48 protein-coding genes (1 of these 48 running past the window's edge) are annotated in these 57,164 nt (G+C 74.5%); 15 read left to right on the top strand and 33 right to left on the bottom strand.

Going from position 1 to position 57,164, the window contains the following annotated elements; translation table 11 throughout:
- Positions 1-1,213, bottom strand: the 5' portion of a protein-coding gene (locus Cch01nite_RS14595) for a sugar ABC transporter ATP-binding protein (RefSeq protein ID WP_203756429.1). 383 nt of this gene lie to the left of the window's left edge; only the first 1,213 of its 1,596 coding nucleotides appear in the window; its start codon is at positions 1,211-1,213; the stop codon falls past the left edge of the window.
- Between the two features lie 80 nt (positions 1,214-1,293).
- Entirely contained in the window at positions 1,294-2,304 is a 1,011-nt protein-coding gene (locus Cch01nite_RS14590) for an ABC transporter substrate-binding protein (protein ID WP_203756425.1), read from the bottom strand.
- A gap of 247 nt (positions 2,305-2,551) precedes the next feature.
- On the opposite strand from Cch01nite_RS14590, the gene Cch01nite_RS14585 reads away from it, so the two are divergent.
- Positions 2,552-2,869 carry a hypothetical protein gene (locus Cch01nite_RS14585; RefSeq protein ID WP_203756422.1) on the top strand — a complete coding sequence of 106 codons (318 nt, stop codon included), beginning with the start codon at positions 2,552-2,554 and terminating at the stop codon, positions 2,867-2,869.
- A gap of 37 nt (positions 2,870-2,906) precedes the next feature.
- Here the strand turns inward: Cch01nite_RS14585 and Cch01nite_RS14580 are convergent, their stop codons facing one another.
- From Cch01nite_RS14580 to Cch01nite_RS14530, 11 genes are all read right to left on the bottom strand, one after another.
- On the bottom strand, positions 2,907-3,704 hold the full coding sequence (locus Cch01nite_RS14580; RefSeq protein ID WP_203756419.1) for a putative protein N(5)-glutamine methyltransferase: 798 nt from the start codon (positions 3,702-3,704) through the stop codon (positions 2,907-2,909).
- Positions 3,705-3,802: 98 nt separating this feature from the next.
- Positions 3,803-5,311, bottom strand: coding sequence for an L-arabinose isomerase (araA, locus tag Cch01nite_RS14575; protein ID WP_203756417.1), 1,509 nt, complete (start codon positions 5,309-5,311; stop codon positions 3,803-3,805).
- Positions 5,308-6,039 carry an L-ribulose-5-phosphate 4-epimerase gene (locus Cch01nite_RS14570; protein WP_203756415.1) on the bottom strand — a complete coding sequence of 244 codons (732 nt, stop codon included), beginning with the start codon at positions 6,037-6,039 and terminating at the stop codon, positions 5,308-5,310. The genes araA and Cch01nite_RS14570 overlap by 4 nt, the downstream gene beginning before the upstream one ends.
- Positions 6,040-6,067: 28 nt before the next feature.
- The gene (locus Cch01nite_RS14565) at positions 6,068-7,663 is read right to left on the bottom strand and encodes a xylulokinase (protein ID WP_203756413.1); all 1,596 of its coding nucleotides are present in this window, start codon (positions 7,661-7,663) and stop codon (positions 6,068-6,070) included.
- A gap of 162 nt (positions 7,664-7,825) precedes the next feature.
- Positions 7,826-8,836 carry a LacI family DNA-binding transcriptional regulator gene (locus Cch01nite_RS14560; RefSeq protein ID WP_239070605.1) on the bottom strand — a complete coding sequence of 337 codons (1,011 nt, stop codon included), beginning with the start codon at positions 8,834-8,836 and terminating at the stop codon, positions 7,826-7,828.
- Positions 8,837-8,852: 16 nt separating this feature from the next.
- On the bottom strand, positions 8,853-9,686 hold the full coding sequence (gene proC / locus Cch01nite_RS14555; protein ID WP_203756402.1) for a pyrroline-5-carboxylate reductase: 834 nt from the start codon (positions 9,684-9,686) through the stop codon (positions 8,853-8,855).
- A 45-nt stretch (positions 9,687-9,731) separates the two neighbouring features.
- Complete coding sequence (locus tag Cch01nite_RS14550; RefSeq protein WP_203756400.1) at positions 9,732-11,699, bottom strand: efflux RND transporter periplasmic adaptor subunit; 1,968 nt, start codon at positions 11,697-11,699, stop codon at positions 9,732-9,734.
- A complete protein-coding gene (locus tag Cch01nite_RS14545; protein WP_203756397.1) occupies positions 11,692-12,654 on the bottom strand; it encodes a DUF5666 domain-containing protein in 963 nt (320 codons plus the stop codon). Before Cch01nite_RS14545 ends, Cch01nite_RS14550 begins: the two co-directional genes overlap by 8 nt.
- A gap of 35 nt (positions 12,655-12,689) precedes the next feature.
- Complete coding sequence (locus Cch01nite_RS14540) at positions 12,690-13,922, bottom strand: ABC transporter permease (protein ID WP_203756394.1); 1,233 nt, start codon at positions 13,920-13,922, stop codon at positions 12,690-12,692.
- Positions 13,919-14,641, bottom strand: a complete 723-nt coding sequence (locus Cch01nite_RS14535; RefSeq protein WP_203756376.1) for an ABC transporter ATP-binding protein — start codon at positions 14,639-14,641, stop codon at positions 13,919-13,921. The genes Cch01nite_RS14540 and Cch01nite_RS14535 overlap by 4 nt, the downstream gene beginning before the upstream one ends.
- On the bottom strand, positions 14,634-15,866 hold the full coding sequence (locus Cch01nite_RS14530) for an efflux RND transporter periplasmic adaptor subunit (RefSeq protein ID WP_239070600.1): 1,233 nt from the start codon (positions 15,864-15,866) through the stop codon (positions 14,634-14,636). The genes Cch01nite_RS14535 and Cch01nite_RS14530 overlap by 8 nt, the downstream gene beginning before the upstream one ends.
- Before the next feature lie 214 nt (positions 15,867-16,080).
- On the opposite strand from Cch01nite_RS14530, the gene Cch01nite_RS14525 reads away from it, so the two are divergent.
- A complete protein-coding gene (locus tag Cch01nite_RS14525) occupies positions 16,081-19,119 on the top strand; it encodes a glycosyl hydrolase (RefSeq protein ID WP_203756374.1) in 3,039 nt (1,012 codons plus the stop codon).
- A gap of 141 nt (positions 19,120-19,260) precedes the next feature.
- Entirely contained in the window at positions 19,261-20,364 is a 1,104-nt protein-coding gene (locus Cch01nite_RS14520; RefSeq protein WP_203756357.1) for a DUF4190 domain-containing protein, read from the top strand.
- 12 nt (positions 20,365-20,376) lie between these two features.
- Here the strand turns inward: Cch01nite_RS14520 and Cch01nite_RS14515 are convergent, their stop codons facing one another.
- The 4 genes from Cch01nite_RS14515 to Cch01nite_RS14500 form a co-directional block, all read right to left on the bottom strand.
- Positions 20,377-21,927 carry a DUF7059 domain-containing protein gene (locus tag Cch01nite_RS14515; protein ID WP_203756354.1) on the bottom strand — a complete coding sequence of 517 codons (1,551 nt, stop codon included), beginning with the start codon at positions 21,925-21,927 and terminating at the stop codon, positions 20,377-20,379.
- Between the two features lie 99 nt (positions 21,928-22,026).
- On the bottom strand, positions 22,027-22,821 hold the full coding sequence (locus Cch01nite_RS14510) for an endonuclease/exonuclease/phosphatase family protein (RefSeq protein ID WP_203756351.1): 795 nt from the start codon (positions 22,819-22,821) through the stop codon (positions 22,027-22,029).
- Between the two features lie 40 nt (positions 22,822-22,861).
- The gene (locus Cch01nite_RS14505; protein ID WP_203756342.1) at positions 22,862-23,524 is read right to left on the bottom strand and encodes a ThuA domain-containing protein; all 663 of its coding nucleotides are present in this window, start codon (positions 23,522-23,524) and stop codon (positions 22,862-22,864) included.
- A 202-nt stretch (positions 23,525-23,726) separates the two neighbouring features.
- A complete protein-coding gene (locus Cch01nite_RS14500; RefSeq protein ID WP_203756341.1) occupies positions 23,727-26,096 on the bottom strand; it encodes a sodium-translocating pyrophosphatase in 2,370 nt (789 codons plus the stop codon).
- A gap of 196 nt (positions 26,097-26,292) precedes the next feature.
- Between Cch01nite_RS14500 and Cch01nite_RS14495 the strand changes: the two genes are divergently transcribed.
- From Cch01nite_RS14495 to Cch01nite_RS14480, 4 genes are all read left to right on the top strand, one after another.
- The gene (locus Cch01nite_RS14495; protein WP_203756340.1) at positions 26,293-26,826 is read left to right on the top strand and encodes a SigE family RNA polymerase sigma factor; all 534 of its coding nucleotides are present in this window, start codon (positions 26,293-26,295) and stop codon (positions 26,824-26,826) included.
- Complete coding sequence (locus Cch01nite_RS14490; protein ID WP_203756338.1) at positions 26,823-28,199, top strand: hypothetical protein; 1,377 nt, start codon at positions 26,823-26,825, stop codon at positions 28,197-28,199. Before Cch01nite_RS14495 ends, Cch01nite_RS14490 begins: the two co-directional genes overlap by 4 nt.
- Before the next feature lie 73 nt (positions 28,200-28,272).
- Positions 28,273-28,815 carry a sigma-70 family RNA polymerase sigma factor gene (locus tag Cch01nite_RS14485; RefSeq protein WP_203756336.1) on the top strand — a complete coding sequence of 181 codons (543 nt, stop codon included), beginning with the start codon at positions 28,273-28,275 and terminating at the stop codon, positions 28,813-28,815.
- Entirely contained in the window at positions 28,812-29,948 is a 1,137-nt protein-coding gene (locus Cch01nite_RS14480; RefSeq protein ID WP_203756334.1) for a hypothetical protein, read from the top strand. The genes Cch01nite_RS14485 and Cch01nite_RS14480 overlap by 4 nt, the downstream gene beginning before the upstream one ends.
- Positions 29,949-30,016: 68 nt before the next feature.
- On the opposite strand, the gene Cch01nite_RS14475 is transcribed toward Cch01nite_RS14480, so the two are convergent.
- The 5 genes from Cch01nite_RS14475 to Cch01nite_RS14455 form a co-directional block, all read right to left on the bottom strand.
- The gene (locus Cch01nite_RS14475; RefSeq protein WP_203756332.1) at positions 30,017-30,352 is read right to left on the bottom strand and encodes an anti-sigma factor antagonist; all 336 of its coding nucleotides are present in this window, start codon (positions 30,350-30,352) and stop codon (positions 30,017-30,019) included.
- 81 nt (positions 30,353-30,433) lie between these two features.
- Positions 30,434-31,105 carry an anaerobic ribonucleoside-triphosphate reductase activating protein gene (locus tag Cch01nite_RS14470; RefSeq protein WP_203756324.1) on the bottom strand — a complete coding sequence of 224 codons (672 nt, stop codon included), beginning with the start codon at positions 31,103-31,105 and terminating at the stop codon, positions 30,434-30,436.
- The gene (locus Cch01nite_RS14465; RefSeq protein WP_203756308.1) at positions 31,102-32,895 is read right to left on the bottom strand and encodes a ribonucleoside triphosphate reductase; all 1,794 of its coding nucleotides are present in this window, start codon (positions 32,893-32,895) and stop codon (positions 31,102-31,104) included. The genes Cch01nite_RS14470 and Cch01nite_RS14465 overlap by 4 nt, the downstream gene beginning before the upstream one ends.
- Positions 32,896-33,054: 159 nt before the next feature.
- A complete protein-coding gene (locus tag Cch01nite_RS14460) occupies positions 33,055-33,927 on the bottom strand; it encodes a 5-oxoprolinase subunit C family protein (RefSeq protein ID WP_203756307.1) in 873 nt (290 codons plus the stop codon).
- Complete coding sequence (locus tag Cch01nite_RS14455) at positions 33,924-34,622, bottom strand: 5-oxoprolinase subunit B family protein (protein ID WP_203756306.1); 699 nt, start codon at positions 34,620-34,622, stop codon at positions 33,924-33,926. Before Cch01nite_RS14455 ends, Cch01nite_RS14460 begins: the two co-directional genes overlap by 4 nt.
- A gap of 316 nt (positions 34,623-34,938) precedes the next feature.
- On the opposite strand from Cch01nite_RS14455, the gene Cch01nite_RS14450 reads away from it, so the two are divergent.
- Complete coding sequence (locus tag Cch01nite_RS14450) at positions 34,939-36,369, top strand: pectate lyase family protein (protein WP_203756305.1); 1,431 nt, start codon at positions 34,939-34,941, stop codon at positions 36,367-36,369.
- 120 nt (positions 36,370-36,489) lie between these two features.
- Here Cch01nite_RS14450 and Cch01nite_RS14445 read toward each other — a convergent pair whose 3' ends face one another.
- Positions 36,490-37,008: an AAA family ATPase gene (locus Cch01nite_RS14445; protein ID WP_203756303.1), complete on the bottom strand. Its 519-nt coding sequence runs from the start codon at positions 37,006-37,008 to the stop codon at positions 36,490-36,492.
- Positions 37,009-37,060: 52 nt separating this feature from the next.
- Entirely contained in the window at positions 37,061-37,831 is a 771-nt protein-coding gene (gene pxpA / locus Cch01nite_RS14440) for a 5-oxoprolinase subunit PxpA (protein ID WP_203756300.1), read from the bottom strand.
- Positions 37,832-38,085: 254 nt separating this feature from the next.
- On the opposite strand from pxpA, the gene sftH reads away from it, so the two are divergent.
- The gene (sftH, locus tag Cch01nite_RS14435) at positions 38,086-40,593 is read left to right on the top strand and encodes a DEAD/DEAH box helicase (protein ID WP_203756883.1); all 2,508 of its coding nucleotides are present in this window, start codon (positions 38,086-38,088) and stop codon (positions 40,591-40,593) included.
- A gap of 82 nt (positions 40,594-40,675) precedes the next feature.
- Here the strand turns inward: sftH and Cch01nite_RS14430 are convergent, their stop codons facing one another.
- The 7 genes from Cch01nite_RS14430 to ssd all read right to left on the bottom strand — a co-directional run bounded on the left by Cch01nite_RS14430 (position 40,676) and on the right by ssd (position 45,624).
- Positions 40,676-41,101, bottom strand: a complete 426-nt coding sequence (locus Cch01nite_RS14430) for an Rv3654c family TadE-like protein (RefSeq protein WP_239070599.1) — start codon at positions 41,099-41,101, stop codon at positions 40,676-40,678.
- A complete protein-coding gene (locus tag Cch01nite_RS14425) occupies positions 41,098-41,478 on the bottom strand; it encodes a TadE family type IV pilus minor pilin (protein ID WP_203756297.1) in 381 nt (126 codons plus the stop codon). Before Cch01nite_RS14425 ends, Cch01nite_RS14430 begins: the two co-directional genes overlap by 4 nt.
- Positions 41,475-41,888 carry a DUF4244 domain-containing protein gene (locus Cch01nite_RS14420; RefSeq protein WP_203756295.1) on the bottom strand — a complete coding sequence of 138 codons (414 nt, stop codon included), beginning with the start codon at positions 41,886-41,888 and terminating at the stop codon, positions 41,475-41,477. Before Cch01nite_RS14420 ends, Cch01nite_RS14425 begins: the two co-directional genes overlap by 4 nt.
- Positions 41,889-42,065: 177 nt before the next feature.
- Positions 42,066-42,479 carry a type II secretion system F family protein gene (locus Cch01nite_RS14415; RefSeq protein ID WP_203756292.1) on the bottom strand — a complete coding sequence of 138 codons (414 nt, stop codon included), beginning with the start codon at positions 42,477-42,479 and terminating at the stop codon, positions 42,066-42,068.
- A 246-nt stretch (positions 42,480-42,725) separates the two neighbouring features.
- Positions 42,726-43,484, bottom strand: a complete 759-nt coding sequence (locus tag Cch01nite_RS14410) for a type II secretion protein F (RefSeq protein ID WP_239070598.1) — start codon at positions 43,482-43,484, stop codon at positions 42,726-42,728.
- On the bottom strand, positions 43,481-44,860 hold the full coding sequence (locus tag Cch01nite_RS14405) for a TadA family conjugal transfer-associated ATPase (protein ID WP_239070596.1): 1,380 nt from the start codon (positions 44,858-44,860) through the stop codon (positions 43,481-43,483). Before Cch01nite_RS14405 ends, Cch01nite_RS14410 begins: the two co-directional genes overlap by 4 nt.
- Positions 44,857-45,624, bottom strand: coding sequence for a septum site-determining protein Ssd (gene ssd / locus Cch01nite_RS14400; RefSeq protein WP_239070592.1), 768 nt, complete (start codon positions 45,622-45,624; stop codon positions 44,857-44,859). The genes Cch01nite_RS14405 and ssd overlap by 4 nt, the downstream gene beginning before the upstream one ends.
- A 221-nt stretch (positions 45,625-45,845) precedes the next feature.
- Here ssd and Cch01nite_RS14395 point away from each other — a divergent pair, with 221 nt between their 5' ends.
- On the top strand, positions 45,846-46,697 hold the full coding sequence (locus tag Cch01nite_RS14395) for an HAD family hydrolase (protein ID WP_203756283.1): 852 nt from the start codon (positions 45,846-45,848) through the stop codon (positions 46,695-46,697).
- 339 nt (positions 46,698-47,036) lie between these two features.
- Here Cch01nite_RS14395 and Cch01nite_RS14390 read toward each other — a convergent pair whose 3' ends face one another.
- Positions 47,037-48,029, bottom strand: coding sequence for a Fic family protein (locus tag Cch01nite_RS14390; RefSeq protein ID WP_275407214.1), 993 nt, complete (start codon positions 48,027-48,029; stop codon positions 47,037-47,039).
- Between the two features lie 57 nt (positions 48,030-48,086).
- On the opposite strand from Cch01nite_RS14390, the gene Cch01nite_RS14385 reads away from it, so the two are divergent.
- A complete protein-coding gene (locus Cch01nite_RS14385; protein WP_203756280.1) occupies positions 48,087-49,481 on the top strand; it encodes an NAD-dependent malic enzyme in 1,395 nt (464 codons plus the stop codon).
- Positions 49,482-49,505: 24 nt separating this feature from the next.
- Here Cch01nite_RS14385 and Cch01nite_RS14380 read toward each other — a convergent pair whose 3' ends face one another.
- Positions 49,506-50,627: an NADH:flavin oxidoreductase/NADH oxidase gene (locus Cch01nite_RS14380; protein ID WP_203756277.1), complete on the bottom strand. Its 1,122-nt coding sequence runs from the start codon at positions 50,625-50,627 to the stop codon at positions 49,506-49,508.
- Between the two features lie 91 nt (positions 50,628-50,718).
- Between Cch01nite_RS14380 and Cch01nite_RS14375 the strand changes: the two genes are divergently transcribed.
- The 4 genes from Cch01nite_RS14375 (at position 50,719) to Cch01nite_RS14360 (ending at position 56,804) form a co-directional block, all read left to right on the top strand.
- On the top strand, positions 50,719-51,651 hold the full coding sequence (locus tag Cch01nite_RS14375; protein WP_203756274.1) for a formate/nitrite transporter family protein: 933 nt from the start codon (positions 50,719-50,721) through the stop codon (positions 51,649-51,651).
- Positions 51,652-51,711: 60 nt separating this feature from the next.
- Positions 51,712-52,827: a hypothetical protein gene (locus Cch01nite_RS14370; protein WP_203756271.1), complete on the top strand. Its 1,116-nt coding sequence runs from the start codon at positions 51,712-51,714 to the stop codon at positions 52,825-52,827.
- Between the two features lie 162 nt (positions 52,828-52,989).
- A complete protein-coding gene (gene acs, locus Cch01nite_RS14365) occupies positions 52,990-55,011 on the top strand; it encodes an acetate--CoA ligase (protein WP_239070589.1) in 2,022 nt (673 codons plus the stop codon).
- A gap of 452 nt (positions 55,012-55,463) precedes the next feature.
- On the top strand, positions 55,464-56,804 hold the full coding sequence (locus tag Cch01nite_RS14360) for an HNH endonuclease signature motif containing protein (protein WP_203756268.1): 1,341 nt from the start codon (positions 55,464-55,466) through the stop codon (positions 56,802-56,804).
- The last annotated feature ends 360 nt before the right edge of the window (positions 56,805-57,164 follow it).

Here is a 57,164-nt window from a genome sequence, read left to right as displayed (position 1 = left end):
CGTCGGCCTTGCGCTGCGGGATCCGGCGCAGCCAGCCGCGCTCGGCCTGCAGGCCCAGCACGATGTTCTCGCGCACCGTGAGGTCGCCGATGATGCCCTCGGTCTTGCGGCTCTCCGAGGAGTAGACGATGCGCCGCGCGAGGGCGGCGCGGGGCGTGCGCAGCCTGGTGGGCTGCCCCTCCACCCGCAGCTCGCCGACGTCCGAGCGGTCCGCGCCGTAAAGCAGGCGCGCGAGCTCCGTGCGGCCCGAGCCGAGCAGGCCCGCGAGGCCGACGACCTCGCCCGGGTACACGTCGAGGTCGAACGGCTCGATCGACCCCTTGCGACCCAGCCCGAGGGCCTGCACGTACGGCTGCACCCCGCGCTCGGCGGCGACCCGCTTCGGGGCCTCCTCGAGCTGTTCGAGGACCTCCAGCGAGCGGCCGATCATCTTCTGCACGAGCTCGACGCGCGGCAGGTCCGCCGTGCGGTACTCCCCCACGAGCGTCCCGTTGCGCAGCACCGTCATCCGGTCGCTGATCGCGTACACCTGCTCCAGGAAGTGCGACACGAACAGGATCGCGACGCCGCGCCCGCGCAGGTCACGGACCACGGCGAAGAGCCGTTCCACCTCGTCGACGTCGAGGCTGGAGGTCGGCTCGTCGAGGATGAGCACGCGGGCGTCGACGACCATCGCGCGGCAGATCGCGACGAGCTGCTGGACGGCCAGCGAGTGGCTCGACAGCGTCGACGCCGGGTCGATGTCGAGGTTGAGCGCCCGGAGGTGCTCGCGGGCGGCCCTGCGGGTGCCCCGGAAGTCCACGAGCCCGGCCCGGCGCACCTCGTGGCCGAGCATGACGTTCTCCGCGACCGAGAGGTTGTCGCAGAGGTTGACCTCCTGGTACACGGTGCTGATGCCCGCGGCCTGGGCCTGCGCAGGCCCGGCGAACGTGCGCGCGGTGCCGTCGACGACGATCGTCCCGGCGTCGACCGCGTACACGCCCGTGAGCGCCTTGATGAGGGTGGACTTGCCGGCGCCGTTCTCGCCCATGAGCGCGTGCACCTCGCCCGGGAACAGGCGCAGGTCGACGCCGTCGAGCGCCTTGACGCCCGGGAACGTGACGGTGATGCCGGTCATCGCGACGACCGGCTCGCGGTCACGCGCGTCAGGCCGGTCTGGCTCGCCGGGCTGGTCCGGCTGGTCTGGGGGGATGGCGGTGGGGCTGGTGGTCATCGTCGACCTCTCGGACCGGAGGGACACCCCCGGGGTGCCGACCGCTCGCCACGGTCGGCACCCCGGAGGCGGGCTGTGCGTCAGTACTGCCGGGTGGGCAGTGCCGCCGTCGCCGCGGCCTGGTCGAACGCGTCGTCGTGCGTGACGATGCGCGGCTCGACGGTCCCGCCGGACTGCAGGGTCTTGATGATGTCGGCGAGGTCAGGGCCCAGGAGCGGGTTGCACTCGACGATGTAGTTGATCTTGCCCTCCGACAGCGCCGTCATGCCGTCCTTGACGCCGTCGATCGAGACGATCTTGATGTCCTTGCCGGGCACCTTGCCGGCCGCCTCGATGGCTTCGATCGCGCCGAGACCCATGTCGTCGTTGTGCGCGTACACGACGTCGATGTCCGGGTACGCCTGGAGGAAGCCCTCCATGACCGTCTTGCCCTCGGCCCGCGTGAAGTTGCCCGTCTGCGAGGCGATGATCTTGACGTTCGGGTTGCCCTTGGTGGCGTCCTCGAAGCCCTGCTTGCGGTCGATCGCCGGCGCCGAGCCCGTGGTGCCCTGCAGCTCGACGACGTTGATCGGCTCGGTGCCGAGGTTGTCGCTGACCCACTCGCCGATCCGCTTGCCCTCCTCGACGAAGTCCGAGCCGATGAAGGTCTTGTAGAGCGACGTGTCCTCGCTGTCGACGGCCCGGTCGGTGAGGATCACCGGGATGTTCGCCTGCTTGGCCTCCTCGAGGACCGCGTCCCACCCGGACTCGACGACCGGGGAGAACGCGATGTAGTCGACACCCTGCGCGATGTACGAGCGGATGGCCTGGATCTGGTTCTCCTGCTTCTGCTGCGCGTCGGAGAACTTGAGGTCGAAGCCGTTGTCCTTCGTGAGCGTGTCCTGGATCGACTTCGTGTTCGCGGCTCGCCAGCCGCTCTCGGCGCCGACCTGGGAGAAGCCGACGGTGATGAGGTCGCCGCTGTCGCCGCCGCCGCTGGCCGCGTCGGTGGAGCTGTCACCGCTGCCGCTGCTGCCGCAGGCGGCGAGGCCGAGCGCGAGGGCGGCGACGGTCGCGGCCATCGCCCGGGTCCTGAATGTCCTGCTGACCATGCTTCTCCTCCTTGAGAGCGCATCCGTGCCGCGCTGCCGCCCCACACCGGACGTCAGGCGTCGTGCTCCCCGGGGGCCGGGGACCTAGCTTCGGAGACCTGTGGCGGTCTTGGTCGAACGGCCCGATGTTAGCGCTCACATCTTCCGGTTCGCACGGATTTGCGTGTTGCATTCCGGTCACGGTCGCCGCAGGGTTCGTCCGCGGAACGGCACCCGTGCCGGTCAGGCCTCTGCCATGCTCCCGCGCATGGCTCTCCGTCGACCGTCCTGCGCCCCGTACCTCGCCGGCGGCGTGCTGCTCACCCCGCCCGCGCCGGTCCTGATCTGCCTCGGCTACGTGAAGTCCGCCGGACCCTGGCAGGGCACGACCGACGTCGACCCCGGCACACCGTTCACGGTGATCGGCGTGCTGCTCCTGGTCGCGGGCGTCGTGCTCGCCGCGATCGGGGTCTACCTGCTCGCCGACACGCTCGACGCGCTGCGGCCGCAGCGACGCGAGCGGTCGCTGCACGAGCTGCTCGGGCCGCTCGCCGTCGACGCCGACGCGCTCCCCGCCGCGGACTAGGTCCGCCGCGGCCGGCCCCTGTCACGCCTGCGGACGGTCAGGGGCGCGTCCCGACGACGACGGTCGCGTCGAGCTCGTCGTCCGTGACGACCCGGGCGGCCATCCCGTGGGCCGTGAGCGCGGCCGCCGTGCGGGGCGCCTGCCGCCGGCTCGTCTCGATGACCAGGTGGCCGCCGGACCGCAGCCAGCCCGGGGCCAGCGCAGCGATGCGGCGGTGCAGGTCGAGGCCGTCGGCGCCGCCGTCGAGCGCGACGCGCGCCTCGTGGTCGCGGGCCTCCGACGGCATGAACGCGACCTCGTCGGTCGGCACGTAGGGGGCGTTCGCCGTGATCACGTCGACCCGGCCGCGCAGGTCGACGGGCAGCGGCGCGTCGAGGTCGCCCTCGTGGACGTGACCGCCGACGGGCTCGACGTTGCGGCGCGCGCACCCGACCGCGACGGGGTCGACGTCGGCGGCGTGCAGCACGATCCCGGGCACGTGCGCCGCGACGGCCACCCCGACCGCGCCCGTGCCGCAGCACAGGTCGACGAGCACCGCGCCCGGGCTCAGACGCGCCGCCGCCTCGCGGACCACGAGCTCCGTGCGCCGGCGCGGGACGAACACCGTCGGCTCGACCTGGAGGCGCAGCCCGCAGAACTCCGCCCAGCCGAGGACCTGCTCCAGCGGCTCGCCGGCCACGCGCCGGGCGACCCGGGCGTCCAGGTCGGCGGCCGACGTCGCGGCGTCGAGCAGCAGCGCCGCCTCGTCCTCCGCGAACACGCAACCGGCGGCCCGCAGCGCGCGGACGACGGCGGACGGGTCGGCGCTCGTGTCGTCACTGGTCTGCGCGGTCACGCACCCAGTGGACCACGCCAGCCCGAGCACCTGGCTGTCGAGCTCGTCGTCGAGCCGGCACGGACCCACCCGGGGAGTTCGGGTGGGTCCGTGGCGGGTCAGAAGCCCTGGGCGAGACGCCAGTAGGCCTGGTTCCAGCGGACCTGCTCACGGAACGCCCGGCGGGTCGTCGACTCGTCGATGACCAGCAGCTCGGTGCGGGCGATCTCGGCGAAGTCCTCGAACGCCTCGACGCCGACCGCGGTGGTGAGCACCGTGTGGTGCGCGCCCCCGGCGGTCAGCCACGCCTCGGCGGACGTGCGGAAGTCGGGGCGCGGCTGCCAGACGGCCCGGGCGACGGGCAGGTTCGGCAGGGCCTGCGTCGGCGGGACCACGTCGACGACGTTCGCGGTGAGCCGGAACCGGTCGCGCATGTCGGCGAGCGAGACGACGACACCGACCCCCGGGTCGGCGGAGAACACCAGGCGCACGGGGTCCTCGCGGTCGCCGATGCCGAGCGGGTGGATCTCGAGCGTGGGCGTGGTCGTGGTGAGCGTCGGGCAGATCTCCAGCATGTGCGCGCCGAGGATGCGCTCGTCGCCGGGCGTCAGGTCGTAGGTGTAGTCCTCCATGAGCGACGCACCACCGGGCAGGCCCTCCCCCATGACCTTGGCGGCCCGGACGAGGATCGCCGTCTTCCAGTCGCCCTCCGCGCCGAAGCCGTAGCCGTCGGCCATGAGCCGCTGCACGGCGAGGCCGGGGAGCTGGCGCAGGCCACCGAGGTCCTCGAAGTTCGTCGTGAAGGCCTTGGCACCGACCGACTCGAGGAACGAGCGCAGCGCGATCTCCTGCCGGGCGCCGTACCGGAGCGACTCGTGCCGGTCGCCACCCCGGCGCAGCTCGGGCACCACGTCGTACAGGTCCTCGTACTCGGCGACGAGCGCGTCGACGTCGGCGTCCGTGACGTCCTCGACCGCGGCGACGAGGTCGTTGACGCCCCACGTGTTGACGGAGACGCCGAACCGCAGCTCGGCCTCCGTCTTGTCGCCCTCGGTGACGGCGACGTTGCGCATGTTGTCGCCGAACCGCGCGAGCACGAGCTCGTGGGTCGCGGCCCAGCCGGCGCACGCGCGCACCCAGGTGCCGATCGACGCGGTGACGGCCGGGTTCGAGGCGTGCCCGACGACGGTCTTGCGGGCCGTGCCGAGGCGCGTCGCGACGTAGCCGAACTCGCGGTCGCCGTGCGCGGCCTGGTTGAGGTTCATGAAGTCCATGTCGATGCTGTCCCAGGGCAGCTCGACGTCCGCCTGCGTGTGCAGGTGCAGCAGCGGGGTGCGCAGCGCGTCCAGGCCGGCGATCCACATCTTCGCCGGCGAGAACGTGTGCATCCACACGATGACGCCGATCACGGAGTCGTCGGCGTTGGCGTCGAGCGCGGCCCGGCGGATCGCGGCGGAGTCCTTCAGGACGGGCTTCCAGACGACCTTCGCGGGGAGGTCCGACGACGCGTCGAGCAGCCGCGCGACCTCCTGGGACTGCTCGGCGACCTGGCGCAGGGTGTCCTCGCCGTACAGCCCCTGGCTGCCGGTGAGGAACCAGATCTCGCGGTCGGCGTAGGGCTTGGTCATCGGGTGGGCTCCTGGTTCTGGCCGTAGACGTGCTGGTAGCGGGCGTACAACGAGTCGATGTGGGCGGGGTCGATGGGCAGCGGCTCGCCGAGCTGGCGGGAGATGTGCACCGTGCGGGCGACCTCCTCGACCATGACGGCGGCCTTCACGGCGGCCTTCGCGTCGGGGCCGATGGTGAACGGGCCGTGGTTGCGCATGAGCACGGCGGGGCTGCGCGAGTCGCGCAGCGTCTCGACGATGCCGCGCCCGATCGAGTCGTCGCCGATGAGCGCGAACGGGCCGATCGGGATGTCCCCGCCGAACTCGTCGGCCATCATCGTCAGCACGCACGGGACGGGTTCGGCGCGGGCCGCCCAGGCCGTCGCGTACGTGGAGTGCGTGTGCACGACACCGCCGACCTCGGGCATGTGCCGGTAGACGTAGGCGTGCGCGGCGGTGTCCGACGAGGGCGAGCGCGTGCCGTCGACGAGGTTCCCGTCCAGGTCGCAGACGACCATCGCCTCGGGGGTGAGCTCGTCGTACGTGACGCCGGACGGCTTGATGACGAGCAGGTCGTCGTCTCCCGGGCCCGCCTCGGGGTCGACCAGCACGCGCTGCGAGACGTTGCCCGCCGTCCACACCACCAGCCCCCAGCGGGGCAGCTCGGCGTGCAGGCGCGCGACGACCTCGCGGGTCCGCGCGACGGCGTCGCGCACGTCGGCGGGGTGGTCGTCCAGGGTCCTCGTCATCGGGTCGGTCTCCGTCTCGTCGTGCCGGTCAGAGGGCGTCCGCGGCGGCCTGCTCGACGGCGAGCCCGGCGGTGTACCGCTCCAGGTACGCGGTGAAGCCCCGCACGTCGTCCGTGTCGGGCTCCTCGACGTCGAGCGTCGCGTCGCCGAACACCTGCGTGCTCAGGTACTCCCCGAGGTCCTGGTCGGCGTGGTCCAGGTAGGCGGCGAGCAGCGCGATCCCCCAGGGGCCGCCCTCGCCGGCGGTCTGCCCGACGGCCACCGGAGCGCCGACGGCGGCGGCCAGCAGCCGCTGCGCGACTCCCGCGGTCCGGAACAGGCCGCCGTGCGCGAACAGCGAGTCGACCTCGACGCCCTCGGCCCCGAGGATCCGCATGCCGAGGCTCAGCGTGCCGAACGCGCCGTACACCTGGGTGCGCACGAAGTTCGCGAGCGTGAGGCGGCTGTCGGGCGTCCGGACGAACAGCGGGCGACCCTCGGCGAGCCCGGTGATCGGCTCCCCCGACAGGTAGTTGTAGGCGAGCAGCCCGCCGCCGTCGGCGTCGCCCGCGAGGGCCTCGCGCAGCAGGGTGCCGAACACGGTGTCGCTGTCGGTGTCGTGGCCCAGCGCCACCGCGAACTGGCGGAACACCTCGGCCCACGCGCCGAGCTCGCTGGCACCGTTGTTGCAGTGCACCATCGCGACGAGGTCGCCCGCCGGGGTCGTCACGAGGTCGATCTCGGTGTGCACGCGCTGCAGCGGCTTCTCGAGGACGACCATCGCGAAGATGCTGGTCCCGACGCTGATGTTGCCGGTGCGCGGCGCGACGGAGCCGGTGGCGACCATCCCGGTGCCGGCATCGCCCTCGGGCGGGCACAGCGGTGCGCCGGCCCGCAGGGTGCCGGTCGGGTCGAGCAGCGCGGCGCCCTCGTCGGTCAGCCGGCCGGCCTCCTGACCGGCGACGAGGACCTCGGGGAGCACGTCGTCGAGCCGCAGGTGCGGGTGACGGCCGGCGACGAGCCCGTCGAAGGACGCCACCATGCCGCGGTCGTAGGCGCGGGTCGCCGGGTCGACCGGGAACACGCCCGACGCGTCGCCGACCCCGAGCACCCGGCGGCCGGTGAGGCGCCAGTGGACGTAGCCGGCGAGCGTGGTGATCGCGGCGACCTGCGGCACGTGCGGCTCGTCGTCGAGGACCGCCTGGTAGAGGTGCGCGATCGACCAGCGCTGCGGGATGTTGTGGCCCAGCAGGTCGGTGAGCTCGGCGGCGGCGCGCTCGGTCGTGGTGTTGCGCCACGTGCGGAACGGGACGAGGAGCTCGCCGTCGGCGTCGAACGCGAGGTAGCCGTGCATCATCGCCGAGACGCCGAGGGCTCGCAGCGTCGCGAGGGGCACGCCGTACCGCTCCTGCACGTCGGCGAGCAGCGACGCGACGCACTCCTGCAGGCCGGTCCAGACCGCGTCGAGCGAGTAGGTCCAGGTGCGGTCGACGAACTGGTTCTCCCAGTCGTGGCTGCCGGTCGCGACCGGGGTGCCGTCGGGGCCGACGAGGCAGGCCTTGATGCGCGTCGAGCCGAGCTCGATGCCCAGGACCGTCTCGCCCGCGGTGATCGCCGCGCGGGTGCGGTCGAGGTCGTCAGCCATGTCACGGCTCCTTCGTCGCAGGCGTCCGGCCGGTGCGACGAGCGGTCGACGTGGCACGGCGGACGATCACCGGCCACCCGGAGGACACCGGCGGCCGGGGCCAATGTTAGCGCTCACATCGGTGGATCCGTAAACCTCCGGAACGGGTGTCGCCCGGACGCCTCAGACCGCGGTGCGGACCGAGCTCCGGCGCACCACGAGCTCCGCAGGAATCTGCTGCCGGGCCACGTCGGTGCCCGCGAACGCGGCCTCCAGCGACCGGACGGCCAGCCGCCCGAGCGCACCGAAGTCCTGCCGGACCGTCGTCAGCGGCGGCGTGTAGTGCGCCGCCCCGACCTCGTCGTCGAACCCGACCACCGCCACGTCGTCCGGCACCCGCACCCCGCGCTCCCAGAACGCGTGCAGCAGGCCGAGCGCGAGCTGGTCGTTCGCGGCGAAGATCGCCGACGGCAGCCCCTCCCGGACCATCCGCAGGCCGAGCTCGTACCCGTCCGCGGCGTCCCACCCGGCCTCGATGTGCTCCGGCGCACCCGGGCCGCACACCTCGCGCCAGCCCTCGAGCCGGTCCTGCGCGTCGAACCAGTCCTGCGGGCCGGCCACGTGGACCACCGCGGCGTGCCCCTGGTCGAGCAGGTGCTGCGTGGCCAGCCGGGCGCCGTGCCGCTGGTCCACCCCCACGGCGTGCAGGTGCGGGACCGGCGGCACGTCCGAGGCCGACGAGATGAGCACCACCGGCACCGGCGACGCGATCGCCGCGATGGCCTGCGCGACCTCCGTGGTCGGCGCGATGATCGCGATCCCGTCGACCCCCTGGCCGAGGAAGTGCTCGACCGCGGCGTGCATCGTCTCGCCGTCGAACTGCCGGATCGTCGCCACCGACACGTACCAGCCGACCACGCGGGCGGCCTCCTCCAGCCCCACGAGCGTGCTCGTCGGGCCGTACAGCGCCGTGGCGGGCGTGACGACGCCGAGCGTCCCCGACCGGCGGGTCACCAGCGCACGGGCGGCGCTGTTGCGGCGGTACCCGAGCCGGGCGATCGCGTCGTTGACCCGGTCGCGCGTCTCCGGGCGGACGCTCGGGTGGTCGTTCAGCACGCGGGAGACGGTCTGGTGCGAGACGCCGGCCAGCTGGGCGACGTCGCTCATCGCGGGCGGGCGGGCGGCGGTGGTCATCGGGTGCTCGTCGTCGTCAGCCGGCGTACTGCGCGCCGAGCTCGCGCGAGCGGTCCCGCGCCGCCTCGGCCGCCGCCACGACACCCGCCCGGACGCCGTGCGCGTCGAGCTCCCGGACCGCCGCGACCGTCGTGCCGCCGGGCGAGGACACCCGCTCACGGAGCACCACCGGGTGGTCGCCCGACTGCGCGGCCAGCGCCGCGGAGCCCTCGACCGTCGCCACCGCGAGCTTCGTCGCGAGGTCACGGGTCAGGCCCAGCAGGACACCCGCCTCCGCCATCGCGTCGATCAGGTAGAACGCGTACGCCGGGCCGGACCCCGAGATCGCGGTGACCGCGTCGAGGTCCTTCTCGGCGACCCGTACGACCAGGCCGGTCGACGCGAGCATCTTCTCGACGAGGACGAGGTGCCCGTCCGTCGCGTGCGTGCCGCCCGCGATCGCGCTCGCCCCCTTCCCGACGACCGCCGGCGTGTTCGGCATGACGCGGACCACCGGCGTGGCCGCCGGGAGACGGCCCTCGTAGGCCGAGATCGGCAGGCCGGCCGCGACGGTCACCACGACCTCGCCGCCCTTGAGGACCGGCGCGATCTCGTCGAGCACCGTGCTGACCACGTTCGGCTTGACCGCCACGAGCACCACGTCCGCTCGGGCCGCGGCCTCGCGGTTCGACGCGCCCGTGCGGACCGCGTAGCGCCCGGCGAGCTCGGCGGCGCGGGCCGGCGAGTGCTCCGTAACCTCGAGCTGCTCAGGTGCCCAGCCCGCGGTGAGCAGCGCCGCGAGCAGCGTCTCGCCCATCACGCCGCCACCGAGCACCGCGACCTGCGGGGTGCCGGGTGTCTGGTCGGTCATCGTGGTCCTCCCGTCGCGCCGCCGTCCGGCGGCGACGCCGTGAGCCTACCGACCGCCGGTGCCACCTCCCTGAGTGACCGGGCCGCGGAGCTGGTTCGGGTCGAAGCCGGCCGGCGGTGCGAAGCCGCCCTGGACCTCGGCGCCGTCGCCGCCCAGCCCCGACAGACCGCCGTTCGTGCTCGACGAGCCCGGGTCGACGGCCTGCGTCGTGTCCGCGAGGACGACCTCGTCGCCCAGCGTCAGGCCGGAGACGATCTCGGTCCGCTCCGAGCCGACCGCCCCGCGCTCGACCGTGACGTCCGTCGGGGTGCCGTCCCGCAGCACCTGCACCGTCGCCGTCGCGCCGTCGACGTGCACCGCCGACGTGGGCACCGTGAGCACCTCCTCGCCGCCGGCGACCGTGATCGTGACCTGCGCGGACGCGCCGTCGTAGAGCGTCCCGGACGTCGGGTCGAGCGCGAGCTCCACCGCGTACGACGGCTCCGACGTCTCCGACTGGTCCAGCACGCCGATGCTCGTGACCTTCGCCGTGAGCGTCGCGTCGGTGGTGGGGGTGGTGACCGTCGCCGCCTGGCCGACCTCGACGATGTCGATGCTGGTCAGCGGCACCGTCGTGGCGACCGTGTGGCCGTCGGTGCCGAGCACCGTGACGACCGCGGTCGTCGAGGAGGCGTCGACCGACGCACCGGGCGTGATCGACACCGCCGCGACCGTGCCCGCGATCGGCGACGTCAGCGTGACGAACGCGAGCTGGTGCTGCGCCACCGCCAGGTCCGCCTCGGCCAGGTCGATCGCGGCCTGGTCGGCGAGGATCGTCGCGGCCGACGCGGCAGTCGTCGAGCTGCCCGAGCGGTCCGGCGACGAGCCCGAGGAGCTGGACGAGCTCGACGTGCTCGACGCGGACGGGCTCGGTGCCGGCGTGGTCGGCGACGGGGTGGACGTCGACGAGGACGAGCCGTCCGTGGAGGGCGAGTCCGCCGCGCCCGTCGAGCCGGTCGACGCGCTCGCCGCGGCCTGGGCCCTCTGCAGCGCCTGGACGGCGTCGTCGAGCGACGTCGCGAGGGCCAGCAGCGCCTGCTGCTGCGCGTCCGTCGTCTGCTGCGCGGACAGCGTGCCGCTCACCGCCGCCTGGCAGTCGGCGAGCGCCCGGGCCACGGCCGAGGTCGGGTCCGTGGTGTCGTCGCCGGCGTCCGCAGTGGGGTCGGCGGTCGGGTCGTCGGTCGTGGAGGGGCTCGGCGACGGCGACGGGCTGGCCGAGGGGTCCGGCGTCGGCTCGACGTCCTCACCCATGACCGCGAGGAACGCGGCGCACGTGGCCTGTGCGGACGTCACGCTCGCGCTGCTCGTCGCGAGCGCCGAGGCCGCGGCCTCGTACTGCGTGAGCAGCTCCCGCTGGGCCCGCTGCACGGCGGCCGTCGCGGCCGCGACCGCCGGGTCGGTCGTGCCGGACCCGCCGGACGGGCGCGAGCCCGTCGAGCCCGCGTCGGTCGAGCTGCCCGTCGACGCGTCGGACGACGGGGTCGAGCCCGACGACGGGGCCGTCGTGGCGGACGACGACGTCGACGACGAGGACGTCGACGAGCTCGCCGTCTGCGACGCCAGGTCGTCCTCGAGCTGCTGCTGCGCGTCGGCGAGCGCCGACGACGCGGCGTCGACGCCGTCCTGCAGCGACGTGGTGTCGAGGGTCGCCAGGGTCTGGCCCGCGGTGACGGTCTGCCCGACGGCCACGGGCACCGTGGCGACCGTGCCCGCGACGGAGAACGCGAGGTCGCGGCGGGTCGCCGACGAGACCGTGCCGGTCGCGTGGATCGTCTGCGTGACCGTGTCCCGGGTGACCTCCGCGGTGCGGTAGCGGTCCTGCCCGGAGCCGCCGACCGCGAGGGCGACCCCGCCGCCGGCCGCCACGAGCACCGCGGCGCCCGCCGCGGTGAGGATCACGACGCGCCGGCGGCGTGCCGTGCGGCGGGCCGAGACGGACGGCCGCGGGTCGAGGTGGGCGCGTGCGTCAGGCATTCGAGCCGCCGTCCTGGTCGTCGCCGGTCCCGCCGCCCGGCCGGGTGCCGCGCATCATGAAGCCGGTGCTGCAGCCGTCGGCGCTCTTGTCGGACAGCGTGAGGGTCGTGGCGGTGACCTTGCCGCTGTCGTCCGCCTCGCCGCGGGCGACCGCGCACAGGCCGACGGCGATCGCGGACGCGTCGGACGCCGCCTCCTTCGTGTACGTCGTCGACGCGTCCACCGTCACCGTGACCGTGCTGGTGGTGGGGTCGTCGCTCGCGCCGCCGTCCGGAGAGAGCTGCGGGCGGGTCTGCTCAATCGTGATCGTGCTGCCGTCCACCGCGGTGACCGTGCCGGACGAGAAGCCGCCGAAGCCGCCCGTGAACCCGGGGGCGCCCGACGGGAGGTCGGTGGGTGCGCCGTCGGGGCGGCCCGTCGGCCGCGTGCCCTGCGGGCCGCCGCCCTGCTCGCCGCCCTGCGGTCCACCACCGCCGCCGGGACCTCCGCCCGGTCCGCCGAACGCGCCGCCGCCGAACCCGCAGGTGCCGTCGTCCGACGCAGCCGTGATCCGCACGGTGCTCGCGGGCCCCGCGTCGTCCGAGGACTGCGCGTCGTCGCCGGTGGAGGCCGACGTCGTCGCGACGCACGACCCGACGGTGACGTCCGCGAGCGCCGCCGCGACGGTGCGCGTGACCGTGGTGGTGTCGGTCCAGGTCACGGACGTCTGGGAGTCCGAGCCGCGCAGCTGCATCACGGTGCCGTCGATCGCGACGATCTCGCCCGACGTGCCGCCGCCGCCCTGCCGCCCGGTCGTCTGCGGCGCCTGCGCGGTCGACCCTCCGCCGTCCTGCCGGGTGCCGGTGCCGTCCCCACCCGCGGACGAGCAGGCGGCGAGCAGGAGCACGCCGACCGTCGCGAGCGCGGGAAGGGCCAGCGCGGCGGCCGTGCGGCGCGTGCGGGGTGAGCGGGTCATGAGGTTCTCCTTGAGAGGGTCGCGCGCGGGCATGGTCACTCCGCCCGCAGCGCGTCGATGGGGGCGAGCCGGGCGGCCCGGGTCGCGGGGTAGACGCCGAACACGAGGCCGATCGCGATGGCGACGACGACGGACCCGGCGACGGCGGCGCCCGAGACGACGACGGAGGTGTCGAGCAGGCCGGGCAGCACCTGCGCCGCGACGATGCCGAGCGCGGCGCCGAGGATCCCGCCGCCGAGACCGAGCACGCCGGCCTCGACGAGGAACTGCCGCCGGATCGCCCACGGCGGGGCGCCGAGCGCCTTGCGCAGGCCGATCTCGCGGGTCCGCTCGGTGACGGACACGAGCATGATGTTCATGACCCCGATGCCGCCGACGAGCAGGGACAGGGCCGCGATGCCGGTGAGCAGCACGGTGAGCGTCTTGTAGACGGCGGTCGCGGTCGACACCAGGGCGTCCTGGCTGTTCACCGTGAAGTCGGCGCTGGACGCGTCGGTGATGCCGTGCAGGTTGAGCAGGGTCTGCGTGGCCTCCTGGTAGGCGGCGCTGAGCTGGTCGCCCGACGCGGCCTGGAGGTAGACGGTCGAGACGGCCTCGCGGGACTGGCCGCCGACGAGCGTGTCCGCCGCGGTGCTGAGCGGCACGACGGCCGTGTCGTCGAGGTCGCTGTCGCCGCTGGCGCCCTGCGGCTCGAGCACGCCGATCACCTGGAAGTCGTGGCCCGCGATGGTGACGGTCTGCCCGACGACACGCGTGGTGCCGAACAGCTCCTTGGCCGTCTCGGGGCCGAGGACGACGACGTTGGCGCGCTCGTCGTCCTGCTCCTGCGTGAAGAACGTGCCGCTCGCGATCGTGCGGGCCCGCACGGCGAGCCAGTCCGTCGTGGTGCCGACCACCTGGGTGGTCCAGTTGGTGTCGCCGGCCTCCAGCGACACCGACGTCGTCTTCTCGGGCGCCACCGCGGCGACGTCCGGGACGTTGACCTTCGAGGCCAGCGCCTCGGCGTCGGCCCGCGTCAGCGTGGTGCGCGTGCCGAACCCGCCGCGGATCCCGCTCGAGTCGGTGCTGCTGCCGGGCTTGACGATGAGCAGGTTGCTGCCGAGCGAGCTGATCTGCGCCGACACGTCCTTCTGGGTGCCGAGGCCGAGGCCGACGGTGAGGATGACCGCGGCGATGCCGATGAGGATGCCGAGCACCGTGAGCGTGGAGCGCAGGCCGTGGCTGCGCACCGCGGACCAGCCGGTCCGCAGCGTCTCCGTCCAGGTCATGCGACCACCGCCGTGCGGGGGACGCCGGTGTCCTCGACGACGAGCCCGTCGCGGACCCGGACCACGCGCTGCGCCCGCTCGGCCACCTCGGCCTCGTGCGTGATGAGCACGATCGTGCGGCCCTGCGCGTGCAGCTCGTCGAACAGCCGGAGCACGTCGTGCGACGAGACCGTGTCCAGGTTGCCGGTCGGCTCGTCCGCGAGCAGCAGCGCCGGCTCGCCGACGAGCGCCCGGGCGACGGCGACGCGCTGCTGCTGGCCGCCGGACAGCTCGCCCGGCCGGTTGTCGAGCCGGTCGCCCAGCCCGACGCGCTCCAGGGCTGCCACGGCCCGCTCGCGCCGCTCGGCGCCGTGGACCCGCCCGTACATCAGGGGCAGCTCGACGTTGCGCAGCGCCGACAGGGACGGCAGGAGGTTGAACTGCTGGAACACGAACCCGATGCGCCGGTTGCGGATGTCCGCGAGGTCGATCTCGTCGAGCTCGCCGACGTCCTCCCCCGCGAGCCGGTACGACCCGGCGGTGAGGGTGTCAAGGCAGCCGAGGATGTTCATCAGGGTCGACTTGCCGGAGCCCGACGGGCCCATGACCGCGACGTACTCGCCCTCGTCGATGCGCAGGTCCACGCCACGGAGCGCCTCGAACTCGATGCTGCCCGTGCGGTACGTCTTGCGGACGCCCGCGAGGTCGATGACGGGGGTGCTGTCCCGGGCGTCAGCCATTGTTCGGACCGCCCTGGAAGTTCCCGCCCGTGAAGCCCTCGGGCGGTCCGCCCTGGAACCCCTCGGGGAAGTTGCCCTGGAGCTGGGGTCCGCCGTTCTCGCCCTGCTGGCCGCGGTTGCCGCCCGGCGTGAACACCGCGAGCACCACCTCGTCGCCCTCGGACAGGCCGGCGGTGATCTCCGTGAGGTTCCCGGACGTCTCGCCGGTGGTCACCTCGACGGTGCTCTGCGTGCCGTCGGCCGCGACCTTCGTGACGGTCGACGTCCCGTCCGTCGTGGTCACCGCGAGGCTCGGGATCGTGAGCACGTCCGTGCGGCGCTCGTAGACGAGGTCGACGTCGGCGGACACGCCGTCGTGCAGGCCCTCCTGGCCGGGGGTGATGTCGACGGTCACCGGGTAGGCGGCGACGCCCTGGCTGCTCGTGGACAGCAGGCCGATCGACGCGATCGTGCCGAACACCGGGTCGGTGGCGCCGTCGGGCGTGACCTCCGCCTGGTCGCCCACGGCGACGTTCGCGACGTCGGCGTCGGAGACGCTGACCTCGACCTGCCACGCGTCGGTGCCGACGATGACGAACTGGGCGGACGACGTGTCCGAGCCGCCGGCCGACGGGTCGGAGCCGTTGCCGCCGTCGCCGCCGGACGAGCCCGTCACCGCGTCGCCCACCTCCAGGTTCACCTCGGTGAGCAGCCCGGCGACGGGGGCGGTGAGCGTCGCACCGGCCATCGCCGTCTGCGCCGAGTCGGCCTGCGACTGGGCGACGTCGACCTGCGCCTGCGCGGCGGCGATCTGCGCCTTCGCGCTCGTCGACCCGTCCGAGGAGTCGGTCGCGTCCGACAGCTTGGCCTTCGCGCTCGCGAGCGACGCCTGCGCGGAGAGCAGGTCGGCGTTGAGCTGCAGGGTGTCGACGGTCGCGAGCGTCTGGCCGGCGGTGACCGTCTGGCCCGCCGTGACGTCGACCGCCGTGACGGTGCCGCTCACCTCGAACGACACGTCCTCCTGCACCGCGGGGGTGATCGTGCCGCTCCCGCTGACGGACTTCTGCATCGTCGTCAGGCTCGCGGCGACCGTCCGGGTCGTGGGTGACGCGGCGTCGGACGCGGAGGCGTCCCGGATGCCGAACCACCACACCCCGGCGGTCACCAGCCCGACCACGGCGACACCCGCCGCGATCCTCACGAGCGGACCGGTCCGCCTCCACAGCCGCAGCATGTCTGTCCTCACGACGAGCCCGTTGGTTGCCGGGGTCGAAAGTAGGCAGGCCTCCTGGGGCGGCCGTAGCACGAACCTGTGGCCGACCTGTGAGATCGGGCGGGCGCCCCTGAATCGCTTCGGGGTCTGGTTTCGATAGATCTGGGGACTTAGTTTGTTATGTTGAGAAAGTCCGCAGACGTCCCCTGGATCGGCTGCGCCGACCCCGGGTCACCCAGGAGGTTCGATGAGGAACCGCACGTTCGCCCCTGCCGTCAGGACCCGGCCACCGGGCCGCCCGACGGGCCGGACAGCCGCCGCCACGCTCACCGCGACCCTCACGGCGCTCGCGGTGACCGGCCTGGTCGCCCTGCCGGCGCACGCCGCCGGCCCCGCCCCCGCAGCGGCCCCGGCCGTCACGGCCGCCGACGACACCGTGGACCTCGTCGACCCCGCGGCCACCCCCGAGACCCGGTCGCTGTTCTCGTACCTGCGCGACGTGCGCGGCGACGGCATCCTGTTCGGCCACCAGCACACGACGTCGTACGGCCTGACCTTCGACACGGACGACGGCGCGAGCTCGGACGTGAAGAGCGCCACCGGGGACCTGCCGGCGGTGTTCGGCTGGGACACCCTCATCATCCAGGGCGACGAACGCCCAGGTCAGCAGGGCAACACCGCGGCGCAGAACGTCGCGATCCTCGCCGACTCCATCGAGAAGGCGGACGCGGCGGGCGGCATCAACACCCTCTCGGCGCACATGGAGAACTTCGTCACCGGCGGGTCGTTCTACGACACGACGGGCGACACGCTGCGGGCCGTGCTGCCCGGCGGCGCGAAGAACGCCGACCTCAACGCGTACCTCGACAACGTCGCGCTCCTCGCCGGGTCGGTGCACCGCGAGGACGGCGCGCCCGTCCCGATCGTCTTCCGGCCGTGGCACGAGAACGCCGGGTCGTGGTTCTGGTGGGGCGCCGCGTTCGGCTCCCCCGGCGAGTACCAGGAGCTGTTCCGCTACACCGTCGAGTACCTGCGCGACGTCAAGGACGTGCACAACCTCCTGTACGCCTTCTCGCCGGGCAGCGGCTTCGGCGGGAACGCCGAGCAGTACCTCAAGACGTACCCCGGCGACGACTTCATCGACGTGCTCGGCCTCGACGCGTACGACGACACGGGCTCGCAGACGTTCCTCGACGGCCTCGTCGCGGACCTCGGGATGATCGCGGACCTCGCCGACGAGCGCGGGAAGGTCTCCGCGTTCACCGAGTTCGGCGTCTCCGGCGGCGTCGGGTCCAGCGGCACCAACCCGGAGAGCTGGTTCACCAAGGTCCTCGGCGCGATCAAGGGCGACCCGAAGGCCGCCCGCAACGCGTACATGCTCACGTGGGCCAACTTCGACGTCGGCCAGCACTTCGTGCCCGTGCCCGGCGACGGCACGTACGAGGACTTCCAGGCGTACGCCGCCGACCCGTTCACGCTGTTCGCCCCCGAGGTCGAGGGGGCGTTCGACCGGGCCACCACCGCGACGCCTGCGGAGCCGCTCGTCCACCTCGTCTCCCCCGCCGACGGCTCCCGGGTCGCGACCGGGCCGACGACGATCCGGGTCACCGTGCAGGGCGTGTCGCCCGAGCGCGTGTACGTGACGAGCAGCAAGGGCGCCACCGTCGAGCTCAGCAAGGGCGACGGGCTGTGGTGGACCGGCGAGTGGGCGATCCCCGCGGGGCAGCTCGACAACTCGACGCAGGGCCTCACCGTCCACGTGGTCGACGGCGGCACGCAGGTGCTGACCGACGACGCGTCCGCGGTGCTCGGGCCGCGCCCGACGTTCCCCGCCGGGGTCGTCGACGACTTCGAGGGCTACGGCGACGACACCGCGCTGCGGGCCGAGTACGTGTCCTACGGCGCCAACACGCTGTCCCTCGAGACGGGCGTGCACGGCGGCGGCAGCAAGGCGCTGCGGATGGACTACGACTTCGGCACCCAGACGTACACCGGCCTGGGCAAGCAGGTCGGTGCCGACTGGTCGGACTTCAGCGAGCTGTCGCTGTGGGTCAAGCCGGACGGGTCGAACAACAAGCTGGTCCTGCAGCTCGTCGCCGGTGGCGTCTCGTACGAGGCGTACCCGTCGCTGGCCGGGACCACGGCGTCCGTCGTCACCGTGCCGTTCCGCGACTGGCGGCCCGCCCCGTGGGACACGTCGCACGCCGACCGGCGCATCACGGCGGAGGACCTGAAGGCCGTCGCGCAGTTCAACGTGTACGTCAACCAGGTCGACGGCGGTGCGCCCAGCGGCAGCATCGTGGTCGACGACATCACCGCGAAGGTCGGCCCGCCCGTGTTCTCGGACGTGCCGCGCGGCCACCCGTACGAGACGGAGATCCTCTGGCTCTACGGCCAGGGCCTCGACGCCGGCTACCCGGACGGCACCTTCCGGCCGACGAAGGCCGAGACCCGGCGGGCGGCCGTCTCGCTGCTCTACCGCTACTCGGACGCGACGTTCACGCCGGCGGTGAAGAAGCCGTCCTTCGTGGACGTGCCCAAGAAGGACCGTGACTACGCGGCCGTCGAGTGGGCCGTCGACCAGAAGATCGTCTCGAACAAGCCCGTCCCGCTGTTCCTGCCGGACGCCCCGCTCGACCGCTCGTCGGCCGCGCAGCTCCTGTGGAAGCTCGCCGGGTCGCCGGAGCCCGACGCTGCGGCGACGTTCAAGGACGTCCCGTCCTGGTTCCCGTACGCGAAGGCGATCGCGTGGGCGACGGAGAAGGGCGTCGTCACCCCGGTGTCGGCCACCCAGTACGGCGTGCTCAAGGTGGTCGCGCGGCAGGACATGGCCGCGTACCTCCACCGGTACGACCACCTGCCCACCCCGCTCGAGCCGCAGCTGCTCTACGACTTCGCGGACGGCGCCCAGGGCTGGTCGTCGTTCGCGGGCACGGCCACGGGGACGGGCGGCGCGCTGGCCGTCGACAGCCCGGCGCCCGACGGCACGTGGGCCGGCGTCCAGCCGGGGTCGCTCGACCTCACCGGACGCACCGAGCTGCGGTTCGACCTCGCGCAGACCACCGGGGTCGACACCAAGGTGGCCCTGCAGGTCGGCAGCAGCTGGACCTGGTGCGAGACGGCCCTCACCGGCTGGATCGACGGCCCCCGGGTCGACGAGAACGCCGTGGTGGTCGACCTGACGACGCTCAGCGCCGACTGCCAGGCCCAGCTCGGCGACGTCAAGGGGATCAACATCTACCTCAACGCCGGGCAGCACGTCATCGACGACGTCGAGGTCCGCTGACCCCGACCTGAGCCCCACTCGCGCGACGGGCCCGGTCCCTGCGACCGGGCCCGTCGTCGCCTGCGGGGCGGCGGCGGGGAGCCTGGACCGATGTCCACGTTCCGCCCTCACCGGCCCCGCCCGTCGCTTACCCTCTCCCGCATGCCCGAAATGCCCGTGTCGCCGCCGACACCCGGACAGCCCCGCACGTACCGCGACACCGACCCCGTCGCCGTCTGGGGCTTCGTGCTCACCTTCGTGCTCTGGCCCGTGGGGCTGGTGCTCTGCCTCGTCGCGCTGCGGCGCGTCCGCCGCACCGGCCACGGCGGGTGGGGTCTCGCGGTCGCCGGCGTCAGCCTGTGCACGCTCGCCGCGATCGTCACCGCCCTCGCGAGCGCCCTGGTCGTGGTGCGCACCGACCTGCCGGCGCCGTGGGCGTCCGGGGCCGGGACCCGCACCGACGCCGCCGTGGTGGACCAGGTCGCCCAGGACCTCGCCGACGACCTCACCGCCCGGTACGAGAAGGCCGGCGAGTGGCCCGACGACCCCGGTCACCGCGTCGTCGACGACGTGCGCGCCGAGGCCTACCGCACGGACGACGAGCTCTGCGTCGACGCCACGCGCGGCGACTACCGGGTGTCGCTCGTGGCTGGTGAGCTCCGGACCGGCTCGGGCTGCGCGGACCGCGGCTTCGCACTGACGTTCCGCGCCGCCGGCACGCAGGACGCCGCCGCGCAGGAGCAGGACCGGCAGGCGGCCCTCGTCGACGAGCTGCGCGCCCGCGCCGACCTCGTGGCCGACCGGTCGTCGCTCGACGGGAAGCCGGACCTGGGCCTGCGGCACGCCGACCGGGCCGACCTCGAGGTCTGCTCCGCCGTCACCGTCACGTGGGACCACCTCGACGACGTCGACGCCCGCGAGGCCCTGTACCGGCTGCTGCAGGAGGTCGACGGCGACGTCCGGATGACCACCTACACCGACGACTTCCAGGACTTCGAGCTCCACGACCCGAGCTGGGACCCGTTCGCACGACGGCTGCTCGCCCTCGACGCGGACTGCTGGCGCGGCGGCTACGTCGGGCCCGACGGACCGAACCCCGTCCTGCCGCCGCTGTGGACCGCGCCGCTCACCCAGGCCGTGCGGGACGCCGACGACGCCCGGGCCGCCGGCGTGAAGGCGGGCGACCCCGCCGCGATCGCCCTCACGGAGGCGCAGCAGGACGAGGAGGAGGCCCAGGTCACCGCGGCCCTCGCCGCGCGCACCTGAGCGACGCGTCGGTCAGACGGGGACGACGAGGCCGTCGCGCACGAGCCCGCGCAGCGACGGCAGGACGTCGGCGGCGACCGCGTCGGCGCCGACGTCGAGGAGCGAGCCGAGCGCCGCCACGATCTGGCCGACCGTCAGGTCGCCGTCGCACGCCCCCACGAGACCGGCGAGCGCCGTGCCGGCCTGCACGGCCCGGCCGAACCCGCCGCCCTGCCGCAGCAGCACGACCTGCGGGTCGACCTCGCCGGGCGTGAGGTACCGCTCCTCGGTGACGTCGCCCGCGACCTGCAGCCGGGCCGCCATCAGGGTGTCGTCGTCACGCTGCTGCGCCCAGTCGTGGGCCGCGAGGCTCGCCGCGATCGCCGGGCCGAGCGGCTGGCGGACGCTGCCCGTGACCTCCTCCAGGCGGCGCAGCGTCGGCGCGCCGTCCACCGGGCGCCTCAGCGTCACGATGCCGAACCCGATCGCCTCGACGTCGCGCGACGCGAAGTCGTCCAGCCACGCGCCGTAGCGCGCCGCCCACGCGTCGCGGTCCCGCTCGGGCGTCGTCCCGCCGTCCCGGATCCACGTCTCCGCGTACTGCGCGGGGTCCTGCAGCTCGCGCTGCACGACCCAGCCGTCGAGCCCGCTCGCGTCGACCCAGGACCCGACCCGCTCGGACCAGTCCTCGCCCCGGCGGACCTCCCAGTTGCCGAGGAGCTGCGCGACCCCGCCGGGCTCGAGCACCGACCCCACGCCCTCGACGAGGTCGCGCACGATCGCGTCCCCGGCCCGCCCGCCGTCGCGGTACTCGTACGCCGGCACACCCGCCGTGCGCGGCGTGATGACGAACGGCGGGTTGCTCACCACGAGGTCGAACCGCTCGCCCGCGACGGGCTCCAGCATCGACCCGGACCGCAGCGACAGCCGCTGCTCGCCGAGCCCCGCGAGCGCCGCGTTGAACCGGGCGAACGCGAGGGCCCGCGCGGAGATGTCGGTGCCGACGACGTGACCGGTGTGCCGCGACGCGTGCAGCGCCTGGATGCCGCAGCCGGTGCCCAGGTCGAGCGCTCGGCGACGCTCGTCGCGGACGGTGACCTGCGCGAGCGTCGTGGACGCACCCCCGACGCCGAGCACGTGGTCGGTCCGCAGCGCGCGGCCGGTCGCGAGCTCGCCGAGGTCCGACGCGATCCACCAGTCGACCTCGCCGTGCCCGTCGACCGCGACGTACGGGCGCAGGTCGACGCAGGCCCGCACCTCGTCGTCGGCCCCCTCGCCCGCCGCCGCGACGAGTCCGAGCCGCTCGGCGCCCGCCACGCCCAGACGCGGCAGCGCGGCCGCGAGCAGCCGCCGCGGCACGGGCTCGCCGAGCAGGAACAGCCGCGCGAGCACCGGCACCGGGTCCGTGCGGCCGGCGGTCGCCCGGCGGGCGGGCACGGGCTCCTCACGGTGCAGCGCGTCCGCGGCGACGGCCCCGAGGACGTCCTCGACGCCCACCACCGAGTAGCCGGCGTCGGTGAGGTCGGCGCGCAGGTCGTCGAGGCGGCCGAGGTCGGTGACGGGCACGGCAGGGGTGGGGTTCACCCGGCCATTGTTCCGGACGGGCTCGGACCGGCCCGTCGGGGCCCGCCGAAGGGTTCGTCGCGTCTGGTGCGACGAACCCTGCACCGCACGGCCGAGCGGTCAGGCACGTTCCTCGGTGTTGTCGTGCCCGGCGAGGACGAGGTCGACGACGACCGGCCGGTGGTCGCTGCCGCGGCGGGCCGCGTCGCCGTCCGGGACGAGCACGCGCTCGACGACGATCCCGGCCGAGACGAGCACCGCGTCGATCCGCTTGCGGGGCACGCCGGCCGGGAACGTCGGGTCGCCGTCGGGGGCGACGTCGGTGAGGACCTGCCCGAGCCGCAGCCACGCCGGGCCACCGGGCAGCTCGTTGAGGTCCCCGAGCACCACGGTCGGCGGGCCGCCGGCCACGGGCGCGGGCGCGCCGGGCAGCGAGGCCGCGTCCGCGACGGGCGGTGCGGGCACGGTCGCGCCGGGCGGTGCGGGCACGGTCGCGCCGGGCGGTGCGGGCACGGTCGACGCGACGAGCCGCTCGAGGTGCTCGGCCCGCTCCACCCGATGCAGGCTGAGGTGCACGACGACCACCCGGACGTCGTCGACGACGGCGACGCTCACCCCCCGGCGCGTCGTGCCGAACCGCCACGGCAGGCGCAACGCGCGCGCCCGGGAGACGGCCCGTCCCGGCGCGACCAGCAGCGCCGTCGTGCGCGCGCCCCGGCCGTTGACCACGGCGACCAGCCCGGTGGCGGCCGCGAACCGGCGCAGCCGCCACCGGCCGGCAGGCCCGCGCGGCGGCTCCTGGAGAGCGAGCACGTCCGGTCGCTGCGCCCGGACGACCTCGACGACGGCGGCACGGTCGAGCGAGAGGCCCTTGACGTTGTACGTCATGAGGCGCATCCGCCGTCCGTCCGTCACGCCGCCATCCTCGCCGCTGCGTCCAGGCACCGCTCGGCGGTCAGCCCACCAGCCACCCGGCCGCCGACCGCAGCAGCGCCCGGTGCGACGGCGAGCCGTACGACCTCACGTCGTGGCCGAGCGCCGAGTAGACGACCCGGGCCGGCCCCTCGGTGGCCCACACGACCGGGTGGGGGGTGCCCTCGTGGTCGGCGACGGCGAGCACGTGCACCGGCCCCGACACCTGCAGGTCGAGGTACCGCTCGTCGACGGCGGCGAGCCCGTCGGCGAGGTCCGCCGTCACCGGGTGGGCGTGGTCGACGACCCGGAACGCGGCGTCGCCGAGAGGCGGGTGCCACGACGTGCCCTCGACCCACCGGCCGCCGAGGGTCGCCGCCCAGCGCGGGTCGTCCTCGAACGTGTTCGCCGCCTGGTGGACCGCGAGGACCGGGACGCCGCCGTCGGTCAGGGCGGCCCGGCGGTCGTGGAACGGGCGCCACACGTCGTCGGCACCGTCGAACGCGGGGTCGACCGGGCCGCTGCCGGCGTTGACGACGAGCAGGTCGGGCACGTCGTCGTCGAGGGCGTCGGGGAACGTGCTGCGCAGCCGTGCCGTCCACCCGGCGTCCTCGAGCAGGGCCACGAGTGCGTGCGACGTGGCCGCATGGTCGTGCCACGGGTCCTCGTAGCGGCCTCGGCCCACCAGGACGAGCGCGTGCGGCACGGCGTCTCCTCTGCTCGGTGTCGGGCTCGTTGCGTGGCTCGGTGCGTGGCTCGGTGCATGGCTCGGCGCAGAGCTCGGTGCGGAGCTCGGTCCGTCCGGCAGCAGTGTGCCCGAGCGGGCAGCGGCGCGCCCGGCCCACGAACTGCGGGCAGACCTGCGCCCCTCGCCCGGGTGACCGGGCAAGGGGCGCAGGTGCGGTGCGTCAGCGCGTGAGCGCCGAGTCGGACTCGTCGGCCTCGTCGATCTCGCTGGTGTCGGCCGGGACGGACGACTTCGCGGCGAGCGCCTGCGCGGCCTCCTGCTCCAGACCGCCCTCGCGGTCCACGCGGGCGGCCCGCAGCCGGGACGCGATGACCGCGCCGAACGCGATCAGCGCCGCGGCCGTGGCGATCGCGAGGCGGCCGGCCTGGCTCGCGCCGTCGCCGACCGAGATCGTCACGACCGCCGGGGCGATGAGCACCGCGACCAGGTTCATGACCTTGATGAGCGGGTTGATCGCCGGGCCCGCGGTGTCCTTGAACGGGTCGCCGACGGTGTCGCCGATGACCGCCGCGGCGTGCGCGTCGGAGCCCTTGCCGCCGAAGTTGCCGTCCTCGACGATCTTCTTCGCGTTGTCCCACGCACCGCCCGAGTTCGCGAGGAACACGGCCATGAGGACGCCGGACCCGATCGCCCCGGCGAGGAAGCCGGCGAGCGGCCCGACACCGAGGCCGAAGCCGACGGCGATGGGCGCGAACGCGGCGAGCAGACCCGGGGTCGCGAGCTCACGCAGCGAGTCGCGGGTGCAGATGTCGACGACCTTGCCGTACTCCGGGCGGACCTCGCCGGTCATGATGCCGGGGTTGTCGCGGAACTGGCGGCGGACCTCGAACACGATGGCACCGGCCGCCCGGGTCACGGCGTCGATCGCCAGGCCCGAGAAGAGGAACACGGTGGCGCCGCCGAGGATCACGCCGACGAGCGTCATCGGGCTGATGATGTCGTACTGCAGCATCGACTCGACGAGGGCGTTGGCCGGGCCGCCCGTGACGCTGGCGAGCGTGTTCTGCACGGCGTCCGCGTAGGACCCGAACAGCGCGGTCGCGGCGAGCACGGCCGTCGCGATCGCGATGCCCTTGGTGACGGCCTTCGTCGTGTTGCCCACGGCGTCGAGGTCGGTGAGGATCTGCGCGCCCTCGGGCGTCACGTCGCCGGACATCTCCGCGATGCCCTGCGCGTTGTCGCTGACCGGCCCGAAGGTGTCCATGGCGACGATGACGCCGACCGTGGTGAGCAGGCCGCAGCCCGCGAGCGCGATGAGGAACAGCGCCAGCGCGACGTTGCCGCCCGCGATGAGGAACACGCCGCAGATCGCCGCCGCGATGATGCCCGCGGTGTAGACGGCCGACTCGAGCCCGACGCCGATGCCGGACAGCACGACCGTGGCCGCACCCGTGAGGGTCGTCTTGGCGACGTGCAGCGTCGGCTTGCTCGTCGTGCCCGTGAAGTAGCCGGTGACCCACAGGATGATGCCCGCGAGCACGACGCCGATGGCGACGGCCGCCGACGCGATGAGCCGCGGGTCCCCGTCGTGCGTCTCGAGGCCGACGGTGCCGCCGGTGAGGTCGGCGAACGTGGACGGCAGGTAGACGAACGCGGCGACCGCCGCGAGCAGCACGCCGACGAGGGCCGCGATGTAGAACCCGCGGTTGATCGCCGTGAGGCCGCTCTCCGAGCCGCGCACCCGCGTGATGAACACGCCGAGCACCGCGACGAGCGCACCGACCGCGGTGACGACGAGCGGGAACACGAGCCCCTGCTCGCCGAACGCGGCCTTGCCGAGGATGAGCGCGGCGACCAGCGTCACGGCGTAGGACTCGAACAGGTCGGCCGCCATGCCCGCGCAGTCGCCGACGTTGTCGCCGACGTTGTCCGCGATGGTCGCCGCGTTGCGCGGGTCGTCCTCGGGGATGCCCTGCTCGACCTTGCCGACGAGGTCCGCGCCGACGTCCGCGGCCTTGGTGAAGATGCCGCCGCCGACCCGCATGAACATGGCGAGCAGCGCGGCCCCGAACCCGAAGCCCTCGAGCACGGACGGCGCGTCGCCGCGGTAGATCAGCACCACGCTCGCGGCACCGACCAGGCCGAGGCCCACGACCGACATGCCGACGACGCCACCGGTCCGGAACGCGATGCGCGCGCCCTCCGCGCGCCCACCGGGCTCGGACGCCGCCGCCGCGACGCGGACGTTCGCGCGCGTCGCCAGCCACATGCCCAGGAAGCCGATCGACGCGGAGAACACCGCGCCGACCAGGAAGAACAGCGAGCGGCCCAGCTTGATGCCGCTGTCACCCGGAAGCAGGAAGAGCAGGCCGCAGACGACGACCGCGAAGATCGCCAGGGTCCGGAACTGCCGGCTCAGGTACGCGGACGCACCCTCCTGGACGGCGCGCGCGATCTCGCGCATGGACGAGGTGCCTTCACCGGCTGCGAGCACCTGCCGGCGGAGCACGACCGCCACGAGCAGAGCTGCCACTCCCAGGGCCGCGATGACACCGACGATCGTGAGGCTCGTGGATCCGAGCTCGACCATGCATCCTCCTCGGACGTTCGACGTGGCCCCCCTGACCGCGTCTGTCCGCCGGCCCCGTTGCCGTCGGACCCGGGCAGTCTAACCAGGCGATGTGACGAAGATCGCACTCCTGGGTGTCCATCAAGTTCACCCCCAACCGTTCCGATACCCCGGGCGTCATGACGGGTGTGACACGAACTCGCGACGGAGGTGGCCGGTGACCTGGGAGGACGACCTGGGTCGACTGGTCCACGAGCGCGGCCCCGCCCTCGTCGCGTACGCGCACCTGCTCACGGGTGAGGTGCACGATGCCCAGGACCTGGTCCAGGACGCCCTGGTCAACGCGTTCTCCCGACGCCGTCCGCACGACGTCGACTCCCTGGAGGGCTACGTGCGGCGCGTGATCCTCAACGCCTACCTCGACACGTGGCGCCGCCGGCGACGCCTCGACGCCGTCGCGCACCTCGTCGAGGCGGCGGGACCGGGACGCGACGAGCACGCCGCCGCCGCCGACCGCGCCGACGTCGCCGCCGCCCTGACCGTCCTGTCCCCCCGCGAGCGCGCCTGCGTCGTCCTGCGGTTCTACGACGACCTCACGCTGCCCGAGGTCGCCCACCGCCTCGGGATATCCGCCGGTGCCGTCAAGCGGTACCTGTCGGACGCCCGTCGCAAGCTCGAACCGCTGCTCGGCCCGCAGCCGGGACTCATGACCGAGGACGTCGCGACCGTCGCGAACGGAGGCCGGCGATGAACCGTGACCTGAGCACCGCGCTCGGCGAGCTCGCCGACCGCGTCGAACGGTCCCAGCGGGCACCCGGGCAGGAGCTGCCGGTCGGCAGGGTCGCGGCCCGCGTCCGGCACCGCCGGCGGATCCGTGCCGTCACGGTCTCGGTGGCCTCCGCCGCGGCGATCGCCGTCCTGGCCGTCGGGACCGCGTACGCCGTCCGCCCCCCGGCCCGCCCCGCGCCGCCCGCGCACACGCCGTCGGCGTCGTCCACGTCGGCCACCCCGACGCCGACCCCCACCCCGACGCCGGACCTCGTGGTCCTGCCGTCCGGCGATCCGACGCTGCCGTACGGGTCGTGCGGCTCGCTCGCCGACACCGTGCCCGTGCCGGCGGTCGGCGAGCGGTACGAGGCGCAGGTCCGGCTGTCCGAGGCCACCGCGCAGGCGGGCGACCCGCTCGCCGTCGAGTCGTGGATCGCGGTCGCGGACGGCGGGGGCGAAGGTCTCCTGTCCATCGTTCCGGGCTCCGGTCCTGCGCTGACCGTGACGCGCGACGGCGTCGTCGTCGCGACCGCGGACCTCTACCAGGGCCACGAGGCCGAGGACGAGCTCTACGACGCGTGGTGGGGAGAGAATCCTCCGACCACCTACGTGGGCTCCATCGGTCTCACCGTCTGCGACGACGGCCACGGAGCAACCTCGGGACGCCCGCTGCCGGCGGGCCACTACGAGGTGCGCGCGTGGGGCGGCGTCACGTCGCTCGGCAACGAGCCCGGCGAGACGTACCAGGGCAGGTCGCTGGACGAGCTGCGGGCCCTTCCCGTCGCCGAGCCGCTCACGGCCGTCGGACCGGCGGTCCCGTTCGACATCGTCGGCGAGGCGCCGGACGCGACCGTGCCCGAGTGGTCCACGGTCCCGTTCGACGCCGGTCCCGCGTCACCCTTGCCGGCCTGCGGCGACCCCGCGCCCGCCGGACCGACCAGCCCCGCCATGCTCTCCCTCGACCTCGACCGCTTCCCCAGCACGGCACCGGCGGGCACCGAGCTCGACGTCGCGGGGCGGCTCACGTACGCCGGTCCCGACCGGATCCGGGCCGGTCTCGGGTGGTGGGTCGAGTACGTGGTGGTGCAGCACGGCGTCGTCGTGGGTGGCGTCTGGGCGGACCAGGTCGACGGCTGGGTGCAGGGCGTGGATCTCGGGCGCGGCGCCGGCATGAGGCTCGAGAGTGGTGCGGGGCCGCTCGTCGGATGCACCTCCGACACCCTCCCGGCCGGCGACTACACCGTGATCCCCCTGGTCGCCCTGACCGGCTGGACGACGAGGCCGAGCGGCACGTGGACGGGAGGCGACCTGGTGCACGCCGTGATCGGCGCACCGTTCACCCTCACGCTCACCTGACCTCACCGGACCCGACCAACGATTCTTGCTCCCCGGTCGTCCTGGATCATGACGGCCACGACAGGGAGGTCCGATGGCGGCCTGGGAACAGGTGCTCGACGAGCTGGTCCGCGTCCGCGGACGGGCGCTCGTGCGGTACGCCGCACTGCTGACGGGTGACGAACGCGCCGGGGAGGACCTGGTGCAGGACGCCCTCGTCCGGTGCTTCAGCGGGGGGCGGCCCCTGCGGGACACGGTCGCCGCGGAGGCGTACGTGCGCAAGGCGGTGCTCTCGACGTTCCTCGACGGGCACCGGCGCCGCCTGCGCTGGTCGGCCGTGCGGCACCTCGTCGCGCGGGACGACGAGGTCGCCGGGCACGAGGCGACCAGCGGCACGCGGGTCGACGTGCGGGCGGCGCTCATGACGCTGCGGCCGCGGCTGCGGGCGTGCGTGGTGCTCCGCTACTACGACGACCTCACCGTGCCGGAGATCGGCCGCCGCCTCGACGTCGCCGAGGGGACCGTCAAGCGGTACCTCGCCGACGCGACCGCGCAGCTCGAGGCCCTGCTGGGGCCGCTGCCGGACGCGGACACGGTCGACATCGAGCTCGTCACCAACGGGAAGGAACGGTCATGACACTCCAGCTGAGCCACACCCTGCACGACATGGTCGACGGAGACGGCGACGCCCCGTTCGAGGTCGGTGCGCTCACGACGCGGATCCGGCGGCGCCGGGTCGTGCGCCAGGGTGCTCGCGGGGCCGTCGCGGCCGGCGCCGTGGGCGTCGTCGCGCTCGGCCTGACGCGCGGCACGTGGGACGGCGGCGTGCGGCTGCCGTCGGCCGACCCGGACGCCGCACCCGGGACCTGCGGGTCGGACGTCGCCGCACTGCCGACCGCGGACGCGGACGCGCCGGCGCACGCCGGCCCGGATGACGACGTCAACGCGGGGCTCGGTCCTCTCCTCGGCCGGAAGTTCTCGGCCGGTGTCCTCGTGACGGGTTCCAGCAGCGCCGTCGCCGGGATCGGGACCGGTGATCTCGTCGCGCAGCGCGACGCCCTGGAGGAGACGCGCCGCCGGGGCACCGACAGCGACGGGAACGTGCTCGACGACGCGGCGCTGGCGGCGATCGACAACCGGATCGGAGAGCTGCGGTCCGAGATCAACGCCGCAGGCATCGCGTCCGGGGACGTGATCGGGTCGTTGGGCCTGCGGCTCGTCGTGGCGCACGACGGGACCGTGGTGTCGACGCCGGCGCCGCAGGACGACCCGTACTCGTGGGTGGCACCGGACACGGGCGGCACCTACGTCATGCTGACCGGCGGGCTGCTGACGTGCACTCGAGCCGCAGACCCGCTCCCCGCCGGCCAGTACCAGGCCTACGCGACGTTCCTCGACCCGGCGACGGGAGCCGTGACGGTCGCGGGTTCGTGGCCCCTGGACCTGCTGCCCGCACCGACGCGGATGGTGGGGCTGCCCGCCGACTTCCCCGCCGACGTCCCGTTGCTCGGGGGCCGGCTCATCACCGCGCACAAGGACGACGACGCCTGGGTCGCCGAGGTCGGTGTCGACGCGGTGGACAACGTGAACGCGGCCGCGCACCTGATCGTCGACGAGGGCGCGGGCCGCCCGAGCGGCCCGATCGAGAACGGCATCGTGCCGGCGCGGATCTCCCGGGTCGAGACGCCCGACTGGCACGTCGAGATCTCGCAGGCGACGACCCCCGACGGCCAGTCGTCCGTCCTCTACCGGCTCACGCCCCAGTCGTGACGCCCTGATCCCGGCCGGTGGGCGGTGCGGTGGAGGGACCCGCCGCCCGCCGGCCGATCTGGCTGCGGTCAGCTCGCGAGCGCGTCCTCGACCGTGGCGTGCACGGTGAACACCTGCAGCAGCGCGGTGATCTGCAGGACCTTGAGGAGCCGCTCGGAGTCGATCACGAGCTGGAGACGCCCGCCGAGCAGGCGCACCTTCTTGAGGGTCCCGACGAGCACCCCGAGGCCGGTGGAGTCCATGAACCGGACCTCACGCAGGTCGACGACGAGGTCGGTGCGGTCGTGGTCGAGCAGGTCGAGGAGCCGTTCGCGCAGGACGTCGGCGGTCGAGACGTCGATCTCGCCGACGACGTCGACGACCGTCTGGTCGCCGACGTCCCTGCTGGTCACCTTGACGTCCACGGGCTTGCCTCCCCGACTGATTCAAACAGACGGGACCCCGCCCGACGAGCAGACCCAGGTGCGCGTCGGGCGGGGGGACTGTCAGGCGGCGGCCGCAGCGGCCAGCGCCGCCCGGTACTCGGCCGTCGTGCCGTCCGTGCGGACCTCCTGCAGCACGTGGTCGCGGACGCCGAGCTCGGCGAGCAGACCGGTGAGCTCGACGACGTCGTCCGGCCCGAGCACCGTCGGGTCGACGGTGGTCCTGACCTGCACGTCGACACCCGAGCCGAGCACGAGCCGCAGCGACGCGAACGCCGCGTCCGCGGTCGTCGTCGGGCCACCGACCTGCGTGACCGCCCGGTACAGCCGGGCCGGCGCCTTGACGTCGAATCCGACCCAGTCGACGTGCGGCAGGACCGCCTCGAGGCGGCCCGGGTAGGCGCCCGACGTGTGCAGGCCCACACCGAACCCGGCCTCGCGCACCTCCCGCGCCGCGTCGACGAGCGCGGGCTGCCGCAGCGGCTCGCCGCCCGAGAGCACCACGCCGTCGAGCAGCCCCCGCCGCCGGGCCAGCAGGGAACGCACGTCGTCCCACGGCACGGTGCCGGGCGTGCGGGGGTCGAGGATCGCCGAGTTGTGGCAGTAGGTGCACCGCCACGGGCAGCCCTGCAGGAACACGGTGGCGACGAGCCTGCCGGGCCAGTCGCACGACGACAGGGGCGTCAGCCCGGCGATGGCGAGGTCGTCGGCCCCTGCCGTCGTGCGCCCGGTCATCGCGCCAGCGCCCGCTCCTGGAACGGCAGCCGCTCCATGTGCTCGCCCTTCTTGCCGATGTTGAACGAGCTCACGGGCCGGTGGTACCCCATCACCCGGGTCCACACCTCGCACGTCGCCTCGCACTGCGGGCACGTCGGGTGCTCCCCCGCCAGGTAGCCGTGCGCGGGGCAGATCGAGAACGTCGGCGTGACCGTGAGGTACGGCAGGCGGAACCTCGACAGCGACCGGCGGACGAGCTCTCGGGCCGCGTCCGGGGTCGAGAGGCGCTCCGCCATGTACAGGTGCAGGACGGTGCCGCCCGTGTACTTCGTCTGCAGGTCGTCCTGCCGCTCGAGCGCCTCGAATGGGTCGTCCGTGTACCCGACGGGCAGCTGCGAGGAGTTCGTGTAGTACGGGTTCTCGTCCGTGCCGGCCTGCAGGATCGTCGCCCAGCGGCGGCGGTCCTCCTTGGCGAACCGGTACGTGGTGCCCTCGGCGGGCGTCGCCTCCAGGTTGTAGAGGTGCCCGGTCTCCTCCTGGTACTGCACCATCCGGGCGCGCACGAAGTCGAGGAGCCGCACGACGAAGGCGTGCCCGCGCGGGTCGGTGAGGTCGTACGCGTCGCCCGTGAAGTTGCGGACCATCTCGTTGAGGCCGTTCACGCCGATCGTCGAGAAGTGGTTGTCGAGCGTGCCGAGGTACCGCTTCGTGTACGGGAACAGGCCCTCGTCGATGTACGTCTGGATGATGGTCCGCTTGAGCTCGAGCGACGTGCGCGCGAGGTCGAGCAGCGTGCCGAGCTCGTCGAACAGCGCGTGCTCGTCGCCGTGGTTGAGGAACCCGAGGCGCGCGCAGTTGATCGTCACGACCCCGACCGACCCCGTCTGCTCCGCGGAGCCGAACAGGCCGTTGCCGCGCTTGAGGAGCTCGCGCAGGTCGAGCTGCAGGCGGCAGCACATCGAGCGGACGTCGCCCGGGTTCATCTCCGAGTTGATGAAGTTCTGGAAGTACGGCAGCCCGTACTTGGCGGTCATCGCGAACAGCCGGTCGGCGTTCTCGCTGTGCCAGTCGAAGTCCTTGGTGATGTTGTACGTCGGGATCGGGAACGTGAACACCCGCCCGGAGGCGTCGCCGTCCGTCATGACCTCGATGTACGCGCGGTTGACCATGTCCATCTCCGTCTGGAGGTCGCCGTACGTGAAGTCGCACGGCTCCCCCGCGACGAACGGCACGTCCTCGCGCAGGTCGTCCGGGCACACCCAGTCGAACGTGAGGTTCGTGAACGGCGTCTGCGTGCCCCACCGGCTCGGCACGTTGAGGTTGTAGACGAGCTCCTGGATCCCCTGGCGGACCTGCTCGTACGTCAGGCCGTCGAGCCGCACGTACGGCGCCATGTACGTGTCGAACGAGCTGAACGCCTGGGCGCCCGCCCACTCGTTCTGCATGGTGCCGAGGAAGTTGACGATCTGCCCGATGGCCGAGCCGAAGTGCTTCGGCGGCCGCGCGTCGACCTTGCCGGGCACCCCGTTGAGCCCCTCCTGCAGCAGGGTGCGCAGCGACCAGCCGGCGCAGTAGCCGGACAGCATGTCGAGGTCGTGGATGTGCAGGTCACCCTCGCGGTGCGCGCGACCGACCGCCTCGGGGTAGACGTGGCTGAGCCAGTAGTTCGCGACGACCTTGCCCGCGGTGTTGAGGATGAGACCGCCCAGGGAGTACCCCTGGTTGGCGTTGGCGTTGACCCGCCAGTCGCGACGGTCCAGGTACTCGTCGATCGACGAGCCGACCTCCACGACGACCTGCTCTGACATGGCTCCCCTTCCACATGGTGTGGTGCTCGCCGATGCGCACCACAAGATGTGGGAATTTCTATGCCCGGCTCGAGCCCGGCCGTGGGACCTACGTCCCGCCCACCGCATGCCGGCGCAGGGCGTACGACGAATGTCGCGGCGTGTCGCTGCCGACGTCACTCATCCGCGCACGAACCACACCCGCTCGCCGGGACGGAGCTGCCCGAGGGCACCCAGCGCGTGCGCCCGGACGACGGCGAGCACCGGGTACCCGCCCGTCACCGGATGGTCCACCCCGAACACCACCGGCAGCCCGTCGGGCGGCACCTGCACCGCGCCCGGCACGAGCCCCTGCGACGGGAGCTCCCGCCCTCGCGCGGCCGCCGCCCGGGCGACCGTCGGGCCGTCCAGCCGCAGCGCGACCCGGTTCGTCGCGGGCGTCACCGCGTACCCGTCCGCCCCGCACAGGACGGTGAGACCGTCGTCGAACCAGTCCGCGTGCGGGCCGACGACGACCGGCAGCACGACCACGTCAGGCCACGGCCGGACGGGCGCGACGTCGACCAGCGGCCACCCCGCCGGCGGCGGTCCGACCGGGAGCACGTCCCCCGTGACGAGCGGCGCAGGGCCGATCCCGCCCAGCACGTCCGTCGACCGCGACCCCAGCACCGGCGGCACGTCGACACCACCCCGGACCGCCACGTACGTCCGCAGCCCACGGCCGGGAGCGCCGACGCGGAGCTCGTCGCCGTCGCGCAGCTCCACGGGCGCATGCTCCCCGACGGGAGTGCTGCCGACCCACGCAGGTGCCGGTGCGCCCGTCACCGCCACCGCCACCGGCCCGTGCGCCCGCAGCCGCAGCCCGCCCATGAGGACCTCCAGGCCCGCCGCCCCCTCCGGGTTCGCGACCAGTCGGTTCGCCAGCCGCAGCGCCGCCGGGTCCGCCGCCCCGGACCTGCCGACGCCGACGTGCGCCCAGCCCGGCCGCCCGAGGTCCTGCACGAGCGTGAGGACTCCGGGCGCGACGACCTCGAGGTACGGCGTGTCCGTCATGCCGGCCTCGTCACCGGCGCGAACCGCACCCGGGTGCCCGGGGCCAGGAGGGCAGGGGGCGTGCGGGTCACGTCGAACAGGTCGACGTCGCACCGCCCCAGCAGCCGCCACCCGCCCGGCGTCTGCGCCGGGTACACCGCCGAGTACTCGTCCGCGATCGCGACCGAGCCGGCCGGGACGCGCTCGCGCGGCGAGTCACGGCGCGGGACGTGCAACCGCGGGTCGAGCCCCACGAGGTACGCGAACCCCGGCATGAAGCCGCCGAACGCGACCGTGTACGTCGGCGCGGCGTGGCGGGCGACCACCTCGTCGACGGTGCAGCCCGTGAGGTCCGCGACGTCCGCGAGGTCCGCACCGTCGTAGACGACCTGCAGCGTGACGACGCCGGCGGACCCCTGGTCCGTCGCGTCGCCCGGTGCCGGCGTCTCCCCGTCCGCCGCGTCCTGGGCGACCGCCTCCCAGGCGCTCCGGACGGCGCCCGCCAGCTCGGCCAGGTCCGCACCGGGCGACGTGCGCAGCAGCACCGTGCGCGCCGCGGGCACCTGGTCGACGACCGCCGCCCACGGCCCGGACCCGTCGGCCCGTTCCGCGCGCAGCGCGGCGTCCAGCCGGCGCACGGCGGCGAGATCCGCGACCTCGACGAGCAGCGCGTCGTCTCCGAACGCGACGACGCGCGCGCCGGTGGAGTCGGTCATGCGCCGATCCTGCCGCTCGCGGGCCGCTGCGCACTGTCTGCCGGCGGTGCGGGTCGGTGGGTGCGGGTCGGTGGGTGCGGGTCGGTGGATGGGTGCCGGTGCGTGCGCGCCGTGTCGCGAGGCGGTTCGCGCCGACGGTGAAGCGATTCGAGAAACCGGTTCCCCTTCCCTCGTCGCAGGCACCGCCCTACTGTCGCCCCGACAGGTGGAAAGCGCTTACGCACCCGTGCCGGGTCGGCCGGCCCGCACGGGTCCCCCGCGCCCGACCCGGTACCGCGGGGGCTGGTACCGACTCCACTCATCCCGAGGGGGATCAATGAGGATCCGCACCATCACCGGCACCGCCCGCTCGCTGTGGGCAGCCACGGCGGCGGGCGTCGCGCTCGCCGCCGGCATCGTCGGGCTCACCGCCCTGCCCGCGTCCGCCGCCAGCGTCGACACCGGCGCGTACTACGTGCTCGTCAACCGGCAGAGCGGCAAGGCCATGGAGGTCGCGAACTGGTCGACCGCCGACGGCGGCGTCATCCAGCAGTGGACCCGCAACGACGGCAACTGGCAGCAGTGGAAGTTCGTCGACTCCGGCTCCGGCTGGTACCGCCTGCAGAACCGCCACTCCGGCAAGGTCCTCGACCTGTGGGGCTGGAGCACCGCCGACGGAGGCGAGTTCCGCCAGTACACCGACAGCAACGGCTGGAACCAGCAGTTCAAGCTCGTCGACTCCGAGGGCGGCCGCGTCCGGCTCGTCAACCGCCACAGCGGCAAGCTCGTCACCGTGACCGACCGGTCCACCGCCGACGGCGCGACCGTCACCCAGCTCACCGACAACAACCAGTACAACCAGCAGTGGGAGCTCGTGAAGCTCGGCAGCTCGCCCGAGCCGACCAGCAACCCGACCAGCGCACCGTCCACCGGCCTCGTCGGCTGGGCGTCGCAGAACGGCGGCACCACCGGCGGCGGCTCCGCCTCCGTCACGACCGTCACCAGCGCGTCCGCCCTCACCTCGGCGGCGTCCGGCACCACCGCGAAGGTCGTGCGGGTGTCCGGCACGATCTCGTGCTCCGGGATGCTGACCATCGGGTCGAACAAGACGATCGAGGGCGCCAGCGGCTCCAAGATCGTCGGCTGCGGCCTCAACGTGAAGAGCGCGAAGAACGTCATCCTGCGCAACCTCACGTTCGACGGGTGGGACGACGACGCGATCAACGTCGAGACGTCGACGAACGTGTGGATCGACCACAACACGTTCGGCACCGGGTACGACGGGTCCGCCGACATCAAGCGCGCGTCGGACTACGTCACGGTGTCGTGGAACCGGTTCAACGGGCAGAACAAGAACTCGCTCGTCGGCCACTCCGACGACAACGGCTCCCAGGACCGCGGCCACCTGCGTGTGACCTACCACCACAACTGGTTCAACGGCACGACGCAGCGCAACCCGCGCGTCCGGTTCGGCAACCCCGTGCACGTCTACAACAACCTCTACTCGAGCGTGAAGTCGTACGGCGTCGCGTCGACCGAGGAGGCCGGCGTGCTCGTCGAGGGGAACTACTTCGAGAACACCCCGGACACCTACCACCTCGGTGAGGGCTCGTCGTCCGCGGGCTCGCTCGTCGCACGCAACAACACGTTCGTGGGCTCCACGGCCGGTCAGACCGGCGGGTCCGTCGCGTCCATCCCGTACTCGTACTCGCTCGACTCGTCCTCGCAGGTCAAGTCGATCGTCAGCGCCGGCGCCGGGGCACGCTGACCGGCACGCACCAGCGCAGGGAAGGACCATCGCCAGAGCGCACCATCGCAGCGGCCCGGGCGGGACGACCGCCCGGGCCGCCGTGCGTCGCGGCCCTGCCGGCGGGCGACGCGCCAGCCCTCACACCCGGACGGCCTCCGCGATCAGCGCGGCGGTCTGCGCGGGCGTGAGGTCCGTGGTGTCGACGACCTCGGCCTCCCGGTGCAGCCACGTGCGGGCAGCCTCCGCGTACGGCTCGAGGTAGCGCAGCCGGAACGGGGACGGCACCGGGTGGTCCCTCTCGATGCGCCCACGGAGGGTGTCCTGGTCCGCATGGAGCACGAAGTGCCGGACCGGGATCCGGTGCCGGGCCAGGCCCGCGCTGATCTCCCGCCAGTACTCCTCGACCAGCACGGTCATGGGCATCACGAGGGTCCCGCCGGTGTAGTCGAGCACGCGGCGGGCCGTCTCCACGACGAGCGGTCGCCACGGGGGCCAGTGCTGGAAGTTGTCCGTCGCGGGCAGTCCCGGCGAGATGTCCATGAGCGTCTCGCCGACCTTCTCGGCGTCGAGCACCCGGGAGTTCGGGACGAGCTGCTGCACGAGCGCACCGGTCGTGGTCTTGCCTGCGCCGTGGGTTCCGTTGAGCCAGACGATCACGGGAACCGACCGTAGCGCTGCGACCACCCCTGTCAGGACGGGGACGCCCCCGTCAGACGAACGGCTGGACGACGACCCCCGCGCCGGCGAGCGCCTCGCGCACCGCAGCTGCGAGCACCGTCGCCCCCGGGGTGTCGGAGTGCACGCACACCGACTCCGCCTCGACCGCCACCACGGTGCCGTCCACCGCGACGACGTGCCCGCGCACGACCATGTCCAGCACCCGGGCCACCACCGCCGCGGCGTCGACCACGAGCGCCCCCTCCTCGCTGCGCGGCACCAGGGTCCCGTCCGCCCGGTAGCCACGGTCCGCGAACGCCTCGGTGACCGCCCGCAGGCCGCGGTCCCGGGCGACGTCGAGCACCACGGCGCCGGGCAGGCCGACGACGGGCAGGTCACCGCCCGACGCGACGACGGCGTCGACCACCGCGGCCGCCTGCTGCTCGTGCGTGACGACGGCGTTGTAGAGCGCACCGTGCGGCTTCACGTACGCCACCGTCGTCCCCGCCTCACGAGCCGCTCGCCGCAGCGCCGCCACCTGTTCGGCCACGTCCGCGTGCAGCACGCCGGCCGGCACGTCGAGGAACCGTCTCCCGAAGTGCTCCCGGTCCCGGTACGACACCTGCGCCCCCACGGCGACGCCGCGCGCCGCCGCCGCCCGGCACACCGCGGTCATGATGCGCTCGTCCCCCGCGTGGAACCCGCACGCCACGTTCGCGCTCGTGACGGCGTCGAGCAGCACCGACTCCGGGCCCGGCACCCCGGGCACCCAGTCGTCGAGCCCCTCGCCGAGGTCGCAGTTCAGGTCGATCCGTCCGCGCATGCCCTGATCCTCGCGCGCCACCCACGCCTCACGCGCCGCCCCTCCACCCGCCACCCGCGCCACCCCCACCCTCGCCACCCGCGCCACCCCCGCCGTGCGCGGTCCCGTCCGGTTTCGCCGACAACCCGCGGCGGGTCCCGTCCGGGTCGCATCCCTGGCAACCCACACCTCCGCGCCGGTGCGAGGATGACGCCGTGGTCCGGACCGGCGAGCTGCTCGACGTGCTGCTCGCCGCAGGGCGGCGGGCGGACCGGATGACGCACGTCCGGCACCTCCCCGCACGCCCCGGCGAGCAGGTCGACTGGCCCGCGTGGGCGGACGCCGACCTCGTCCAGGGCTACCGCGCGCTCGGCGTGGACCGGCCCTGGCGCCACCAGGCGGAGGCCGCCGACATCGCCCGGTCCGGCCGCCACGTGGTCCTCGCGACGTCCACCGGATCCGGCAAGTCACTCGCGTTCTGGCTCCCGGCCCTCACCGCGGCCCGGACCGCCGTCGCGTCGTCGACCCTCGACCCGGGGCGCATCGAGTCCGTCGGGCGGCGCGCGAGCACGCTGTACCTGTGCCCGACGAAGGCGCTCGCCGCCGACCAGCGGCACGCCCTCGACCGGCTCCTGACGGCGTCGCGCGCCCGTGACGTGCGGGTCGCGACGTGCGACGGCGACACCTCGCTGGACGAACGGCGCTGGGTGCAGGAGTACGCCGACGTCGTGCTCACGAACCCGGACTTCCTGCACTTCGCGCTGCTCCCCCAGCACCGACGGTGGGCGCGGCTGCTCGGCTCGTTGCAGTACGTCGTGCTCGACGAGTGCCACGCGTTCCGCGGGGTGTTCGGCGCGCACGTCGGGCTCGTGCTGCGCCGGCTGCGGAGGCTGGCCGCGACGTACGGCTCGTCGCCCGTCTTCCTGCTCGCGTCCGCCACGACGTCGGACCCTGCCGCGAGCGCCGCGCGCCTGCTCGGCGTGGAAACCTCCGAGGTCACCGCCGTCACGGCCGACGCGTCGCCCGCGGGCCGCAAGACGTTCGTGCTGTGGCAGCCCCCCGAGCTCCCCGGCGGGGACGCGCCCTGGTCGGACCTCCTGCCCGACGACGACCCGTGGGCCACCGCCCTGCCGCTCCCGGCCGCCGCGACACGGGCACCCGACGACCGCGCTCCCCCGGGCCCCGAGGACGTGTGGGCGACCACCGACCAGGGACCGCTCGCCGGGTCGCCCGACGCCGAGGGCTCGGGTCCGCTGGGCACCGGCGAGCGCCTCACCGCCGAGCCCGCCGACCGGCCGCGGCGCACCGCCACCGCGGAGATCGCCGACCTGCTCGCCGACCTCACGGTCGCGGGCGCGCGGACGCTCGCCTTCACGCGGTCCCGCCGGGGCGCCGAGTCGGTCGCGGCGTCGACGCGCGGCCACCTCGAGGAGATCGACCCCCAGCTCGCCCGCCAGGTGTCCGCGTACCGGGGTGGGTACCTGCCCGAGGAGCGGCGGGCGCTCGAGGCCGCGATCCGCACCGGTGACCTGCGCGCGCTCGCGACGACCAACGCGCTCGAGCTCGGCGTCGACATCTCCGGGCTCGACGCGGTGCTCATCGCGGGCTGGCCCGGGACCCGGGTGTCGCTGTGGCAGCAGGCGGGTCGGGCGGGCCGGGCCGGTGCCGACGGGCTGGTCGCGCTCGTGGCCCGTGAGGACCCGCTCGACACCTTCCTCGTGCACCACCCCGAGGCGATCTTCGAGACGCCGGTCGAGGCCACCGTCTTCGACCCGACCAACCCGTACGTGCTCGCCCCGCACCTGTGCGCCGCGGCCGCCGAGCAGCCGCTGCGAGCCGAGGAGCTCGGGCTGTTCGGGGAGCGGGCGGCGGACCTGCTCGCCGAGCTCGTCGAGCGGGGCGCCCTGCGTCGCCGTCCGTCGGGCTGGTACTGGACGCACGCCGAGCCCGCGAGCCGGCTCACCGACCTGCGGGGGTCCGGCGGCGACCCGGTGCGTGTCGTCGAGTCCGTGACGGGGCGGCTGCTCGGCACCGTCGACGCGGGCTCGGCGGACTCGACCGTGCACCCCGGTGCGGTCTACGTGCACCAGGGCGCGACGTTCGTGGTCGACGAGCTGCACCTCGAGGACGGCGTCGCGCTGGTGACCCGGCGGGACGTCGACTACGGGACCTGGGCACGCTGGGTGACCTCCACGGAGATCCGCTCGGTCGACGAGTCGGTCGCCTGGGGGCCGCTCACCTGGGGCTTCGGGGCCGTGGACGTCACGACACAGGTCCTCGGCTACCAGCGCAAACGCATCCCCGACCTGCAGGTCCTGGGCAGCGCCGAGCTCGACCTGCCGGCCCGGACCCTGCGGACCGCAGCCGTGTGGTGGACCGCACCGGCCGAGGTCGTCGAGGCGGCAGGGGTCACCGTCGAGGCGCTTCCCGGAGCGCTGCACGCCGCCGAGCACGCCTCGATCGGTCTGCTCCCCCTCCTCGCCACGTGCGACCGCTGGGACCTCGGCGGGTTGTCGACCGCGCTCCACGTCGACACCGAGCACGCCACCGTCTTCGTGCACGACGCCTACCCCGGCGGCGCCGGGTTCGCCGAGCGGGGGTTCCGGCTCGGTGCCACGTGGCTCCGGGCGACCCGGGACGCGATCGCCGCCTGCCGGTGCACGTCCGGGTGCCCGGCGTGCGTGCAGTCGCCGAAGTGCGGCAACGCGAACAACCCGCTGGAGAAGGCGGCGGCGATCCGCCTGCTCGACGCCGTCCTGGCGCACGCCCCCGCGTCGCCGTAGGCGGACCCTCACAGCGCGGCACCGCCACGGCGCGACGGGAGCACCTCGACGAGGCAGCCCGTCGCCGAGCCGAGCCAGGCGGTCACGGCGTCGGCTCGTCGCTGTGCAACGGTCCTGCGCGGGCGGACGCGACCGCCGTGCCCCACGCGGCCGGCCTGGACACCCCGACGGCGAGCACGCCGGCCCCTTCGTCGTCGCACGCCGCGAGCCGGGCACCGTTGCGGCGCACGACCTCCGCAGCAACGGCGCACGGCTCACCGAGCACGTCGCCGCGGCCCGTGGCGGCGTCACGCATCGCCGTCGCGCCCGCGATCGCTGCGAGGTCGGCGGCCGACTGCGCCCTTGCCCGCGCGACCTGCGCCGAGACCACCAACGACAGCGCGGCGCCGAGCGTGACGACCACCGCGACCACTCCGAGCAGGAGCACCGTCCCGGAGCCGCGTTCCGGGTCGTCCGCGACGAGAGGTGCCCAGGTCGGGGTCCGGCGTCCCGCTGGTTGACCGATCACGGCGACCCCGCAGGCAGGCGCGGCTCTGCCCGGCCGACGGCGTCCGCCCGGACCCGCATCGGGCCGAACCGGCCACCGAACCCGACGGCGGCCTCGACGTCGACCGTCACCCAGCCGTCGTCCCGGGTGACGACGACCCGCGCGCCGTCGCCGGCGACACGCCTGGCCGACGCGGCGACAGCGGCGTCGTCCTCACCGAGCGCGGCCGCTCGCGCACCCGTGCGCGCGCCGTCGGCGCACCTGGTCTGCGCCACCGCCGCGGACGCGACGACGAGCACCATGACGAGCACGAGCGCGACCGCCGGGAGCCCGACCGCCAGCTCGGCGGTGACGCTCCCGCGGTCGCCCTCCGGCACGTTGCGCAGCGGGCGCCTCATGACGTCAGGGCCTGACGTACGAGGGCCATGAGCATGGACCTGACCTCGTTCCCCTTGAGGATCACGACGAGCAGGCCGGCGAACCCGACGGCGGCGAGCGTCGCGATCGCGTACTCGGCCGTCGCCATCCCTGCGTCTGCTCCGACCTGCCGCAGGTGGGCGGCTCGCCTCACGACGCGCGCACCGGTCGTCGGACGGATCGCGCGCCAGCGTGCTCGCCCGGTCAGGTTCCCGGTCGCCGCCACGAGCGGAGGGCCGTCGACCGGCAGGTCGTACGACCGTGCGGTCGATCCACCGATCGGTGCGGCGGTCCCCGCTGCGATCGATCCGGCGTCGACGAGGTCGCGGACGGCCTTCGACTCGTCCGGGTGGTCGACCTCGAGGATCGCGGTCCTGGTCTGTGGGGTCATGGCGCTGTCTCCTTCGGCGTCTCGTCCACCGCGGTGCCGCGGCTCGCGCCCAGCCTTCCGACCCGGCTCCGTCGTCCCGGCCCCCGTCGCCCGTGCCCGGGAGCCGGTTCGCCGCGCGGCGGGCTGTGGGCGGCTCGTGACGGGTCCCGCGGCCCGACCGGGCGCCGCCGGCTCCGCTCACGGCACGAGCCCACGCGCGAACGAGAGCACCATCGGCACGATCCCGAGCAGGACGAATGCGGGCAGGAAGCAGACCCCGAGGGGCAGCACGAGCCGTACGCCGAGGCTGCCTGCCGCCTCCCGGACCCGGCTGCGACGGTCCCGCCGGACCGCCTCCGCAGCCGCGCGAAGGGCTGGTCCGGGCGCGGAGCCGGTCACCCACGCCGGCTGAAGGGCCTCGGCGACGACACGGAGCTCGTCGCCGGCCCCCGACCATGCGGTCGACCACGATGCACCGAGCACCAGCGCGGCGCCGGCCCGCCGCAGCACGTCACCACGCGCACCGCCGACGGCATGGCCCACGGCCCCGAGCGCCCGCGGCAGCGCGACCCCGGTGGCGACCGCCGCGTCGACCAGTTCGAGGACCAGCACCACGTCGACCGTGACCGGCGGCTCCGGTCGGACCGACCGGCGCCGGCGCGGGTCCGTGGCGCCGTCGTTCGCGGGCGACCGGCCCGACCGGAGCGTCCTCGATCGAACCCGAGGCGGCTGCCACGGCAGGCACCCACCCCAGGACGCAACCGCCACGACGAGTCCGCACGTGACGGCACCCGTCGCGATCACCGACTCCACCCCCGCCACGTCACGACACCCGCCCCCACCCCGTCGCCACACCCGTCACGACGGCCGCCCCGACGCCGCGGCGCGGCGCAGCAGCCCGTCGGTCCAGACGCGACCCACGGCGAGCAGCGCCACCCCGAGCACCGCCGCCAGAGCGCCGGCCCCGCCGTGCCCGACGGCCGCGACGGGGTCCGCTCCGAGCGCGGCACCGACGAGCAGCCCGAGCAGCGGCAGGCCCGTCAGCACGCGAGCGGTGGCCCGGGGACCCGCGACGGCTGCGCGGACCTCGGCCTCCGCCTCGGCGTCGGCCGCGATCGCGCCGGCGAGCCGTTCGAGGACGCCTGCCAGCGGGGCGCCCAGGTCGTCGGCCAGCGCGGTCGCGGCCAGGACGGCGGCGACGCGTTCCCGGTGAGCGGCGGTGCCGGGCGAGGTCACGCCACCCGCACGCCCCAGGGCAAGCCCGACGCGGACGGCGCGGATGGCGCGGTCGACGGGCGGGAGCAGCCGTGACGGCAAGGGTGACGTGGCGGCGACCAGCTCGGCAGCGGTCGGGACGTCTCCACCCGCCGGCCCGCGACCCAGCGCCCGGCTCCATGCCGTCGCCGGGGTCGCGCCGGCCCTGAGCTGCGCCGACACGACATGCAGCGCCGCGGCGAGGTCCACGATGGGTCCGATCGGTGTCGCGGTACGCGAGAGCCGCCACCCGCGGTCGTGACGGCGCCCCGGCGCGACCGGATGCGCGGGCGGACGCGCGGGCGGACCGCACGTCGCGAGCACCGTGCCCGCCACCGCGACGCCGACCAGCAGGGCGCTCACGGGCCCACACCAGGGACCGACCGAGACACCTCGGGGTGGTGCACGGCCTTCGCCGTCAACGCTGCGTCGAGCAGGCCAGCTTCCCGCCCCGCCACCGCCGACCGCTCGGGCTCTCGCGGAGCCGCCTCGGCCGGGACCCGCTCCGTCCCGAGGCGGGCGACGAGCGCCTCCCAGGCCGGCCCCCGCTCGCTCGTGCCGCCCGCGTCGCACCGCAGCGCGCTCCCGACCTCGAGCGTCCCGTCCGGACGGCGCCGGAAGACCCCGACCTCGGCGAGGTACCGGGTCGTCCGCTGCGCGCCGGACCGCCTGAGGTGCAGCACGGCGTCGAACGCGCTCGCCGCCTGCGCGGCGACGGCCTCACGCGACAGCCCGGCGAGCGCGCCGAGGGCGTCGAGCCGGGCGGGCACGTCGGCGGCCGTGTTGGCGTGCAGGGTCGCGCAGCCTCCGTCGTGGCCGGTGTTCATCGCGGTCATGACCTCGCGGACCTCGGCGCCGCGGCACTCGCCGAGCACGATCCTGTCGGGCCGCATCCGCAGCGCGTGGCGGACCAGGTCGGACAGGTCCACCCGGCCTGCGCCGTCGACGTTCGCGCGCCGGGCGAGGAGCCGGACGACGTGCGGATGAGCCGGAGTCAGCTCTCCGGCCTCCTCGATGACGACGAGGCGCTCGTCGGGCGCGACGAGGGACAGCAGGGCGGCGAGGAGGGTCGTCTTGCCCGAACCCGTGCCGCCGGTCACGAGGAGGTTCGCCCTCGACGCGACGAGCGCGCGGACCACCGGCACGGCCGCCGGCGCGAGGGTGCCGAGCCGCACGAGCTCGTCGACGGTGAACGCCCGGGAGCGCACGACCCGCAGGCTCAGCAGCGTCCCTGCCCCTGCGACCGGTGGCAGCACCGCGTGCAGGCGGGTGCCGTCGGGGAGCCGGGCGTCGACCGCCGCGCACGCGTCGTCGAGCCGCTGCCCGCCGGCCGCGGCGAGCCGGACGGCGAGGGTGCGGACGTCGGCCTCGGAGCCGAGGTCGACGTCCGCGCGGGTCAGCCGGCCGGCCCGTTCGACCCAGACGTCGCGCGGTCCGTTGACGAGCACGTCGGTGACCGACGGGTCGTCCAGCAGCGGCTGGAGCGGGCCGGCGCCGTAGAGCTCGTCCCTCGCCCTGCCGGCGATCTCGGTCAGCGCGCGGGATCCCAGGACGGTGCCGCGTTCCCGTGCGGCCGCGTCGACGGCCGCTCGCAGCACGTCGTCGTCCGGTGGTCCACCTCCGGCGCCGGCGTCGGGCTGCGCGCGCAGCCGGTCCCGCACGGCGTCGAGCACGGAGCTGAGCACGGAGTCGAGCACGGTGTCGAGCACGACGCCGAGCGGTGCACGGTCGGCGCTCACCGGGCACCCACGACCAGGTCGCGCACGAGGCGCTCGGCGGTTCGCGCCAGGGCCCCCGCCCGGGGTGTGACGCCGCGCTCCACAGCGGCGGCGAGCCGCCGGTCGTGCCGCACCGCGCCGACGAGCGGGAGGTCCACGGCCTGCGCGAGCTGCGCGGCACCGAGCCCGCCGGGTGCGGGCCCGCGGGCGACGAGGCCGACCTCCGCCCCCGAGCCGGTCAGCTCGGGGCGCATCGCGAGGACCCCGGCAACGGTGCGCAGGTCCCGGGGCGCCACGACGAGCACGGTGTCGCAGGCGCGGAGCATCGACTCCCCGGCCACCACGGCCGCACGGTCGAGGTCGAGCACGAGCGCGCCGACCGTCACGGACAGGGCATGCAGCACGTCGGCCGCCACCGGTGCCTCGGGCGGTGTGGGCCGGGAGCGGTCCGCGCTCAGGACGGCGCACGAGCCCCACCGCGGCAGCAGCGCGACGACCTCGGCGCCCGACACCTCGCCGAGCGCCGATGCCAGGTCGGGCCAGCGGACGCCGTCGGCCCCCTCGAGCCCCAGCATCACGTCGATCCCGCCGGATCCGCGGTCGAGGTCGACGAGCACGGTGGAGGTCCGTCGGGCGAGCCGGGCGGCCACCGCCGCCGCGAGAGTCGACGCCCCTGCCCCGCCTCGGCCGGCGACGACGCCGACCACCGAGGCACGCACCGCTGCCTCGCCTGGCGCGGCGACGACGGGCCACCGCCCGACCTCGGCGACGTCCGACCTCCGCACGCTCTCTCCACCCGGCATGCGACCGCACGTTGCCGTCTGCCGGCCCGGCCCGGGCGCGGCGGACGACGACACCGTGGACGACTGCGGGATCCACGGGGCTGTGGGCGCGTCGCCGCACGTCAGCCGTGCCCGTCGTGGGTGCCTCCCACTAGGCTCGCCGCGACCAGACCCGACGGACGGGACCTGCCCTGCGCGCACCCGCCCGCGACACCCGGAGCAGCATGGACGAGCACCCGACGCCCGAGGCGTCGCCGGCGGTCTCCCCCGCCCGCCAGGCGGTGCCCCGCGCCCGCGAGGCGGCGTTCTTCGACCTCGACAAGACGATCATCGCCACGTCGTCCGCGACGGCGTTCTCGCGCCCGTTCCTCGCGGAGGGGCTGCTCACCCGCCGCACCGTGGCCCGGACGGCCTACGCGCAGCTGCTGTACCTGCTGGGAGGCGCGGACGAGGAGCAGACGGAGCGGCTGCGCGTGCAGCTCTCACGCATGGTCGAGGGGTGGGACGTCGCGCAGGTGTCGGCGATCGTCGCGGAGACCCTGCACGAGTCGATCGACCCCGCCGTCTACGCCGAGGCCGTCGCCCTCATCGAGGAGCACCACGCCGCGGGACGCGACGTCGTGGTCGTGTCGGCGTCGGGCAGCGAGATCGTCGAGCCGATCGCGGCCGTGCTCGGCGCCGACCACGTGATCGCGACGCGGATGGCCGTGGCGGACGGGCGGTACACGGGCGGGATCGACTTCTACGCGTTCGGCGAGAACAAGGCGACCGCGATCCGCGAGCTCGCCGTCGTGCAGGGCTACGACCTGGACGCCAGCTACGCCTACTCGGACTCGATCACCGACGCGCCGATGCTGGCCGCGGTCGGTCACGGCTTCGCGGTGAACCCGGACCGGGCGCTGCGCCGGCTGGCCGTCACGGAGGGCTGGGGGACGCTGTCGTTCACCAGGCCGGTGTCGCTGTTCGCCTTCGCGCGGCCGCCGGCGCGGGTGGTGAGCGTCGGTGTCGTCGTGGTCGCGGCCGGTGTCGTGGTCCTCGCGTGGTGGCTCGCCCGCAAGCGCCGCCGAGCCGGCTGACCGCCCGCAGGGCCGCGACGCGGGCGACGAACCCCGGGTCCGCATGTCGGACCGACATCCCGACATGTGGGCACCCCGGGGCCGTGACCAGCACAGTCGACGGCAGGGGTGGGATTCCGCTGCGGGGTGAGGTACCAAGGATCCACAACTGGATCGCCGCGAGGGTACCCACGCGCAGGGCAGCCCACCTATGGGCAGGTCGACCGGGCTGGTCCCGTCGCGACCGAGACGAAGCACGCCTGATCACCCTCCCGGCACCGGTCGGCGACGGCGCTCCCACGGGGGCGCCGTTGTTCGTCCCAGGGGGTTCGGGTCAGCGGTTCGGGTCGGCGGTTCGCGTCAGGCGTGCGCGCCCCGGCCGGCGAGCACGGCGTCCGCCACCGCCCTGGCCCGGTCGGCACCGTCCACCGCCCCCGCCGCGCACGTCCGCACCCACGCCGCGACACCGTCGGACGTCCCCGTCGCGAAGCCCGCCGCGGCCGCCAGGTACGGGTTCGGCGCCGCCGCCCAGCCCGGCTCGGGCAGCAGCGACCCCGTCGGGTCGAGCCCGCGCGACGTCACGAGCAGACGGGCCACGGCGCGCGCCACCACCGCGTTCCCCGCGACGAACGGCCGCAGCGCGAGCAGCTCGCCGTGCACCACCGCGGCGACGACGAGCGCGGGCGCCCGCGTCGACGCCACGGTCCTCGCCAGGAGCTCCAGGCGTGCGGCGACGTCGTCCCCGACGGGCGCGGGCCCGAGACCGGTGAGGTCGCGCGGCGCCTCGGCGTGCCGCACGCGCCCGATGACGGCCGGGTCGAGCCAGCCTCCCGTCGCCGCCGCGTGCACCCCGGCCAGCAGCTGCCCGAACGGGGGCAGCGCGGCCTGACCGCGGGCGCCGAGGTCGGGCATGAGCCGTTCGACGAACGCGGTGGCCCGCACCGCCCCCCACGCGACGCCCTGCGTTGACGAGGGCGGCGACGCGGACGGCCCGGTCGCGAGCGCCCGGACCGCGTCCAGCGGCACCCGCGCCCCGTCGAGCGCGGCGCTCGCCTGCGCGCCGCGCAGCCCCGCCTCGACCCGCACCTCGCGCCACCGCCGGCGGTACGCCTCGTGCCAGCGCAGCTCCTCGCACGCGACGCGCGCCGCGTCCACCGCCGCGGCCACGCCGGGCAGCCCGACGAGTGCCGCGAGCGGGTCCGTCGACGGCCCACCGGCCGGACCGGCAGCACCCGCCGAACCGGCAGCGCCGACCGGCCCCCCGGCGCCGAGCGAGCCGACACCACGCCCGTCCGCGCCCCCGGGCGCACTCCCGTCCGGGCTCCCGCCCACGCTCACGCCCGTCCCCGGCACGCCGACACCCTACGAGCCCACGTGCGCCGCACACCCCTCGCGCCACACAATGACCGCATGTCAGGACCGAGCGTCTCGTCGTCCATCACGGCACGGCTGGAGGTGCAGGCCCGCCCGACCGCGGTGAGCGAGCTGACCACCGCGATCGAGGCGGCCGGGGGTGTGGTCACGGCGCTCGACGTCACGGCGTCCGGCCACGAGCAGATGACGGTCGACGTCACGTGCGCGACCCGTGGCGAGCAGCACGCGGCGGACATCGTCGAGGTGCTCAGGGCGTTGCACGGGGTCGTCGTCGAGCGTGTGAGCGACCGGACGTTCCTCATGCACCTCGGCGGCAAGATCTCGATCGAGTCGAAGGTGCCGCTGCGCAACCGCGACGATCTGTCGATGGTCTACACGCCGGGCGTCGCGCGGGTGTCCGAGGCCATCGCAGCGCACCCGGAAGACGCGCGCCGGCTCACGATCAAGCGGAACACGATCGCGGTGGTGACGGACGGGACGGCGGTGCTCGGCCTCGGGAACATCGGCCCGCTCGCGTCGCTGCCGGTGATGGAGGGCAAGGCGGTGCTGTTCAAGCGGTTCGCGGGCATCGACGCGTTCCCGATCGCGCTCGACACGACGGACGTCGACCAGATCGTCGAGACGGTGTGCGCGATCGCCCCGGTGTTCGCGGGGATCAACCTGGAGGACATCTCCGCGCCGCGGTGCTTCGAGGTGGAGCGGCGGCTGCGGGACCGGCTCGACATCCCGGTGTTCCACGACGACCAGCACGGCACCGCGATCGTGGTGGTCGCGGCGCTGACGAACGCGCTCAAGGTCGTCGGCAAGAAGATCGACGAGGTCCGGATCGTGCTGTCCGGCGCGGGCGCGGCCGGCACGGCCGTCCTGCGGCTCCTGCTCGCCGCGGGCGCGAAGGACGTCGTCGCGGGCGACGTCGATGGCATCGTGCACCGCGACCGGCCGGGGCTGCCGCCGTCGCTCGAGTGGTGCGCGGAGGTCACGAACCCGCGCGGCGTCACGGGTTCGATCGTCGACGCGCTGGCGGGTGCCGACGTCTTCATCGGGGTCTCCGCGCCCGACATCCTCACGGGGCGCGACGTCTCGACGATGGCGCCCGACGCGATCGTGTTCGCGCTCGCCAACCCCCGCCCCGAGGTCGACCCCGACGAGGCCGCGCAGTACGCCGCCGTCGTGGGGACGGGCCGGTCGGACTTCGCCAACCAGATCAACAACGTGCTCGCGTTCCCGGGGGTGTTCCGGGGGCTGATCGACGCGCGCTCGCACGGCATCACCGACGGCATGCTGCTGGCTGCCGCGTACGCCCTCGCGTCCGTCGTCAGCGACGACGAGCTCAACCCGACCTACATCATCCCGAGCGTGTTCAACCCGGAGGTGACGACGCAGGTCGCCGCCGCGGTCGAGCGTGTCGCGCGGGCGTCGGGCGAGGCCTGAGGCGCCGCCCGACGCCCGACGCGGTCAGCGCCAGGTGCCGCGCGCGTACTGCGGCTGCCACCCGGTGACCTCGGCGAACCCGTCCACGTCGGCGGTCGGCTCCGCGACGGGCAGGTCCACGGTCGCCACCCCGAGCTCGTGCGCGGCGCGCAGCGGCCAGTGCGGGTCGCGCAGGGCACCGCGGCCGACGAGCACGGCGTCCGCCGACCCGTCGGCGAGCGTCGCCTCCGCGAGCCGGGGGTCGTCGAGCAGCCCGACAGCCGCGACGGGCAGGCCCGACGTCGCCCGCACCGTGCGGGCCGCCGGCACCTGGTAGCCCGGCCCGACGGGGATCTGGGCGGGTGCGTTGCCGCCGGTGGACACGTCGACGAGGTCGACGCCGTGCCCGGCGAGCTCCTTGGCGACGAGCGCGACGTCGTCGACGGTCAGCCCGCCGTCCACCCAGTCCGTGGCGGACAGGCGCACGAGCAGCGGGCGGTCGTCGGGCCACGCGGACCGGACGGCGTCGGTGACGTCGACGAGCAGCCGCATGCGGTTCTCGAGCGAGCCGCCGTACTCGTCGTCCCGCTCGTTGGACAGCGGCGAGAGGAACTGGTGCAGCAGGTAGCCGTGCGCGGCGTGCACCTCGACGACGTCGAAGCCTGCGGCGACCGAGCGCCGGGCGGCGGCCGCGAACTGCCGCGGCACGTCCTCGATCTCGGCGTCCGTGAGCGCGTGCGGGGCGACGTAGCCCGGGAACGACGACGTCGACGGACCGACCGTCCCCCAGCCGCCGTCGGACGGCGGGACGGAGCCCTGGACGGGCGCGAACGGGCGGTACGTCGAGGCCTTGCGGCCCGCGTGCGCGAGCTGCACGCCGACGCGGGTGCCGCGCGCGTGCACGAAGTCGGTCACCCGACGCCACGCGAGCGTCTGGGCCTCGTCCCACAGGCCGGTGTCCTGCGGGCTGATCCGGCCCTCCGGCACCACGGCCGTGGCCTCGGCGAGCACGAGGCCGAAGCCCCCGGAGGCGCGGGCGCCGAGGTGGACGAGGTGCCAGTCGGACGGGACGCCGTCCGTCGCGGAGTACTGGCACATCGGTGCGAGCCAGGCGCGGTTGGCGAACGTGGTGCCCCGGAGGGTGAGGGGTGAGAAGAGCGTGGTCACGTGCGCTCCCAACCCGCGCAGGGGCCGGATCCATTCCCGGGACGGCCCTTCGTCCCAGGAGACGGACGATCCGGACCGGCAGGCTGTGCGGGTGCTCACCATCCCCGAGGCAGTCGACGCCCAGGCCGACGCCGCCCACCACAAGGTGGACCTGCTCGCGACCCCTGGGCTGTTCCTGGTCCGGACGATGCTCGCGGGCGCGTTCATCGGCATCGGCGTGCTCATCATGTGCACGGCCGGCGGCCCGCTCGTCGCCGCCGGCTCGGCGTTCGCGCCGCTCGTCCAGGGGCTCGTGTTCGGCGTCGCCCTGACGATCGTCGTCGTCGCCGGTGCCGAGCTCGCGACCTCCGCGATGATGATCCTCACCCAGGGCGTCATGCGCGGCGTCGTCGGGTGGTTGCGCGCCATCGAGACGCTGCTCGCGTGCCTCGTCGGCAACCTGCTCGGAGCCGTCGTGTTCGCGACCCTCGTGCACCTCTCGGGCGTCCTGGCACCGGGCACCGCAGGCGGGACGGTGCTCGCCGGGATGATCGAGCACAAGGCCGCCGAGACCACCGGCCAGCTGTTCGTCCGGGGCATCCTGTGCAACCTGCTCGTCTGCCTCGCGATCTGGTGCGCGGGCCGGCTGCGCAGCGAGGGCGCGCGGATCGCGGTCGTCTTCGCGTGCGTCATGGTCTTCATCACGTCCGGGTTCGAGCACGTGGTCGCGAACATGACGACGTTCTCGCTCGGCATCATCGGCGGGCTCGAGGGAGCGACCATCGCCGAGATGGGCCGCAACATCCTCGCGGTCGGGCTCGGCAACCTCGTCGGCGGGGCGGTGCTCGTCGGGGCGGCCTACGCGTACGGCTCGGGGCGCCGTGCGGCACACGCCGCCGCGGCCGTCGATGCCGGGGCGGACCTCCCGGTGGGCCTCAGGACGGCACCGCTCGCGCGGGTCGTCGACGTGCCGCTCCTCGCCACCCGCTCGCTCGACGACACGGTCGCGCCGCCCAGCGAGCACCTGGCGGCCGCAATACGGTGAGGCGAACGGCGACGCCAGGGACGGTGTCGCACCGCGCGCCGAGCAGCCGAGGAGCACGCCATGAGCACCTCCGACCCGCACGCCACCCCCGACTCCCCCTCGGGCACCGGCGGAGCCTCGCCCGAGCCGCCCACGACCTCGACCGAGCCCGTGCCCGCTGGGCGCACGCGGACCACCGGGGCCGAGCCCGCCGCCGCACCCACGCCCCCCGCTGAACCTGCCGCGCCTACGCCCCCCGCTGAGGCGGCCGCGCCCGCTGGAGTTGCCGCACCCGCCGAGGCCGCCGCACCCGACGAGGCAGCCGCACCGGTCGAGGCAGCCGCACCCGTCGGGCCCGACGCCCCCGCGACGGCCCCGCCCGCACCCACCACCGAGGCCGTGCCCACGACCGACACGGGACGGCACGCCGTCGTCCGCCCCGCTCCCGAGCCTCCAGCCCCCGTCCCGGCCCCGGTCCCCGCCCCGACGACGCCCGACCCCGACGCACCGGACCCGGTCGTGGGCCGCACCGGCGCCGACCCCACGGTCGCCGCCGGTGCCGCGGCCGCCGGACGGCGCGACGCCCAGCGTGCCGCCGGAGCGACCCCGGACCCGCCACTCGCACCCGCCTCGTCGGACATCCCCCCGGCTCCGGACGCGCCCGAGCCGGTGCCTCCGGCGGCCCCCGAGGACCCGGTGCTGTTCCCCGACCCGCACGCTCCCCGCACCACGAGCGTCGGTGCGCACATCCTCGGCGTGGTGGTCGGCATCGTGCTGGCACCCATCGGCATCGCGATCACGCTGCTCGGCCAGTCGAGGATCCTGGCCGCCCAGGTCGACGGCTGGGACGGGTCGACGGAGGTGCTCGGGATCGTCCTGGTGACCCTCGGCCTGCTGCTGCTGGCCGTCGTCGTGCTGCTCGGCCTGTGGACGCCGGCGGTCCCGCTCACCGGCGGCGGGATCCTCACGCTCGCCGGAGCCGTGTTCCTGTACGCGCCGGCGCTCGCACGGGAGCAGACGCTGAACGTCCTGTCGTCGTCGGGGTGGCGCCTGACCGTCACCCAGGTGACCGTCGCGGGCACGTCGGGCACGCTCGTCGTCGCGGGGTTCCTGCTGCTCGTGGCCGGGCTGGTCGCGGCGCTGGCCCGGCGGTCCGGGGTGCGGCTCGGGGCGTTCCGGGAGCGGCACCGGGTCTGACCGCTGCGCCCTGGCCCGGGCAGGGGCGCCGGGCCAGGGCCCGTCCAGGCCCCCGCGGGCACCCGTGTGGTCCCCGTCACCCGTCCGGCTAGAGTGCGATGCCGGGTCCGGATCGCTCCCCGGGCCCTGACCGCACCGACGTCGCTGCTCAGGAGGTCGTACGTGACCGACATCCCCATCCCCAGCTCGATCCCCGGCTCCGAGTCCGCCGGCGGCCTCGAGAACCTGCTCACCGAGGACCGCCGCTTCCCCCCGTCCGCCGAGTTCGCCGCGCAGGCCAACGCGCAGCGCGACCTGTACGCGTGGGCGGCCGCCGACCGTGTCGGCTTCTGGGCGGACCAGGCGCGCGAGCTTCTCGACTGGTCGACGCCGTTCTCGGAGACCCTCGACTGGTCGGGTGCGCCCGTGGCGCGGTGGTTCGCGGACGGGAAGCTGAACGCCGCGTACAACGCGGTGGACCGGCACGTCGAGGCAGGCCGGGGCGACCGGGTCGCGCTGCACTTCGAGGGCGAGGGCGGCGACACCCGCACGCTCACCTACGCGGACCTGCAGCGGGAGGTGTCGAAGGCCGCGAACGCGCTCGTCGCGCTCGGCGTCGGCACCGGGGACCGGGTCGCGATCTACCTCCCGCTGATCCCCGAGGCGGTCGTCACGATGCTCGCGTGCGCCCGCATCGGCGCCCCGCACTCGGTCGTGTTCGGCGGGTTCTCGGCGGAGGCGCTGAGCTCGCGCATCAACGACGCGGAGGCGAAGCTCGTCGTCACGGCCGACGGCGGCTACCGCCGCGGGGCCGCGTCCGCGCTCAAGCCCGCCGTCGACGAGGCGATCGCCAAGGGCACGCCGTCCGTCGAGAAGGTGCTGGTCGTGAAGCGCACCGGCCAGGACGTCGCGTGGACGGAGGGCCGGGACGTGTGGTGGTCCGACGCCGTCGACACGGCCTCCGACCAGCACACGCCCGTCGAGCTCGAGGCCGAGCACCCGCTGTTCATCCTGTACACGTCGGGCACCACGGGGAAGCCGAAGGGCATCTTCCACACGACGGGCGGCTACCTCACGCAGGCCGCGTACACGCACCGCACGGTGTTCGACCTCAAGCCGGAGACGGACGTCTACTGGTGCACTGCCGACATCGGCTGGGTCACCGGGCACACCTACGTCGTCTACGGCCCGCTCGTCAACGGTGCGACGCAGGTCATCTACGAGGGCACGCCCGACACGCCGCACCGCGGCCGGTGGTGGGAGATCGTGCAGAAGTACGGCGTCACGATCCTCTACACCGCCCCGACCGCGATCCGGACGTGCATGAAGTGGGGCGACGAGATCCCCGGCCAGTTCGACCTCTCGTCGCTGCGCGTGCTCGGCTCCGTCGGTGAGCCCATCAACCCGGAGGCGTGGATCTGGTACCGCCGGGTCATCGGCGGCGACCGCACCCCGATCGTCGACACGTGGTGGCAGACGGAGACGGGCGCGATCATGATCAGCCCGCTGCCGGGCGTCACGGAGACCAAGCCGGGGTCGGCGCAGGTGCCGCTGCCGGGCATCGCGGCCGACGTCGTGGACGACGAGGCCCACTCCGTGCCGAACGGTGGCGGCGGCTACCTGGTGCTCACCGAGCCGTGGCCTTCGATGCTGCGCGGCATCTGGGGCGACCCGGAGCGGTACGCCGACACGTACTGGTCCCGGTTCGAGGGGCTGTACTTCGCGGGCGACGGCGCCAAGAAGGACGACGACGGCGACATCTGGCTGCTCGGTCGCGTCGACGACGTCATGAACGTGTCCGGCCACCGGCTGTCGACCACGGAGATCGAGTCCGCGCTGGTGTCGCACCCGTGGGTCGCCGAGGCGGCCGTCGTGGGCGCGTCGGACGACACGACGGGCCAGGCGGTCGTCGCGTTCGTGATCCTGCGCGGCGGCGGGGGCGGCGCCGACCGGTCCGGCGAGGACGTGCAGAAGGAGCTGCGCGACCACGTCGCGAAGGAGATCGGGCCCATCGCGAAGCCGAGGCAGATCCTCGTCGTCGCGGAGCTGCCGAAGACCCGGTCCGGCAAGATCATGCGCCGCCTGCTGCGTGACGTGGCCGAGCACCGTCAGGTCGGGGACGCGACGACGCTCGCCGACGCGTCGGTCATGGACCTCATCGCGTCCGGCCTGGCGGCGGGGTCGGCGGCGTCCTCGGAGGACTGACCGCTCCTGCGCTCTCGACGTGGGCCCCCGCCGATCGTTCGGCGGGGGCCCACGTCGTCCACAGGTTGTGGACGGCGGGGACGCGACGTCGGCGGCGATTCGTACACTTGTACGAACGCGGCGATTCGGACCGCATCACGAGAGGAGGCGTCGTGACCGCACTGCTGGATGCGCCCGTGCCAGCGATGCCCCCGGCGGCCGATCTCCTGGACCATCGGGCCGGCCCCGTCTGCGGCCCCGTCTGCGGCCCCGTCTGCGGCCCCGTCTGCCGCCCCGCCGGTGGCCCCGTCAGCCGCCTCACCGGCGGCCAGGTCAGCAGCGCCGACAGCGGCACGGTCATCAGTCCCGCGGTGAGCGCCGCCGGCGGCCCGCTCGGCAGCCCTCCGCGTGTCCCGGCGGAGGGTCCGCTCCGCGTGGACCTTCCGCGTGTCCCGGTGGAGGGTCCGCTCCGCGTGGCCGATCTCGCAGCGGTCGCCGAGGCGGTGGATCCCGCCGACCTCACCGATGCCGACCTGGTCGACGCCGTCACCCGGTGGCAGCGCGTCGTCACAGCGGCGACCGCGCGGCAGGCGGCCGTCGTCCGCGAGCTGGTCGCCCGGACGCCACCTCAGCACGTCCAGTGGGTGTCGGACGAGATCGCGTGCGCGCTGGCCACCACCCGGCGCACCGCGGACCGGATGATCGACCTCGCCGTGTCGCTCAACCGCTTCCCCGCGCTCGACGACGGCCTGCTCGCCGGCCGGCTCGACGCCCGGAAGGCGCACGTCATCCTGGACGAGACGGCCGGAGCGCCTCGAGAGCTCACCGCGGCGGTCGTCGGCGCGGCGTCGCACGCGGCGGGTTCGCTCACCGTCCCGCAGCTGCGCGCACAGGTCCGCCACACCGTGCTGCGGGCCGCCCCCGAGCACGCGGAGACGCGCTGCGCGACGGCGCGAGCGGAACGTCGCGTCGTCCTGGAGCCCGCCGACGACGCGATGGCCTGGATCAAGGCGTACCTGCCCGCCGAGGAGGCCGTCGCGGTCTTCACCGTGCTCGACGCCCTCGCAGACCGCGCCGACACCGCGAGCTCGTCCGCGTCGCGCGCACGACCGGCCCGTCCGTGGCAGCAGCCCACGACCTCGACGCCGACGGCGGCCGAGCGGGTCGACCAGCGGCGGGCGGACGCGTTCTCGGACGTCTTCCTCGCGATCCTCGACTCGTCGAACGGCCTCGACGGCGCACCGCTGCCGCGCCGGCACGGCATGCGACCGGCGGTGAACGTGACCGTCGCGGCCACCACGCTCCTGGGGCTCGACGAGGTCCCAGCGACGATCCCCGGGTACGGCGCGATCCCGGCTCCGCTCGCCAGGCGCCTCGCTCAGGACGGGACCTGGCGCCGGATCCTCACGGACCCGACGGACGGATCGGTCCGGGAGCGCGGCTCGACGACCTACCGTCCCGGGGCGGCCCTCGCGGGCACCGTCGTCCAGCGCGACGAGACCTGCCGGTTCGTCGGGTGCCGACAGCCTGCCGCCCGGTGCGACGTCGACCACGTCGTCCCGTTCGACGCGACTCGTCCCGCCCCTCCGCAGACGACCCACGCCAATCTTCATGCGCTGTGCCGCCATCATCACCGCGCGAAGACCCACGGACGCTGGGACGTCGAGCTCCGGTCGGACGGCACCGCGCTGTGGACGAGCCCGACCGGCGCCACCTACGCCCGCTCGCCCGCGCACGTGCACGCCGTATGGGAGGCGTTCGCTGCTCACCGACCGCCACCGACGGTCACCGCGACCGACCCTCCACCCTTCTGACAGCCCACCAGGTCCGGCAACCCGGATCCGAGAGCCCACGCGCGTTCGGCAGCCCGCTGTCGCTCGAGCCGAACGGGGCCACTCATGGCGTCGCTGTCGGCGTCTCAGGCCCTCGCACGTCCGTCAACCACGATGAAGCGTTTAGGCCGATGGAGCGCGTTTACCCGCTCTGGTTGTGTGACCCCGCACCCGCCCGTCGGCCGGCCGGCGGAACGGCGGGCGGGTGCATCCACCCACGAGAACCTTCGAGGCCGTCGCGCGCCCGCGACAGCCGAAGCTCAGGAACGAGGATGTCCATGAGGTCTCGACTTCCCCTGCTGTCCGCCGCCGTCGCGGCAGCGGTTGTCGCGCTGGGCGCGA

Source organism: Cellulomonas chitinilytica, assembly GCF_016862675.1.
GTDB classification, from domain to species: Bacteria; Actinomycetota; Actinomycetes; order Actinomycetales; family Cellulomonadaceae; genus Cellulomonas; species Cellulomonas chitinilytica.
Note: the sequence above shows the minus strand (reverse complement) of the source record. Positions and strands in the feature narration are given on the sequence as shown.

What these genes read in the sequence shown, in the direction of transcription:
- Cch01nite_RS14590 (WP_203756425.1), bottom strand. Translation starts at nt 2,304, where the DNA reads ATGGTCAGCAGGACATTCAGGACCCGGGCGATGGCCGCGACCGTCGCC.
- Cch01nite_RS14585 (WP_203756422.1), top strand. Translation starts at nt 2,552, where the DNA reads ATGGCTCTCCGTCGACCGTCCTGCGCCCCGTACCTCGCCGGCGGCGTG.
- Cch01nite_RS14520 (WP_203756357.1), top strand. Translation starts at nt 19,261, where the DNA reads ATGCCCGAAATGCCCGTGTCGCCGCCGACACCCGGACAGCCCCGCACG.
- Cch01nite_RS14385 (WP_203756280.1), top strand. Translation starts at nt 48,087, where the DNA reads ATGTCAGGACCGAGCGTCTCGTCGTCCATCACGGCACGGCTGGAGGTG.
- Cch01nite_RS14395 (WP_203756283.1), top strand. Translation starts at nt 45,846, where the DNA reads ATGGACGAGCACCCGACGCCCGAGGCGTCGCCGGCGGTCTCCCCCGCC.
- Cch01nite_RS14545 (WP_203756397.1), bottom strand. Translation starts at nt 12,654, where the DNA reads ATGACCCGCTCACCCCGCACGCGCCGCACGGCCGCCGCGCTGGCCCTT.
- Cch01nite_RS14565 (WP_203756413.1), bottom strand. Translation starts at nt 7,663, where the DNA reads ATGGCTGACGACCTCGACCGCACCCGCGCGGCGATCACCGCGGGCGAG.
- Cch01nite_RS14490 (WP_203756338.1), top strand. Translation starts at nt 26,823, where the DNA reads ATGAACCGTGACCTGAGCACCGCGCTCGGCGAGCTCGCCGACCGCGTC.
- Cch01nite_RS14425 (WP_203756297.1), bottom strand. Translation starts at nt 41,478, where the DNA reads ATGAGGCGCCCGCTGCGCAACGTGCCGGAGGGCGACCGCGGGAGCGTC.
- Cch01nite_RS14370 (WP_203756271.1), top strand. Translation starts at nt 51,712, where the DNA reads ATGAGCACCTCCGACCCGCACGCCACCCCCGACTCCCCCTCGGGCACC.
- Cch01nite_RS14525 (WP_203756374.1), top strand. Translation starts at nt 16,081, where the DNA reads ATGAGGAACCGCACGTTCGCCCCTGCCGTCAGGACCCGGCCACCGGGC.
- Cch01nite_RS14480 (WP_203756334.1), top strand. Translation starts at nt 28,812, where the DNA reads ATGACACTCCAGCTGAGCCACACCCTGCACGACATGGTCGACGGAGAC.
- Cch01nite_RS14550 (WP_203756400.1), bottom strand. Translation starts at nt 11,699, where the DNA reads ATGCCTGACGCACGCGCCCACCTCGACCCGCGGCCGTCCGTCTCGGCC.
- Cch01nite_RS14535 (WP_203756376.1), bottom strand. Translation starts at nt 14,641, where the DNA reads ATGGCTGACGCCCGGGACAGCACCCCCGTCATCGACCTCGCGGGCGTC.
- Cch01nite_RS14560 (WP_239070605.1), bottom strand. Translation starts at nt 8,836, where the DNA reads ATGACCACCGCCGCCCGCCCGCCCGCGATGAGCGACGTCGCCCAGCTG.
- Cch01nite_RS14465 (WP_203756308.1), bottom strand. Translation starts at nt 32,895, where the DNA reads ATGTCAGAGCAGGTCGTCGTGGAGGTCGGCTCGTCGATCGACGAGTAC.
- Cch01nite_RS14450 (WP_203756305.1), top strand. Translation starts at nt 34,939, where the DNA reads ATGAGGATCCGCACCATCACCGGCACCGCCCGCTCGCTGTGGGCAGCC.
- Cch01nite_RS14500 (WP_203756341.1), bottom strand. Translation starts at nt 26,096, where the DNA reads ATGGTCGAGCTCGGATCCACGAGCCTCACGATCGTCGGTGTCATCGCG.
- Cch01nite_RS14460 (WP_203756307.1), bottom strand. Translation starts at nt 33,927, where the DNA reads ATGACGGACACGCCGTACCTCGAGGTCGTCGCGCCCGGAGTCCTCACG.
- sftH (WP_203756883.1), top strand. Translation starts at nt 38,086, where the DNA reads ATGACGCACGTCCGGCACCTCCCCGCACGCCCCGGCGAGCAGGTCGAC.
- pxpA (WP_203756300.1), bottom strand. Translation starts at nt 37,831, where the DNA reads ATGCGCGGACGGATCGACCTGAACTGCGACCTCGGCGAGGGGCTCGAC.
- Cch01nite_RS14485 (WP_203756336.1), top strand. Translation starts at nt 28,273, where the DNA reads ATGGCGGCCTGGGAACAGGTGCTCGACGAGCTGGTCCGCGTCCGCGGA.
- Cch01nite_RS14570 (WP_203756415.1), bottom strand. Translation starts at nt 6,039, where the DNA reads ATGACGAGGACCCTGGACGACCACCCCGCCGACGTGCGCGACGCCGTC.
- Cch01nite_RS14420 (WP_203756295.1), bottom strand. Translation starts at nt 41,888, where the DNA reads ATGACCCCACAGACCAGGACCGCGATCCTCGAGGTCGACCACCCGGAC.
- Cch01nite_RS14455 (WP_203756306.1), bottom strand. Translation starts at nt 34,622, where the DNA reads ATGACCGACTCCACCGGCGCGCGCGTCGTCGCGTTCGGAGACGACGCG.
- araA (WP_203756417.1), bottom strand. Translation starts at nt 5,311, where the DNA reads ATGACCAAGCCCTACGCCGACCGCGAGATCTGGTTCCTCACCGGCAGC.
- Cch01nite_RS14540 (WP_203756394.1), bottom strand. Translation starts at nt 13,922, where the DNA reads ATGACCTGGACGGAGACGCTGCGGACCGGCTGGTCCGCGGTGCGCAGC.
- Cch01nite_RS14470 (WP_203756324.1), bottom strand. Translation starts at nt 31,105, where the DNA reads ATGACCGGGCGCACGACGGCAGGGGCCGACGACCTCGCCATCGCCGGG.
- proC (WP_203756402.1), bottom strand. Translation starts at nt 9,686, where the DNA reads ATGACCGACCAGACACCCGGCACCCCGCAGGTCGCGGTGCTCGGTGGC.